Below are 57,671 nucleotides of genomic sequence, written 5' to 3'. Positions count from 1 at the left end.
CTGCAACCGCGCCCCGCCAGCGGGAGCTGAGGGCCTGCAGAAAATTTGATGAAGGCAATATCGAACTAGAATCAGGCCTGCACACTCAGATGCGCATGTGCCTTACCTACCCTGCTCAGGAGCTTGTCCAAATGGCTGCACTGCAACCTGTCACCCTCACCGCCATCCGCACCCACCAGGCCTCCCTGGTAGCCGAATGGCTGGCCGGGCTGGACGCGTCGGGTGCCACGCGCAACCTCAAGGCCGACGACCTCAAGCGCCAGACCGAAGAGTTTCTCGACCTGCTGCACGCCGGCCTGCAGAACGGCGATGCCAGCAACCTCAACGCCGGTGCCTGGGACGAGGTGCGCCTGTTCCTGGAAAAGCTCTCCCATAGCCGCGCCCTGCTCGGCCAGGACTCGCAGCAGACTGCCACCTTCATCTTCTCCCTCAAGGGCCCGCTGTTCGCCCTGCTGCAGCGCGAGTACAGCGAGCAGCCGGCGCAACTGGCCAACCAGCTGCTGCAGGTGTCCGAACTGCTCGATGCCCTGGGCCTGCACACCATCCGCACCTTCCAGAAATCCCGCGAGGCGGTGATCAAGCGCCAGCAGGAAGAACTGCTGGAGCTGTCCACCCCGGTGGTCAAGCTGTGGGACGGCGTACTGGCACTGCCGATGATCGGCACCCTGGACTCGCAACGCACCCAGGTGGTGATGGAATCGCTGCTGCAGCGCATCGTCGACACCGGCTCTGAAATCGCCATCATCGACATCACCGGTGTGCCCACCGTCGATACCCTGGTGGCCCAGCACCTGCTCAAGACCGTGACCGCCATCCGCCTGATGGGCGCCGACTGCATCATCAGCGGTGTACGCCCGCAGATCGCCCAGACCATCGTGCACCTGGGCCTGGACCTGCAGGGCGTGGTGACCAAGGCCAACCTGGCCGACGCCCTGAAGCTGGCCCTGCATCGCCTGGGCCTGTCCGTCGCCAAGGCGGGCTGAAGCCATGGAGCGCATCCCGATTCTGCAAATCGGCGAATTCCTGCTGGTGACCATCCAGGTCGACATGCATGACCAGCTGGCCATGACCCTGCAGGACGACCTGTCCGAGCGCATCAGCGCGACCTCGGCCAAAGGCGTGCTGATCGACATCTCGGCGCTGGACATGGTCGACTCCTTCATCGGCCGCATGATCGGCACCATCTCCGGGGTGTCGCGCATCATGGACACGCAGACCGTGCTGGTGGGCATGCAGCCGGCCGTGGCGATCACCCTGGTCGAACTGGGCCTGACCCTGCCCGGCGTGCGTACCGCGCTCAACGCCGAGCGCGGCATGCGCCTGCTCAACAACTCGGCTGCACCGCAATGAGCGCCGAGCAAAGCGGCACCCAGCCCATCCTGCTGGAGCAGGATGTGGTACGTGCACGGCAACTGGCGCGCACCCTGGCCCAGGGCTGCGGCATGAGCCTGATCAACCTGACCAAGCTGGTCACGGCGGTCAGCGAGCTGGCCCGCAACGCCGTGGTGTATGGCGGCGGTGGCCACATGGACTGGCAGGTGGTCGAGAAGGACCATCGCAAGGGCCTGCGCCTGACCTTTCGCGACGAAGGGCCGGGCATCCCCGACATCAAGCTGGCCATGACCGATGGCTGGACCAGCGGCGGCGGCCTGGGCCTGGGCCTGACCGGGGCCAAGCGCCTGGTGGACGAGTTCGAACTGGATACCGCCCCCGGGGCCGGCACGCGCGTGACGATTCTGCGATGGGCCTGAGTATCCTGGGCAGCCTGACCCAGGTGCTGCCGATAGAAGACGAGAGCCAGGTCGGTCATGCCCGGCGCTGCGTGCAACGCCTGGCCGAACAGCAGGGTTTCGATGCCACCGACGCCGGGCGCGCCGCGCTGCTGGCCACCGAGCTTGCGAGCAACCTGCTCAAGCATGCCGGGCGCGGTGAACTGCACCTGCGGGTGCTGCCCAACAGCCGCTACAGCGGGCTGGAACTGATCGCCATCGACCGTGGTGCAGGCTTCGACCTGCACCACTGCCTGGCCGACGGGTTCTCCACCGGTGGTACCCAGGGCATCGGCCTGGGCGCGATCAAGCGCCTGGCCGATGTGTTCGATGTGTACGCCGACAGCCGTGGCGCCGCCGTGCTGGCGCGCCTGTACCCGCGCAGCAGCGCGGCCTGCGACCTGCGCTGGGGCGCCAGCCAGCACAGCCTGCATCACGACCCGGCCTGTGGCGATGCCTGGTACCTGGCCTACGACGGCCAACGCATCAGTGCCCTGGTGGTCGACGGGCTGGGCCACGGCGAGCTCGCCGAACGGGCCGCCCACGCCGGCACCCAGGCCTTTGCCCAGGCCCCGTTCGCCGACCCCGCGCAGGTGCTCGAGGCGATGCACGTCAACATGCAGGGCACACGTGGCGGCGCCGCGGCCTTCGCCCAGTACGACAACGGCGCGCTGCGTTTCAGCGGCGTCGGCAACATCGGCGCGCACCTGCTCGCACCCGGTAGCAGTCGTGGCCTGGCCTCGCACCCGGGTATCGTCGGCGGGCAATTCCGTCGCGTGCGCCCCTTTGACTATGCTGATGTGCATGCCAACCTGCTGGTGCTCTACAGCGACGGGCTGCAATCGCGCTGGGACCTGCAGCAGTATCCTGGCCTCATGCAACAGCACCCGGCACTGATCGCCGCCGTGCTGCATCGCGACTTCTGCCGAGGCCGCGATGATGTCACCGTGCTGGTTGTTGCCCTGGAGACCCTAAGTGGCTGATTCCCCTACCCTTGCCGACACCGAGGCGCAGGCGCTGATCGCGCGGCTGCGTGAAGAGGGCGACGCCCTGCGCGCCGAACTCGAAGAGACCAACCAGGGCGTGCTGGCCCTGTATGCCGAGCTGGATATCCAGGCCGAGCAACTGCGCCAGGCCTCGGACCTCAAGAGCCGCTTCCTGTCGTACATGAGCCACGAGTTTCGCACGCCGCTGGGCTCGATCCTGAGCATCGCCCGCCTGCTCAGCGACGAGCTGGACGGCCCGCTGAGCCCCGAGCAGCACAAGCAGGTGACCTTCGTCAGCAATTCGGCGCGCGAACTGATCGACATGGTCGACGACCTGCTCGACCTGGCCAAGATCGAGGCCGGGCGCATCACCATCTCGCCGGCCTGGTTCGACATGCTCGACCTGTTCGCGGCCCTGCGCGGCATGTTCCGGCCGATCGTCGATGCCTCGGCGGTCGACCTGATCTTCGAAGAGCCCCAGGGCCTGCCGCGCCTGTACAGCGACGACAAGAAGCTGGCGCAGATCCTGCGCAACTTCATTTCCAACGCGCTGAAATTCACCGCCCGCGGCGAAGTGCGGGTGTCGTCGCAACTGGAAGACGACGGCCAGATCCGCTTTGCGGTGCACGACACCGGCATCGGCATCCCGGGCGAGCTGCACGACACGCTGTTCGAGGACTTCGCACAGATCGACTCGCCGCTGCAGAAGCGCCTGCGCGGCACCGGCCTGGGCCTGTCGCTGTGCAAGCGCTTCGCGGCGCTGCTGGGTGGCCGGGTCGGGGTCGAGAGTACGCCCGGGGTCGGTTCGACCTTCTACGTAGTGATCCCCTTGGCGCTGGCCCAGGAGCCTGGTGATGAAGCCTGACATCCGCCTGCTGATCGTCGACGACAACATCGTCACCCGCTATGCCCTGCGCCGGCGCCTGGAGTGCCATGGCTACCGCATCGACGAGGCCGGCACCGGTGGCGAGGGCCTGGAGCTGATTGCCAGCCAGACCTACGACGCGCTGATCCTGGATGTACACCTGCCGGACATGAGCGGCTTCGATATCGTGCGCATCCTGCGCGCCACCCCGGCCACCGCGTTGCTGCCGGTGATCCACGTATCGGCGGCTGCCATCGGTACCGGCGACATCATCACCGGGCTGGACGCCGGGGCCGACGCCTACCTGATCCACCCGGTCGACCCCGAGGTGTTGCTGGCCACCCTGCGCACGCTGCTGCGGGTACGCGACACCGAGCAGGCGCTGCGCGAGAGCGAGGCGCGCTTTCGCGAGATCTTCGTCAGCACCGCCGCGCCCATCGCGCTGCTGGGCACCGGGCTCAAGGTGCACGAATGCAACCAGGCGTTCGCCCAGCTGATCCAGGACAATCTGAGCCCCGACACCCTGGTCGAGTGCTTTGCCGACGACCAGCAGCCGGTGATCGACGAACTGCTGCGCAGGCTCGGCACCCGGGACCGCTGGAAGGGCCTGCTGCACATGCGCGTCAACGGCCAACTGCGCGAGACCCAGTGGCAGGTGTCGCCCTACCGCAGCGGCGAGTCGAGCCTGATCTTCGTCGAGGACGTGACCGAACAGCGCCACCGCGAACGCACCCAGCGCGCCGAACTGGACAGCGCGACCACCCTGCTGGCCCAGGAAGTGGCCGAGCGCGCCCGTACAGAGGCGCAGTTGCTGCAGGTGCAGAAGATGGACGCACTGGGCAAGCTTACCGGCGGCATCGCCCATGACTTCAACAACATGCTCACAGGCATCATCACAAGCCTGGAGCTGATCAAGAAACGCATCGAGCAGGGCCGCGTCGACAAGGTGCAGTCCTACGCCGACGCTGCACTGGGCGCCGCCATGGGGGCCGCCACCCTGACCCACCGCCTGCTCGCCTTTGCCCGCCAGCAACCGCTGGACCCCCGCCCGGCCGACATCAACCAGCACATCCGCTCGCTGGAGGAACTGCTGCGACGCACCATCGGCGAACACATCAGCCTGCACCTGAACCTGAGCGAGCACCTCAGCGTGGCCCTGGTAGACCCGATCCAGCTGGAGAACGCCGTGCTCAACCTGGTGATCAACGCGCGCGACGCGCTGCCCCAGGGTGGCAACATCTGGATCAGCACCTACGCGGCGCACACCCAGGACGACCTCAAGCTGGCCGATGGCGCCTACGTGGCATTGTCGGTGCGCGACGACGGCAGCGGCATCGCCCCCGAGGTGATCGGCAAGGTCTTCGACCCGTTCTTCACCACCAAGCCCATCGGCCAGGGCACCGGGCTGGGGCTGTCGACCATCTACGGCTTCGCCCGCCAGTCGGCCGGCGACGTGCACATCCGCAGCACCGGCGGGCGCGGCACCGAAGTGACGCTGCTGCTGCCGGCCAGCCAGAGCCCGCTGTTGAGCATCACCGAACCCACACCCGACACCGTGATCAGTACCGCCGGCGAGCATGTGCTGGTGGTCGAGGACATGTCGGTGGTGCGCAGTTTCGTCTGCGAGGTGCTGACCGATGCCGGTTACCGCTGCACCCCGGCGCCGGACGTCGAAAGCGCCCTGCAGAAACTGCATGCCGACCCGAGCATCGCCCTGCTGCTCAGCGACGTGGGCCTGCCGCACATGAACGGGCGCGAGCTGGCCAATGTCGCGCGCATGCTGCGCCCGAGCCTGCCGGTGCTGTTCATGACCGGCTACGCCGAGAACGCCATCGACCGGCAGCATTTTCTCGGCGAGCGCATGGACATCGTCACCAAGCCGTTCCAGATCCACGAACTGCTGGACAAGGTTCGGCGCAGCCTCGACGCCTGAGCCGCCTCAGCCCAGGGCCCGGGCCAGAAACGGCGCGGTACGGCTGTGCGCACTGGCCGCCACCTGCTGCGGCGTGCCGCAGGCCACCAGCGTGCCGCCCTGGTCCCCCGCCCCCGGGCCGATGTCGATCACCCAGTCGCTCTGGGCCACCACGCGCATGTCGTGCTCCACCACGATCACCGTATGCCCGGCATCCACCAGGCGCCCCAGCTGCAGCATCAGCCGGTCGATATCCTGCGGATGCAGGCCGTTGGTGGGTTCGTCGAGCACATACAGGGTGGCCCCGCGGGCCATGCGCTGCAGTTCGGTGGCCAGCTTGATGCGCTGCGCCTCACCGCCCGACAGCTCGGTGGCCGGCTGGCCCAGGCGCAGGTAGCCCAGCCCGATTTCGTGCAGCACCGCCAGGGCACGCTGCACCGCCGGCTGCTGCTCGAACACCGCCAGGGCCTGGGTCACCGTCAGTTGCAGCACCTGGGCGATGTTCAGGCCCTGCCAGGTGACCGCCAGGGTCTGCGGGTTGTAGCGGGCGCCATGGCAGGTGGGGCACGGTGCGTAGACGCTGGGCATGAACAGCAGCTCGACGCTGACAAAGCCTTCGCCTTCGCAGGTTTCGCAACGGCCCTTGGCCACGTTGAACGAGAAGCGCCCGGCATCGAAGCCCTGTTCGCGGGCCGCATCGGTGGCGGCGAACAGTTTGCGCACGTGGTCGAACAGGCCGGTGTAGGTCGCAAGGTTCGAGCGCGGGGTACGGCCGATGGGCTTCTGGTCCACCTGCACCAGCCGGCGGATGTGCTCCAGGCCCGCCGTGACCTGGCCGCCGCTGGCCTGCGCCACGTCATCCTCCAGGCTCTGCTCCTGGGGCTCGCTGGGCGCAGTGGCCTGGCCCAGGTGCGCGCCCACCAGCTCCAGCAGCGCCTGGCTGACCAGGCTGGACTTGCCCGAGCCGGAAATCCCGGTGACGGCCGTGAAGCACCCAAGGGGGAAGGCCGCATCGAGGTTGTGCAGGTTGTTGCGCGTCACGCCCTCCAGGCCCAGCCAGCCGCCGGGTTCACGCGGGGTGCGCGGCACGGCGGCCTGGGCGCCGAACAGGTAGTTGCGGGTCTGCGAGGCCTCGACCTCGGCCAACCCGGCCGGGGGCCCGCTGTACAGCACCTGGCCGCCCTGCTCGCCCGCCGCCGGGCCCACGTCCACCAGCCAGTCGGCGCGGCGCATGGTGTCCAGGTCGTGCTCGACCACGAACACCGAATTGCCCGCGGCCTTGAGGCGCAGCAGGGCCTCGTACAGCGCCTCGCCATCGGCCGGGTGCAGGCCGGCCGAGGGTTCGTCCAGTACATAGATCACCCCGAACAGCTGCGAGTTGAGCTGGGTGGCCAGGCGCAGGCGCTGCAGCTCGCCCGAGGACAGGGTCGGCGTGCTGCGCTCCAGGGCCAGGTAACCCAGGCCCAGGTCGATCAGGGTGGCCACCCGTTCGAGCAGGTCCTGGGCGATGCGCTGCGCGGCCAGGCGTTTTTCCAGCGAGAGGTTGGGTGTGTGGCGCACATCCGGGCCGCCGGCATGGGCGTTGTCGCCCCTGGCCGCGCGCTGCTGGCGGGCGTCACGGGTTTGCGCGTGGGTCAGCACCGCACCCTGCTCGTCGCCATGCTCGACATAGGTGGCGCTGGCCACCGGCTTGAGCACCTCGGCCAGCTGCAGCAAGGGCAACTGCGCCAGCTCGGCAATGTCCAGCCCGGCGAAGGTCACGGTCAGGGCCTCGCGCTTGAGCCGCTTGCCCGCGCACAACGGGCAGGCGCTGGCCCGCATGAACTGGCTGACGCGCTTGCGCATCAGCGCGCTCTGCGAATGGGTGAAGGTGTGCAGCACATAGCGCCGCGCGCCGCTGAAGGTGCCCTGATAGCTGGGTTCGAGCTTGCGCTTGAGGGCGTCGCGGGTCTGGGCCGGGGTCATGCCGGCATACACCGGCACGGTGGGGGTTTCCTCGGTGAACAGGATCCAGTCGCGCTGCTGCTGGGGCAGGTCGCGCCACGGAATGTCGACGTCATAGCCCAGGGTCACGAGGATGTCGCGCTGGTTCTGGCCCTGCCACGCCAGCGGCCACGAGGCCACCGCACGCTCGCGGATGGTCAGCGACGGGTCGGGCACCATCGAGGCCTCGTCCACCTCGTAGACCCGGCCCAGGCCGTGGCACTCGGGGCATGCGCCCTGGGGCGTATTGGGCGAGAAGTCCTCGGCATACAGCATCGGCTGGCCGTCCGGGTAACTGCCGGCGCGCGAATAGAGCATGCGGATCAGGCTCGACAGCGTGGTCACGCTGCCCACCGAGGAGCGCGCGCTGGGGGTGCCGCGCTGCTGTTGCAGGGCCACCGCCGGTGGCAGGCCTTCGATGGCGTCCACATCCGGCACCCCGACCTGGTCGATCAGGCGTCGCGCATAGGGCGCCACCGACTCGAAATAGCGGCGCTGGGCCTCGGCATACAGGGTCGAGAACGCCAGCGACGACTTGCCCGAGCCGGACACGCCGGTGAACACCACCAGCGCATCGCGAGGGATGTCCACATCCACGTTCTTCAGGTTGTGTTCGCGCGCGCCGCGCACCTTGACCATGCCGGCCGGGCCGGCATGGGGCGTGGTGGATCGAGGTGAATTCATGGTCGGACCTTGGTCGGCGAGGGTCTGGAATTGGAGCGGCGTGCGCGGCGGATCGTTCCACCGCCGCCCTGGGGCCTCAGCTCAGCGCGGCCCGCAGGCGTTGACGCAGGCGCGAGCCGAACACGTTGATCAGCAACCCCACCATCACCAGCACCCCACCCCAGCATTGCAGGGTACTCAGGCGTTCACCCAGCAGCAACGCCGAGGAGCTCAGCCCCACCACTGGCACCAGCAGCGAAAACGGTGCGACCTTGCCCGCCGGGTAGCGCGACAGCAGGCCGCTCCACAGGCTGTAGCCGAGCATGGTGGCGATGAAGGCCAAGTACGCCAGGGCCAGGATCGAGTTCAGGCCGATGCCGCGCAGCGAGCTTTCGATCAGCGCCGGCCCTTCGAGCCACCACGACAGGGCGAAGAATGGCAACGGCGGGATCAGCGCGCCCCAGATCACCAGCGCCACCAGGTCGATGTTGCCGAAGCGGCGCGTGATGATGTTGCCCATGGCCCAGCATGCGGCGGCGCACAGGGTCAGCACCAGCGCCAAAAATGGCACGTGGCTGCCGTTCTCGCTGCCGATCAGCGCCAGGCCCCCGGCGGCCACCAGCAGCCCCAGCAGGCTGGCGGCGCGCAGCCGCTCACCGAGAAACATCGCGGCAAAGAACAGCGTGAAGAAGGCCTGCGACTGCAGCACCAGCGACGCCAGGCCCGGCGGCATGCCGTTGCCCATGGCCTCGAACAGAAAGGCGAACTGGCCCAGCGAGATGGTGGTGCCGTAGGCCAGCAGCCAGCGCCACGGCAGTTGCGGGCGCTTGATGAAGAAGATCGCTGGAAACAGCACCAGCACGAAGCGCAGGCCACCCAGCAGCATGGGCGGCAGGCCGTCGAGGCCGACCTTGATCACCACGAAATTCAGGCCCCAGGCGACGATCACCACCAGCGCCAGCAACAGGTCCTTTAACGGCATTCTGCCCTCACCAATTTGTAATATTTCGAAACAGCATATCCTTATTCCCGGGTTCAGTTATACCCGTCGGCGGCGCATGCCTGTGTGACCAGCAGCTGCCCGGCAGCCCACACCACAAAAAACGCCGCGCAACCTGCAGAACCGTCGTATAAATATCGGCCCGGTGCCTAACGCCCCGTCCTGCCAGAGGCCAGTCTCCATGCCCCTCAAACCCTTCTGCGGTGCCAAACTCGCCCTGCTGTTCCACGACCACCTGCTGACCTACAAGCGCGACGTGAAAAGCACCATCCCCTTCCCCGGCTGCTGGGACTTTGCCGGCGGGGGGCGCGAAGGTGATGAGACCCCGGTCGAATGCGCGCTGCGCGAGCTGGACGAAGAGTTCGCCCTGCGCCTGCCCCCCGAACGCATCGAATGGCGCCGCAACTACCCCAGCCTGGCCAGACCCGGCTGGGAGTCCTGGTTTCTGGTGGGGCACATCACGCAGGGGGAAATCGATGCCATCGAATTTGGCGACGAAGGCCAGTACTGGCAGATGATGCCGATCAGCGATTACCTGAAACACGCTGAAGGTGTGTGGTATCTGCAGGATCGGCTGCGGGACTATCTGGCGCAGGCCAGTTGAACCCGTTGGGTGGCGAACCACCCGGCAGGAACGGATTGCGCCGGCGCAAGGGCCGGCGCGGCGGGTACTTACATGTGGCTGTGGTCGTGCATCGAGTGCTCGCCGTGACCGTCGGTGGCGGTCAGCGAACGCACCGGGGCGTCGACCTTGATCGACTCCTTCTGGCCCTTGGCGTCTTCGACGATCAGGGTCAGCGGCACCGTGTCGCCTTCCTTCACCTGCTTGACCAGGCCCATCAGCATCACGTGGTAGCCATTGGTGTCGAGCACCACCGGCTTGCCGGCGGGCAGGTCCAGCGCCTTGACTTCACTCATGCTCATCACATCGTTGTGCATCTGCATCTGGTGCACCTGCACGGTCTTGGCCACCGGCGACTCGACGCCCACCAGCTTGCTGTCGGTGCTGGCAGTGAGGGTCATGAACGCACCGGTCGACTGCTGCTGCGGCACGCTGGCGCGCACCCAGGGCTCGCCCACGGTGGTCTGGGCAACGGCGGGCAGCGCCGCACCGAACAGGGACAGCAACGCCATCGCGCCAAGCGCGTGTTTCACGGGAGAACGCATTAACAAACCTCCATTACGGTAAGCAGGTCTTCGGTGCATTCCTTGGCATTGAGGGAGTGCGAGAGGCCAAGGCGCAGCACGCCACGCGAGTCGAACACGTAGCTGGTCGAGCTGTGGGAAATGGTATAGGTGTCGCCGGCCGGCACCTTCTCGTAGAACACGCCGAATTCCTTGGCCACTGCGGCCGTCTCTTCCAGGGTACCGGACAGCGCCACGAACGAGGGATCGAAGGCCTTGACGTAGGCGTCCAGCACTTCGGGGGTGTCGCGCTCGGGGTCCAGGCTGATGAACACCACCTGCAGGAAATCGGCGTCGCGGCCCATCAGCTTCTTGATCTGCACCGCGCGGGCCAGGGTGGTGGGGCACACCGCCGGGCATTGGGTGAAGCCGAAGAACACCATCGGCATCGAGCCCTGGAAGCTCGACAGGGTCATCACGTTGCCTTGCGGGTCCTTGAGCTTGAAGGTGCGGCCGAGGATCTTGTTGCTCAGGTCCTTGCCGTATTTGAAGTCCAGCGCGCCGGAGTTGTTGCAACCTGCCAGGGCACCGAGGCCGAGCAGGCCGAGCCCGGCGATCACCGTGCGCCGGGTCAGTAAATCGTTCATGTAACCATCCTTTTGGGAAGGTGCCGGCCCCGAGAGCGGGAGCCTTGTGCAAGGGTTTTGCGAGGCGGCATTTTGTCACGCAGGGTCGACGGGTTCCAGCGCGCAGCGCCAGATGGGTGCGGTCTGATGTCGCAGCATGACAGTCAAGATTGTAAGGAAGATTTACCGAGCGAATAGAAATGTTATACAGCAACCATTCAATTCGCCCCCTCTGCCTGCGACCTTTCAAGAGCACCGACCGCAACGCCAGCAGCCATGACCAGGGGTTCGTGGTGAACTACTCCAACGCAGTCAAGGGCGATGCCTTCGACCTGGCCGGGGTGGTCTACAGTGCAAGCCCGAGCCTCAGCGCCAGCCTGTACACCTCGCGCTACGAAGACACCTGGAACCAGCACTACCTGGGCGGCACCTTCAGCCATGCACTGGACGCCAATCGCTCGCTCACCTTCAACCTCAACCTGTACCGCACCACCGACACCGGCAAGGCGTTGTCCGGGCAGATCGACAACACCACCTGGAGCCTGCTGACGACCTACGCACAAGGGCCGCACAGCTTCAGCCTGGGCTACCAGAAAGTCGATGGCGACACACCGTTCGACTATGTGACCCGTGGCGCGATCTTCATCAGCAACGCCGTGCAATTGTCGGACTTCAACGCCCCCAACGAGCAGTCGTGGCAGGCCCGCTACGACCTGGCGATGACCCCGTGGGGCCTGCCCGGGCTGGTGCTGAGTGCGGCGTATGTGCGCGGCAGCCGCATCGATGGCAGCCACGTCGACCCGCGTGGCGGCTATGCGTACCTGGGTTACGGCGAAGGCGGCAAGCACTGGGAGCGCGACCTGGAGGCGCGCTACGTGGTGCAGGGCGGCGTGGCCAAGGGCACCACCGTGTCGCTGCGGCACAACGTGCATCGGGGCAACACTGCCCAGGCCGAGCTGGATGCCGACCAGATCCGCCTGGCGGTGGAATACCCGCTCAACGGGCGCTTCTGAGGTTCAGCCGGCGGGCAGGCGACATTGCATGTGGGTGGTCTGCCACACCGGGTCGGCTTCCACATCGATGATCTCGAAGCCATGTTTTTGCCAGAAACCAATGGCGCCTGGCAGAAACGGATGGGTGTGCAGGTACAGCACCTGCACCTGGTCCTGCAGCGCCAGCTCACGCAACGCGCGGTACAACTCACCGGCCAGCCCGCTGCGGCGATAGGCCGGCAACACGAACAGGCGCACCACTTCCACCACCTTCTGCCCACGGTAGTCGAGCTGGCGGAAGCGGTGATCGTAAGGCAGGTAGCCGATGGCCGCGACGATCTGGCCATTGCAGCGGGCCAGCAGGAAACGCCCCGCGCCGTGCAGGTAGACCTGTTCGAACTGCTGCAGGTCTGCCGGCATCCCGGTGGCGGCGAGTTTGGGGAACAGCGCGGCGCGGGCCTGCATCACGAACGCGACGGCAGCCTGCCTGTCGTCGGCGCCGGCCTGGTGCAGCGTGATCGGCTCAGGGCGCATAGCGCAGCGGCAGGCGGGTGGAGTACTTGATCTGCTCCATGGAGAAGCTGGAGCTGATGTCGGACAGGCCCGGAATGCGGATCAACTGCTTGTACACCGCGTCGTAGGCGGCCACGTCCGGCACCACCACGCGCAGCAGGTAGTCGGTGTCGCCGGCCATGCGGTACACCTCCAGCACTTCGTCGATACCGGCCACGGCGGCATGAAAGCCGGCCAGCCAGTCGGCGTTGTGCTGGGTGGTCTTGATCGAGACGAACACCACCACGCCGACATTGAGCTTCTTGCCGTCGAGCAGGGCCACGCGGCCGCGGATGATGCCGGCCTCTTCGAGCTTCTGGATGCGCCGCCAGCAGGCGGTGGTGCCCAGGCCGATCTGCTCGGCGATATCGCCCACCGCGCGGGTGCAGTCGGTTTGCAGAAGGTCGAGTATTGCCCGGTCCAGCTTGTCCATGCAGAAGCCTTTTGGTGGGGAGAAGCGTCGGGCATTTTCCATCAGGTGGGCGGGGTGTGTCACGGGGCAGGCAGCAGTGCGGTGACGGTGGCGGCCCCTTGCAGGAGCTGGCCTTGCCAGCGAAGGGGCCGGGGAACCGTCAGACACGAAACCCCGGGCCTGTAAAAACGTTACCGCATGCAAACGCCTACAGCGTCGCCACACTGCTCACGATGCGCAGCGAAAGGCCCTCATAGCCATCCAGATTGATGGTCATCTCCCCCGCTTCGCTCAGCTCGCCCTCCAGCCGTTCGTTGATCATGTCCACCACCGCGCCGGGGCTTACATCCGGCAGATGCAGGGTTTCGCTCAGTGGCTCGGCACCGAAGTTGAGTGCGGTGATCTGGATGCCCTTGCCTGCCGGCAGCTCGTGCACCATCAGCAGCAAGGCCGGGTTGGCCACCTCGGGGATCAGGATCTGCCGGCTCGCCGCAATCGCATAGGCCTGGCGCACAGCGAGCATGCGTTTCAGGCTGCTGGCAAAACTGTCGGGCTGCTGCAACTGGCTGGCCAGGCTGCCATACAGCGAACGCGCACGCGGCAGGCCTTCGGCCGAGAGCTGCGCCTCCACGTCCAGGTCGGCCAGGTCATAGGCGCCGCGATGAATCCAGCGGGTGTCGCCGTCACCCATCAGCCCCTCAACCTGCTCGGGCTCCAGCGGCAAGGCGCCGACCAGGTCCCAGCCCGACAGCGCAAACACCCCCGGCTGCATGGCGTTGTACATGGCCAGCAGCAGGTGCACCTTCTGGATCAGCGCCAGCTGCTCGGCGTCGATGCTGCCCAGGTCGCGAATGCCCAGCGCGGCAGTGATGATGCTGACCGTGGTGCACGACACGCCATTGGTCACGAACTTGAGGTTGTACGGTGCGTGCTCGCCCGCCAGGCCCTCGTACATCTCGCTGCGGATATGCTCGCGCAGGATGTTGCCAGGGAAGGTCTGGCCCTTGTACAGGTAGCTGTCGTTGGCGTGCAGGGTCCAGAAATGCACCAGCTCCAGGGTCAGTTCATCGTGGTTCTGCAGGGCATGGATCAACGAGGCGGGGTCGATCTTGAACGCATGCATCTGGTGCAGCATCAGGCGCAAAAACTCGGTGTCGCCGGTCAGCAGCGCGTGCTGGTAGGCCGGGCGCGTGACGAAGTCGTAGGACAGGTCGGCGCCGCCGTGGGACATGTTGGCGATGTCGTCCAGGGTCAGGTTCAGTTCCTGGAAGCTGAAACCACCGGCCTTGCGGATCATGCCGCCCAGCAACTGGTTGCCGGTGACCGACAGCGGGTGGCTCTCCGACCAGGCCGGCCCTTCGGCGCGCCGCTCCACGCCGAGAAAGCCATTGGCATCCAGACGCAGGCCACGGGCGCCGAGCACGTCGATGGCGTGCAGGGCGTCGCCGATGATCAGTTGCTGCGCGGCAAAGCTTGGGTCCAGCCAGTTCAGCGATGGCTGGCCCTCCTTGAAGTAGTGCAGGTACACCCAGCGTCGCAGCTTGCCGTCGACCCCGAGTACCGGCGGCGTGGCGCTCCAGTCGGTTTCCTTGATGCCGGGTTCGAAGAAGATCACCCGCTGCAACTGGCCAACGATGTAATGGCGGGCCTTGAGCTCGTCGCACATGGCCGGCGTGAGGTTGGCCGCATCGCGCCCGGCCGGCACCTCGGGCAGCAGGCCCCAGTCGGCTTCGCGGATCTCGATCATGTGGTACAGCCCGGGATAGTCGCCGTAGGCCATCTCGGCCAGGCGAAAATCGGCGCCCTTGCCGGTGTGCGCCGGGATCGAGTCGTCGATGGTCACCGCGTTGTGCGCCGAGGCCACCTTGCTCAGGTGCACCAGTTCGGCCTCGCTGCCGTAGCGCGGGTCGATGTCGAAGCTGATGCGGTCGAAGTTGCCGTCCACGCTGGGGGTGAACTCGCGCTGGGTGATGCCGCCCGAGCGCTTCAACGGCCCGGTGTGCACGCCCTGGATGCCCAGCTCCGACAGCGCCTGCCACAGCTGCTCATGGGCCAGCGCCTGCAACACCGAACCGCCCTCCTCGACGATGATCGAGGCCGGGTACACCGTCAGCCACACCGAGGCGATGGCACTGGCGTCGCGGGCGCGGGCCTCGGCGTAAGGGTGCAGCCACATGCGCGCCTGCCCTGCATACAGCCGGGCGCGGTCGCGGGCGGCTTGCAGCATGGACTGGCCTTGCAGCCATTCGATGGTGTCCTGGCCTCGCTGGGTCATACGCTTGCTCCTTCGACGGGGGGCGTGGGGTCGTGCCCTCAAGGTGTGAGTGGGTTTGACTGCAATCGTTCGCATTTTTTGCTGCGACCAGCAGGCAGATGTCGCAGAGCTCCGCCGCACGGCGCGCCTACCCCGGCCCACACGCCCTCAAACCCACCCCTCCAGCCGCAACGTCGCGCGTACCAGCCGCTGCTCCTCCTCTTCGATCTCCTTGAGGTTCGCGCAGATGCCCTGGATATGCGCAATCGCCGCCTTGCGCGCCTGATCCGGCATTCGCCCGGTCACGGCGTTGTACAGCCGCGCATGCTGGCGGTCGATCTGGCGCTTCTGCACATCGCGGTGGTACAGGTTGTTCACCGAGGCGAACACCGAGTTCAACAGCAGGTCGGTCAGCGAGCGCAGCGTCTGCACCAGCACCGGGTTGTGCGAGGCCTCGCAGATCGCCAGGTGAAACGCATGGTCCAGGTGCGCATGCTCCGAGGCCGTAAGTGGCTGCTCATGGGCCGCCAGCAACGCCTCGTAGCTGCGCCGTATGAGCACGAAGTCCGCCTCGGTGCCGCGCAGCGCCGCCAGGCGTGCCGACTCCCCTTCCAGCAGGCTGCGCACCTCGAACAGGTCGTACAGGGTGCGCGGCTGCGAACTGAACAGGTGCATCAATGCCGAGGTGCTGCCCTGCCCCGACAACTGCGCCACATATGAGCCCTTGCCATGCGCAGTCTCGATGATGCCCTTGGCGCGCAGCAGCTTGAGCCCTTCGCGCAGGGCCGTGCGCGACACGCCGAGCTTTTCGGTCAGGCGCCGCTCCGACGGCAGCGCCTGGCCGACCTTGAGCACGCCATCGACGATCAGCCGCTCGATGCGCTCGCACACCACGTCTGCCACCTGCATTGAAAGCGCTTCGCCCATCGTTCCTCCAACTGGTATGACCAGACACCAGGGGCTTTATGCCCCTTGCCAGATCAATACATAACTAACTGTATTTGTTGAACATTTATGAACAAGCCGGAAAAACCGCAGCAACAAACTGGTTCGACCAGTGATTTGAGCGATAGACACTAAGCCGCCGCCGGCCAATGATGCAAGTGAGCCGTGTTCCATCGAGCTTCCATAACAACAAGACAAGGGTCGTTAGCCTGCCCATGAACATTCTCTACGACGAACGCGTCGATGGTGCGCTGCACAGCGTCGACCGGGCCGAGTTCCTGCACACCCTGCAGAGCCGCCTGCCCGACCTGGATATCCTGCACGCCGCCGAAGACCTCAAGCCCTACGAGTGCGACGGCCTCTCGGCCTACCGCACCACGCCGATGCTGGTGGTGCTGCCGCGCCATCTGGAAGAGGTGCAGAGCGTGTTGCGCCTGTGCCACGAGCGCAAGGTGCCGGTGGTGGCACGTGGCGCCGGCACCGGTTTGTCCGGCGGCGCGCTGCCGCTGGAAAAGGGCGTGCTGCTGGTAATGGCGCGCTTCAACAAGATTCTTGAAATCGACCCGGCCGGGCGCTTTGCCCGCGTACAGCCCGGCGTACGCAACCTGGCGATTTCCCAGGCTGCCGCGCCGCATGGGCTGTACTACGCACCCGACCCCTCCTCGCAGATCGCCTGCTCGATCGGCGGCAACGTCGCCGAGAACGCCGGCGGCGTGCACTGCCTCAAGTACGGCCTGACCGTGCACAACGTGCTCAAGGTCGAGATGCTCAGCGTCGAGGGCGAACGCATGACCCTGGGCAGCGATGCCCTGGACGCCCCCGGCTTCGACCTGCTGGCGCTGTTCACAGGTTCCGAGGGCATGCTCGGCATCATCACCGAAGTCACCGTCAAGCTGCTGCCCAAGCCGCAGGTGGCCAAGGTGCTGCTGGCCGCCTTCGACTCGGTGGAAAAGGCCGGCCGCGCCGTGGGCGACATCATCGCCGCCGGCATCATCCCCGGCGGCCTGGAGATGATGGACAACCTGGCGATTCGCGCCGCCGAAGACTTCATCCACGCCGGCTACCCGGTAGAGGCCGAGGCCATCCTGCTGTGCGAACTGGACGGCGTCGAGGCCGACGTGCACGACGACTGCGAGCGCGTGCGCGTGCTGCTCGAACAGGCCGGTGCCACCGAAGTGCGCCTGGCCCGCGACGAAGCCGAGCGCGTGCGCTTCTGGGCCGGGCGCAAGAACGCCTTCCCCGCCGTGGGCAGGCTGTCGCCCGACTACTACTGCATGGACGGCACCATACCCCGGCGCGAACTGCCCCACGTGCTGGGGGCCATCGCCGACCTCTCGGCCGAGTACAACCTGCGCGTGGCCAACGTGTTCCATGCCGGCGACGGCAACATGCACCCGCTGATCCTGTTCGATGCCAACACCCCCGGCGAGCTGGAACGCGCCGAGGCGTTCGGCGGCAAGATCCTCGAGCTGTGCGTGAAGGTCGGCGGCAGCATCACCGGCGAGCACGGCGTAGGCCGCGAGAAGATCAACCAGATGTGCGCCCAGTTCAACAGCGACGAGCTGAGCCTGTTCCATGCGGTAAAGGCTGCGTTCGACCCGCTGGGCCTGCTCAACCCGGGCAAGAACATCCCCACCCTGCACCGCTGCGCCGAATTCGGCGCCATGCACGTGCACCACGGCCAACTGCCCTTCCCGGACCTGGAGCGCTTCTGATGAGCACCGTACTGTTCGACCCGGCCCACGGCAGCGACCGCAGCGCCGACCTGCTGGCCCGCGTGCAGCAGGCCATCGCCGAGCGCACCCCGCTGTTCATCCGCGGCGGTGCCAGCAAGACCTTCTACGGGCGCCCCGTCGACGCCCAGCCACTGGACCTCGCCGGGCACACCGGCATCGTCTCCTACGACCCCACCGAACTGGTGATCACCGCCCGCGCCGGCACGCCCCTGCGCGAGCTGCAGGCCGCGCTGGAGCGTGGCGGGCAGATGCTTGCCTGCGAAGTGCCGTGCTTTGGCGACAACGCCACGGTCGGCGGCATGCTCGCTGCCGGCCTGTCGGGCCCGCGTCGCCCATGGGCGGGTTCGGTACGCGACTTCGTACTGGGCACGCGCATGATCAGCGGCCTGGGCACGCACCTGCGCTTTGGCGGCGAGGTGATGAAGAATGTCGCCGGCTACGACCTGTCGCGCCTGCTGGCCGGCAGCCTGGGCTGCCTGGGGGTGATCACCGAAGCCTCGTTCAAGGTGCTGCCCAAGTACCGCTGCCGGGTCAGCCTGCGCCAGGCCATGCCGCTGCAGATGGCCCTGGACAAGCTCGGCGAATGGGGCCAGCAGCCGATCCCGCTGACCGCCGCCAGCCATGACGGCAGCACCCTGTACCTGCGCCTGGAAGGCAACGAGGGTTCGGTACGCGCCGCCGCCGAACGCCTGGGCGGCGATGCGCTGGATGACAGCTACTGGGACGACCTGCGCGAACAGCGCCTGGCGTTCTTCGACGACCCGCGCCCGCTGTGGCGCCTGTCGGTGCCGGCACTGACGGCGCCGCTGGCGATCGAGGGCGAGCAGTTGATCGACTGGGGCGGCGCGCAACGCTGGCTCAAGAGCAGCGCCGATGCCGACAGCATCCGTCAACTCGCCGCCGCCGCCAACGGGCACGCCACCTGCTTCACCCCGGGCGTGGCGGACAGCCCGTTCCAGCCGCTGGCCGCACCGATCCTGCGGTTTCACCAGACGCTCAAGCGCAACCTGGACCCTCAGGGCATCTTCAACCCCGGCCGCCAGTACGCCGACGTCTGACCCAGGAGCCACCATGCAGACCAACCTGAGCGAAGCGGCCAAGCGCCTGCCCCACGCCGACGAAGCCGAACGCATCCTGCGCAGTTGCGTGCACTGCGGCTTCTGCAATGCCACCTGCCCCACCTACCAGCAACTGGGCGACGAGCTGGACGGCCCGCGCGGGCGCATCTACCTGATCAAGCAATTCCTCGAGCAGGACACCGTCAGCGAGAAGACCCAGCAGCACCTGGACCGCTGCCTGACCTGCCGCAACTGCGAAACCACCTGCCCGTCGGGGGTGGAGTACCACAAGCTGCTGGACATCGGTCGCGACGCCATCGAGGCCCGTGTACCCCGCCCGCTGGGCCAGCGCCTGCTGCGCAGCGGCCTGCGCGCCGTGGTGCCGCGCCCGGCCCTGTTCCAGGCGCTGGTGAGTACCGGCGAGCTGCTGCGCCCAGTGCTGCCCGAGGCATTCAGGACCCACCTGCCACGCAGCGTGGCACCGGCCCGGCAACGCCCCCAGGCCACCCATGCACGGCGCGTGCTGATGCTCGAAGGCTGCGTGCAGCGCAGCCTGTCGCCCAACACCAACGCCGCCACCGCGCGCGTGCTCGACCGCCTGGGCATCAGCATCACGCCGATTGCCCAGGCCGGCTGCTGCGGCGCGGTGGACTATCACCTCAACGCGCAGGACACCGGGCTTGAACGTGCGCGGCGCAATATCGACGCCTGGTGGCCAGCAGTGGAGGCCGGCGCCGAAGCCATCGTGCAGACCGCCAGCGGCTGCGGCGCCTTCGTCAAGGAATACGCCTACCTGCTGCGCGACGACCCGGCCTACGCGGCCAAGGCCGAGCGCATCAGCGCCCTGGCGCGGGACATCGTCGAAGTGATCCGCGCCGAACCTCTGGAGCGCTTCGAGGCCTGCTGCGACCAGACCCTGGCCTTCCACTGCCCGTGTACCCTGCAGCACGCACAAAAACTTGGCGGCGCAGTTGAAGCCGTACTCAAACGCCTGGGCTTCAACCTTACCGAGGTACCCGACAGCCACCTGTGCTGCGGTTCGGCCGGCACCTATTCGCTGACCCAGCCGGTGCTGTCCAGGCAACTGCGCGACAACAAGCTCGATGCGCTGGAAAGTGGCCACCCCGACGTGATCGCCACGGCCAACATCGGCTGCCAGACCCACCTCGACGGTGCCGGGCGAACCCCCGTGCGGCACTGGATCGAACTCGTTGACCAAGCCCTCAACCCAGGAGCCTGATTTCATGCAAAGCAAACCCGTAATGACCCTGAGCGACGTGCAGCAGATTCTCGCCGCCGCCCGTGCCGAGGCCCAGGCCAACCAGTGGGCCGTGAGCATTGCCGTGGTCGACGACGGCGGCCACCCGCTGGGCTTCGAGCGCCTGGACGGCTGCGCGCCGGTGAGTGCCTACATCGCCACCGAAAAAGCCCGCAGCGCGGCGCTGGGCCGACGTGAAACCAAGCTGTACGAAGACATGATCAATGGCGGGCGCACGGCGTTCCTGTCGGTGCCGGTGATCAGCGGCACGCTCGAAGGCGGCGTGCCGGTGATCGTCGACGGCCAGGTGGTCGGCGCGGTGGGTGTGTCGGGGGTCAAGTCCGAACAGGACGCCCAGGTGGCCAAGGCCGGCGTTGCCGCCGTTAAAGACTGATCAGGAGCAACCGAACATGAACGACCGTATTCAGCGTCAACGCCTGCAGGTCGCGAGCGCCCTGCAGCACTTCATCGAAACCGAGGCCCTGCCCGGCACCGGTGTGCCGGAGGCCAACTTCTGGCAAGGCTTCGACGCCCTGGTGCACGACCTGGCGCCGAAGAACCGCGCCCTGCTCGCCGAACGCGACCGCCTGCAGGCCGCGCTGGACACCTGGCACCGCGCCCACCCGGGCCCGGTGGCCGACATGCCGGCCTACCGCGCCTTCCTGAGCGAGATCGGCTACCTGGTGCCGGTGCCTGAACAGGTGGCGGTGAGCACCTCCAACGTCGACAGCGAGCTGTGCGAACAGGCCGGCCCGCAGCTGGTGGTACCGGTGATGAACGCGCGCTATGCGCTCAACGCCGCAAACGCACGCTGGGGCTCGCTGTATGACGCGCTGTATGGCACCGATGCGATCAGCGACGCCGACGGCGCCGAGGCTGGCGAGGGCTACAACCCGCGCCGTGGCCAGAAGGTCATCGCCTTCGCGCGCAAGGCCCTGGACCAGGCTGCACCGCTGGCCGGCGGCTCGCACGCCGAGGCCAAGGCCTACCGCATCGAGGGCGGGCAACTGCGCGTCGAGCTCATCAGCGGCCTGACTACCACACTCAAAGACCCCGCCAAGTTCGTCGGTTTCCAGGGTGATGCCGCCCAGCCGAACGCGGTGCTGCTGAAGAACAACGGCCTGCACCTGGAAATCCAGATCGACCCCACCAGCGCCATCGGCCAGACCGATGCGGCCGGGGTCAAGGACGTGCTGGTCGAAGCCGCCCTGAGCACCATCCTCGACTGCGAGGACTCGGTGGCCGCGGTGGATGCCGAAGACAAGACCCTGATCTACCGCAACCTGCTGGGCCTGATGAAAGGCGACCTGAGCGAAGCGATCAGCAAGGGCGGCAAGACCCGCGTGCGCCGCCTCAACCCGGACCGCGTCTACACCGCAGCCGATGGCGCAACACTGACCCTGCATGGCCGTTCGCTGCTGTTCGTGCGCAACGTCGGCCACCTGATGACCAACCCGGCGATTCTCGATGGCGATGGTGCCGAGATTCCCGAGGGCATCATGGACGCGGTGCTGACCGGCCTGATCGCCATCCACGACCTGCAGCGGCGCGGCAACTCGCGCAGCGGCAGCGTGTACATCGTCAAGCCGAAGATGCACGGCCCTGCCGAAGTGGCGTTTGCCGCCGAACTGTTCGGGCGTGTCGAAGACCTGCTGGCGCTGCCGCGCAACACCCTGAAGATGGGCATCATGGACGAGGAGCGGCGCACCTCGGTGAACCTCAAGGCGTGCATCGGCGCAGCGCACGAGCGGGTGGTGTTCATCAACACGGGCTTTCTCGACCGTACCGGCGACGAGATGCACAGCGCCATGGAAGCCGGCCCGATGCTGCGCAAGGGCGACATGAAGTCCACGCCGTGGATCACCGCCTACGAGCGCAACAACGTGCTGGTGGGGCTGGCCTGCGGGCTCAAGGGGCGCGCGCAGATCGGCAAGGGCATGTGGGCCATGCCCGACCTGATGGCCGACATGCTGGTGCAGAAGATCGGCCATCCCAAGGCCGGTGCCACCACCGCATGGGTGCCCTCACCCACGGCCGCCACGCTGCATGCGCTGCACTACCACCAGGTGGACGTGCAGGGGGTGCAGAGCGAATTGCAGCGCATCGACCTGGCCGGCGAGCGTGACAGCCTGCTCAACGACCTGCTGACCATTCCGGTATCGCCGCGTCCGAACTGGAGCGATGCGGAAAAACTGCAGGAGCTGGAGAACAACTGCCAGGGCATTCTCGGCTACGTGGTGCGCTGGGTGGAGCAAGGGGTCGGGTGCTCCAAGGTGCCGGACATCCACAACGTCGGCCTGATGGAAGACCGTGCGACCTTGCGCATATCCAGCCAGCACATTGCCAACTGGCTGCTGCATGGCACGGTGAGCGAGGCCAAGGTACGCGAGGTGCTCGAACGCATGGCGGTGGTGGTGGACCGGCAGAATGCCGGGGATGCGGCATACCGCCCGATGGCGCCGGACTTCGCCACCTCGATGGCGTTCCAGGCCGCCAGCGACCTGGTGTTCAAGGGGCGTGAGCAGCCGAGCGGATATACCGAGCCGCTGCTGCATGCGTGGCGCTTGAGGTTCAAGGCGGCGAACTGACGGGCCTCTTCGCCCGCAAGGCTGGCTCCTGCAGGAACCAGCCTTGCGGGCGAAGGCCCCGGCAACTACACGATGGGCAACCCATTGTTGACCACTTCCCGCGTATACGACGCCAGCTGCTTGGCATCCATGCTGGCCACCAGGTCGGCCTCGATGGGCCGGTGCGCCACGATACTCACATCGGTGCAGCCCAGGGCGTTGTGGCGGATCCGGCGCACCGCCGGGCTGATGGTCACGGGGATGATGCCGATGCCCATTTCCTTGGCGATGCGAAATGCACCGGTCTTGAACGGCAGCACGCCCTGCCCGGTGTTGCGCGTGCCCTCGGGGAAGATCCAGAGCGATGTCTTGCTGTCGGCCACGCGGGTGGCGATGCGCCGCAGGCTGGTGATCGACGCGCGCGGGTTGCTGCGGTCGATGAACAGGCTGCCGGTCAGCCAGTACAGCTGCCCGGCCAACGGCAGCCAGCGCAACGATTGCTTGCCCACGATCACCGTGCCTGGGCGCAGCGCCTGGGCCACGACAAATGCATCGTGGTTGCTCTGGTGGTTGGCCACATAGATGTAGGAGCGGTCGGGCGCGATGGCGTCGAAACCACCGACCTCGACGCGCACGCCAAAGATCCAGTTGATGGCCCTGTAGACCTTGCAGGCCAGGTAGAGGTTGTCCTGCTTGCGCGGGTTGAGCAACAGCACCAGGCACAGGAACGGAAACGTCACCACCACGAACAGCACGACCAACAGCCAACGCACACACGCAATCATTGCTTTACCACCTTCCCTCGACATGTTCACCCGTCACGCTGCCAGTTGCAGTGCGCGGGTCGTCTGGTCATCGATTTCGATCCAGAAGGCCAGCACCGGCTTGTCGTCAATCATCTGCGGACGCGCGATTCTTCGCGTGGTCACGCCCATGCGCTTGAGCAACCGCTCGTTACCCATTGCAGTAAAGGCAATCAGCCTGCGCGCCCCCTGGGCACGGGCCACATCGATCACCTTGCCGACCATCGCCACGGTATTCTGCCAAGCCTGTTCAGCCGACAGGTATTGGCCTTTGGGCGAACTCATGGCGAAGCGCGAGAGCTCCCATATGTCCTGCTGATAGGGGAGCGGCGCATCGCCAACCAGGTGCGGAAACACTTCTGCCAGCAGGTACGGGCGATGGGTGGGGATCAGGCGGGCACAACCGAAAATATTCTGTTGCTTGTCGCATGCCAGCACATACAGCGTATCGGGGCGGTCGAACTCATCCCACTCCTGGCCCTCGGGACACTGCAATGGCCAGCCCAGCTCCCTTACAAACACCTGGTAGCGGTACTCGGCCAGTGCGCTCGCCATGGTGCGCGGAAAGTCTTTGATGGTCCCGGTTACAGCAGTGAACATGAAAACGCCCCAACTCAAAGAGCTGGGAGTACAACAAACCCTCCGGAGCCTATATAGCTGCCCGAAAGGGCAGGTTTATTCGTAGGAAAAACCTGAAATGCCAGCGCACTGATGGCCATTTGCTACAGAAGTTTTCCGCGAAAACTGTACCGTACGGTATAATTCGGGCCTGTTTGCACTCTCCATTGGCCGAGCACATTCCACCCATGAAAGGCACATTGCGTGAATGACTGGCGCGAGCACTTCATTGCCGTGGTGACGGGGTGCCGCAACGAAGGCGAGCTGTTCAGCGAGCTGACCCGACTTACCCGCGAGCTGGACTTCGAGTTCTGTTCCTATGGGCTGAAGAATCCGCTGCCGATCGCCGCCCCGCAGTTCATCCTGCGCTCCAACTACCCCAGCGCCTGGGAAGCCAGGTACGTGGCCGAGGACTATTTTTCCTGCGACCCGACGGTGGCCCACGGGCTGACCCGCACCACGCCCCTGCAGTGGGCCGCCGCGCAACAGCAGCACCAGCAGGCATTCTGGGAAGAGGCGCGGCACTACAGCCTGGACCACGGCTGGTGCCTGTCGGTGCAGGGCGACTACGGCACCATCGGCCTGCTGTCCCTGTCCCGCCCGGATGACCCGATCTCCACACTGGAACTGGACGCCAAGGAAGCCAAGCTCATCTGGCTGTCGCAACTGGCGCACAGTGCCATGACCGGCTTCTTTGCCCAGACCCACCTGCCCGAGGCCCAGAAGGCCCTGACCGCACGGGAGAAAGAAGTGCTCAAATGGACCGCCGTGGGCAAGACCTACAGCGAGATCAGCATCATCCTCACCATCGACAGCCGCACGGTGAAGTTCCACCTGGTCAACGCCATGCGCAAGCTGCAGGCCAGCAACAAGGCCGAGGCGACGGTGAAGGCAATTCTGCTGGGGATGCTTTTCTAGGCCAGGGCTGCATCAATAGCTGAAAATTCCCGACACAGCGACTAAGGTAGGCACAGATCGGTGCCCGCCCCTGGCCCGAGACAACAAGATGACGGTGAGCCGCCCCTGCGCGCGCCACGGTCGACGGGAGCCCAGCATGCAGCATACCCAGACCAGCCCGAGCGATCTCGCGGCCTTCGTCGACGATCACTTCCCCGAGCGCGGCATCCGCCCCGACCCTGTCATTGCGCAGTCCTGGTACCGCAGCGTGGTCGAGCATCGCCTCGACCCCGGCGCCGCCGGGCGTACCCACGTGCTGGGCGCCGACGCCATCCGCCAGCATCAACAGCAGCACCAGCAATACCTGGCCATCGCCAGCCAGGGCGTCAGCGGCCTGGCCAGGCGCGTGGTGCCGGCCGGGTTCGCGGTGCTGCTCAGCGACGAACACGGCATCACCCTCGACACCCGCCTGCCCGAAGCCAGCCACATCTATACCCAGGCCGGGCTGGTGGTGGGCGCGCGCTGGGACGAGTCGATTGCCGGCACCAACGGCATCGGCACCACCCTGGCCGCCGCGCAGCCGCTGATCATCCACCGCGAAGAGCACTTTCTGGCCTCCAACTTTCGCCTGAGCTGCTCGGTGGCACCGATCTTCGACGCCCAGGGCCTGCTGCGCGGCTGCCTGAACGCCACCTGCCTGAACAGCAACGGGCCCAAGGAGGCGCAGTACCTGACCCTGCAACTGGTGATCCTGTATGCGCGGCTGATCGAGAACGCGCACTTTCGCGAGTGCTACCGCGACCGCCTCACCCTGTCGCTCAAGCCCATCGACGACATAGCCGACCTGGCCAACGAGCAGTTGCTGGCGCTGGACGACAACGGCCGCATCATCGGCGCCAACCGCGCCACCTTCGTTGCCCACCAGCGCGATGCGGCGCCGCTGCTGGGTGCGCGCATCGACAGCCTGCTGCCAACTTCGGTGGATGAACTGCTGCACCTGACCCAGGGCGGTGCACGCGGCGTGCGCCTGCGCGGGCAGCAGGACGACGCCTTGCTGGATGTGGGCCTGCGCATACCGTCGCAGCGCCACCGCCCTGCCCCGGCCAGACCGCCGGTGCGCAGCAGCCACCCCGACCTGCAGCAGCTGGCCGGCGGCGATGCGCGCCTGCAACAGGCGGTGCAGCGGGTGCGCAAGGTGCTCGACAAGGACCTGCCGATACTGATCACTGGCGAGACCGGCACCGGCAAGGAGGCATTCGCCCGCGCCATCCACCAGGCCAGTGCGCGGCGCGCCGGGCCGTTCATCGCGCTCAATTGCGCGGCGATTCCCGAGACGCTGATCGAGAGCGAGCTGTTCGGCTACCGCGGCGGCAGCTTCACCGGGGCCGACAAGAAGGGCATGAAGGGCAAGCTGGAACTGGCCGCCGGCGGCACGCTGTTTCTGGACGAGATCGGCGACATGCCGGCGCACCTGCAAACCCGTTTGCTGAGGGTGCTGGCCGAGCGCGAGATCTTCCCGATCGGCGCCCAGGCGCCGGTGGCGCTGGACGTGCAGGTGGTGTCGGCGACCCACCAGGACCTGCACGGGATGATTGGCGACAAGCGCTTTCGCGAGGACCTCTACTACCGCCTGGGCGGCATGAGCCTGGCGTTGCCGGCCTTGCGCGAACGCAGTGACCGGGGCGCGTTGATCGAGCAGTTACTGGCGGCGCAGAGCAGCGGCGTGCGGTTGACCGAACAGGCCCGCCAGTGCCTGCATGCCCATGCGTGGCCGGGCAACATTCGTCAGTTGCTCAATGCGTTGCGCTACGCGGTGGCGTTGGCCGAGGACGGGGTGATCGACGTGGATTGCCTGCCGGCGGAGGTGGTGCAGGTGGTGCGCGACGAGCCGCTGCGCATCGACAGCCAGGACCCGGCCAGCGAGTTGCTGCAAAGGTTGCGGCGCCATCGCTGGAACATCAGTGCGGTGGCGGCTGAACTGGGGGTGGCGCGCTCGACGCTGTATCGGCAGATGAAGAAGTACGGGGTGGTGCAGCCCAATGATCGGTTGTGAACCCGTTCGCCGGCAAGGCCGGCTCCTGTAGGAGCCGGCCTTGCCGGCGAAGCGGTCAATCAGATCTGGATGTAGACCACATGGGTATGCGTGTACTCATACAACCCATGCTTGCCATCGGCCCCACCGATCCCCGACTTGCGCGTGCCGGCATGGAAGCCCTGCATGGCCTCGAAGTTCTCGCGGTTGATGTAGGTCTCGCCGAAATCCAGCGCATTGCTGGCATGCATCGCTGCACTCAGGCTGCGCGTGTACAGCGATGAAGTCAGCCCGTATTCACTGTCGTTGGCCAGCGCAATCGCCTCGTCCAGGCTCTCCACGATCTGGATCGGCAACACCGGCCCGAAGATCTCCTTGCGCATGATCTCCATGTCGGCCGAGCAGCCGGCCAGCACCGTCGGCTGGTAGTGGAAGCCCTGCCCGCGATCGGCCACCGCGCCCCCGGTCACCAACTGCGCGCCCTGCCCGGTGGCGGTGCGCACCATCTGCCCGACCTTGTCCAGGGCGGCCTGGTTGATCAGCGGGCCCATGTCCAGGTCCGCCTCGGCCAGCGGGTCACCATAACGGGTGGCGGCCATGGCGCTGGCCAGTTTGTCGGTGAACTCATCCGCCACCTCGCGCTGCACGTACACCCGCTCGGCGCAGTTGCACACCTGCCCGGTGTTGATCACCCGCGACGCGGTGATCGACTTGACCGCCAGCTCCAGGTCCGCATCAGCCAGCACGATGGCCGGCGCCTTGCCGCCCAGCTCAAGGTTGAGCTTGGTGATGTTCGGCGCCGCCGCGGCCATGATCCGCGAGCCGGTGCCCACGCTGCCGGTGAAGCTGATCAGGTCGATGCCGGCGTGGCTGGTCAGGCGCTGGCCCACGGTCGCCCCGGTACCGCACACCACGTTGAACACACCGCTGGGCAGGTCGGTCTCGGCCACCAGGCGGGCGAACTCGAAGCAGTTGATCGGTGTTTCTTCGCTGGGCTTGATCACGATGGTGTTGCCCGTGAGCAGGGCCGGCGCCATCTTGCGGGCGATCAGAAAGAACGGGAAGTTCCACGGCAGAATCCCGGCCACCACACCCAGCGGCTTGCGCAGCAGAAAGATGCTTTCACCGGCGCGGTCGCTGGTGAGCACCTCGCCTTCCAGGCGTCGCGCCCACTCGGCCATGTAGTCCAGGTAGTCGGCGGTGAAGTTGACTTCGACCAGGGCCAGGCCGAGCACCTTGCCCTGCTCGGCGGTGATGATGCGCGCCAGGCGCTCGGCGTTGTCGCGCACCTTGCTGGCGATCTTGCGCAGGTAGCCGGCGCGCTCGATGGCCGGGCGCGTGGCCCAGCCCTTCTGGGCCTTGCGCGCGGCGGCAATGGCCTGCTCCACCTGCGCGTCACTGGCCTGGGGTACGCGCCCCAGCAGTTGTCCATTGGCCGGGTTGTGCACCTCGATCTGCGCGTCGCTGTCGACGAACGCATTGGCGATGTAGTTCTGGTAGATGACGTCACTCATGGGTCAATGGCTCCTTTTCAATGGGATGACTTGGCGCTGAACTGCTTCCAGGTATCGCCTTCCTGATGAAGGTCGTGGGCGCGCTTGATCAGGTACTGGTGGATCTGGTCGACCTGCTCGGGGGTGAAGGCGTCGGCGAACGACGGCATGCCATCCGGCACGCGGCCACCGAAGAGGATGCCGAGGAACATCTGGTGTTTTTCCGGGGTGAGCTTGCGCAGGTCGGGCAGCACGCCGCCGCTGACCGCGTGGATACCGTGGCACTGCGAGCAGTAACCGTCGTACAGCTTGGCGCCCGCCTCGATCGATGCGGTGTCGTTGCTCAACGCGGGTGGTTTGGGGGTGTCCGGGCGTGGCGCCGGCTCTTGCAGCTTGGCGGTGCCGCCCAGCTTGTAGGTCAGCACCTGGGCGTACGGCTGCACGCCGGCCCGCAGCGACAGGGCCCCGGCAAAGGTGGAGAACGCGCCGCCCCAGCCGGCCATGAAGGTCACGTACTGCTCGCCATCCACGCTATAGGTGACGGGCGCGGCCATCACGCCGCTGGCAGCCGGTTGCTCCCAGAGTTTTTCGCCGGTGTCGGCGGCATAGGCGATCACCCGCCCGTCGGCGCTGCCCTCGAACACCAGGTTGCCCGCGGTACTCAAGGTGCCGCCGTTGAAGATGGTCACGTAGGGCACTTCCCAGGCGGCCTGCTGCTTGACCGGGTCCCAGGCGATCAGCTTGCCCGACCAGCTCTTGGCCATCTCCAGCAGGCCTTCGGCGCCTTCGGGCATCATCCCGGTGCGCAGGCCCAGCTGGTACATGCTCTTGAACGGATTGCGCTTGGGCGCCTCGGGGATGTGCTCGTAGTAGGCCGACATGATGTGCGCCGGGATGTACACCAGCCCGGTGTCGGGGTTGTACGACATCGGCTGCCAGTCATGCGCACCCCAGAACGCCGGGGTCACCAGGTTGCGCTTGCCGTTCTTCCAGTAGGCGGCGTTCTCTTCGTCCAGGATCGGCCGCCCGGTCTTCATGTCCATGCCCTTGGTCCAGCTCTGCGGCACGATGCCCTTGGCCGACAGCAGCTCGCCGGTGGCGCGGTCGATCACATAGAAGAAGCCGTTTTTCGGCGCCTGCATCAGTACCTTGCGCGGCTTGCCGTCGATGGGCAGCTCGGCCAGGATCATGTGCTGGGTGGCGGTGTAGTCCCAGGCATCGCCCGGGGTGGTCTGGTAGTGCCACACGTATTCGCCGGTGTCGGCATTGACCGCCACGATGGACGACAGGAACAGGTTGTCGCCCTTGGCCTGGCTACGCCATTTGGGGTCCCACAGCGAGCCGTTGCCCACGCCGATGTACAGCAGGTTCAGCTCCGGGTCGTAGGCGAACGAGTCCCAGGCGGTGCCGCCACCGCCCTGCTCCACATAGGCATCGCCGAACCAGGTCTTGGCGGCGATCTCCATGCCCTTGCCCTCGGGCGGCAGCTTGGGGTCGCCCGGCACGGTGTAGAAGCGCCACGCCTCCTTGCCGGTTTCGGCGTCGTAGGCGGTGACATAGCCCCGCACGCCGAACTCGGCGCCGCCGTTGCCGATCACCACCTTGCCGTTGACCACCCGAGGGGCGCCGGTGATGGTGTAGCTGCGCTTGTGGTCGGCGCGGGTGTCGACCGACCAGGCGCGCTGGCCGGTCTTGGCGTCGATGGCCTCCAGGCGCCCGTCGAGCACGCCCACGTAGACCTTGCCCTTCCACACCGCCACGCCACGGTTGACCGCGTCGCAACAGGCTTCGCCGGCGCGGTGGCGGTCCGATTGCGGGTCGTACTTCCAGATCAGCCTGCCGTCGCGCGCATCCAGCGCGTACACCACCGAGAACGGCCCGGTGGTGTACATCACCCCGTCGACCACGATGGGGGTGGCTTCCACGCCACGGTCCAGGTCCAGCTTGTAGCTCCAGGCCAGGCCCAGCTGGCCGACGTTCTGGTCGCTGATCTGCTTGAGCGGGCTGTAGCGCTGTTCGTCGTAGGTGCGCCCGGTGCTCATCCAGTTACCGGGCTCCTTGTCGGCGGCGATGATGCGCGCGCCATCGACGTTGGCCGGGATGTCCGCAGCCAGCGCCGGTGTACCCGCCAGGCTCAGCAGCACGGCAACGGCAAGGGATTTGAGGGGAAGCGAGGCGAGGCCAGTCTGTCTCATGGGAGTGTCCTGTTCTTATTAGTGGCGCAGTCTTCGCGCTGCGCCATCAGCTCATCGCAACCGCCATGCCAGCTGTGACATGAACCGCCACAACCGCTCTGGCACGCGGCTTTGCGCGCGCCGTACCGATGCCGCCCGCGCTGCAATCAACGCTACAGGTGTTGCATCACCCGCTACACAGGGCGCACACCTGTAGCGCAGTGCTGGCCCGGCGCACGCCACATTCACAAATCGAATGGCAGGGATTTCAACATTTAATTTGTGGATAGCTAAAGATGGTCATAACGTAGCGGTGCAATCCCTGAACGGGGCCGCCCGCCGCAGGCTGGCCCGGGGGACACAACAACAAACATCGAGACTGTCCATGTCCAGAACCACTTACTTCGCCCCCCACGGCGGGCACCCGGCTCAGACCGAGCTGCTGACAGACCGTGCCATGTTCACCGAAGCCTACGCGGTGATCCCCAAGGGCGTGATGCGTGACATCGTCACCAGCCACCTGCCCTTCTGGGACAAGATGCGCATGTGGGTCATCGCCCGCCCGCTGTCGGGTTTCGCCGAGACCTTCTCGCAGTACATCGTCGAAGTTGCCCCTGAAGGCGGCAGCGAGCGCCCGGAGCAGGACAAGAACGCCGAGGCGGTTCTGTTCGTGGTCGAGGGTGAAGTAGACATCACCCTGCAAGGCAAGCCGTACACCCTCAAGCCAGGCGGCTACGCGTTCATTCCGCCGGGCGCCGACTGGAGCCTGCGCAACAACAGCGCGGCCAACGTGACCTTCCACTGGATCCGCAAGCACTACCAGGAAGTCGAAGGCCTGGCGCACCCGGAAGCGTTCGTCACCAACGAACAGGACGTTACCCCGATCCCGATGCCGGGCACCGATGGCGCCTGGGTCACCACCCGCTTCGTCGACATGGCCGACATGCGCCACGACATGCACGTCAACATCGTGACCTTCCAGCCAGGCGGCACCATCCCGTTCGCTGAAACCCACGTGATGGAGCACGGCCTGTACGTGCTGGAAGGCAAGGCGGTGTACCGCCTGAACCAGGACTGGGTCGAAGTGGAAGCCGGCGACTTCATGTGGCTGCGCGCCTTCTGCCCGCAGGCCTGCTACTCGGGTGGCCCTGGCCCGTTCCGCTACCTGCTGTACAAGGATGTGAACCGCAACGTGAACCTGACGCTGAACCCAAAGCGTTAAGCAGGTAGCGATGCAGAAAGCCCGCCGTGACTGGCGGGCTTTTTTGTGGGGAAGTGACCCGCAGGCTCACACCGCCTGTGCTTCGAGCAGGCCGGTCAACACGCCCGCCAGCGCTCGTACCATCGGGTCGGCCGTCTGGCGATGCAGAATCAGAATCTCGTAGCTGTCGATCACCGGCAGGCCGTCCGCCTCGCCGAGCACCCGGTGCTCGGCGGTGACGGCGCGTGGCGGCAGCAGGCTGATGCCCATGCCGTCGGCCACGGCGGCCTGAATGCCGCTGAGGCTGGAGCTGGTGAACGCGATGCGCCAGCGCCGGCCCAGGCTCTCTACTGCGCTGATGATTTCGTCGCGGTACAGCCCGCGTGGCGGAAAGGTCACCAGCGGGATCGGGTCCAGCGCCAGGGCCGGGTTGTGCGCGCTGTCGATCCAGCGCAATTGCTCCGGCCAACTGGCCACCCCTTCGCGACCGTTGCGCCGCTGCTTGAGCAGCACCAGGTCGAGCTCGCCGTTGTCGTAGCTCTGGCTGAGGTCGCGACACAGGCCGCTGGTGACTTCGAGCTTGACCTGCGGGTGCTTGCGGTTGAACGCCGACAGCGCGTTGGTGGTGCGCCCGCCAACGAAGTCTTCCGGGACGCCCAGGCGCAGGGTCACGCCGACCGTGGCGCCGGCCAGGGCTTCGAGCATCTGGTCGTTGAGGGCGAGCATGTGGCGGGCATAGCCGAGCAGGGTCTGGCCGGCGTCGGTGGGCAGCACTTCGCGATTGCCGCGCTCGAGCAAGCGGTGACCGACCATCTCCTCGAGGCGCCGGACCTTCTGGCTGATGGTCGACTGGGTGGAATGCAGGCGCGTGGCCGCCGTGGTGAAACTGCCGCAGTCGGCCACCACCACGATGGCGCGCAGCAGGTCGAGGTCGAACAGAGACCTATTCGGTTTCAGACTGAGGGTCATGCGTAGATTCGATTCATGAATGGTGCAAGGGTTCTACCATGCGCCCCCCGACGCGGCAACCAGTGACATGAACCCGCAGGCACCGTCCCTGTCGGCGAAGTGGCCGTCTATCGTCGATAGAACCAACTGTTGATTGAATAGTTTAAATACATCCAAACGTTAAACCGATTACTACCCGATCAGGTAGTTACGCAGTGCGCGCCAGTGGGATCTAATTCATGTGCGTGGAGGGCCCAACGCACATTGAACCTGTTGAACACGGAGTGTTTATGTCGACCCGCATGTTTATCACCGCCGCACCGGTGGGTGCAGTGTCTCGTTTCGTCTCACCGAAAGAGCCGAAGTTTCTCGATAACTCGGAACTCGCCGCCCAGGACGACTCACTTGAAAGTGTACTGTTGAATGCAGGTTGGAAACGCGTTGCGGCGGGCGGCCTGCGCACCCGCGTCAACCCCGGCGCCGGTACCCGGGCGCTTGTGGCTGTCAGTGCAACAACCCTCGAATGGCTCGAATCAAGGAAGACCCAGCAGGACATCGTGTTCACTCTGACCGGCAGCGGCTGGCAGCTGGATAACGACGGCGCGCTGGTGCAGGATGATCCCCTGCACCAGGGCTACCTGCCGCCAAGCCTGGTCGAAGCGCTGCGCAGCGACTCCCCCGCAGCCTATGAAACCCTGATTTCACAGGGCTGGGAGGTCTGCGCAGCCGGTTACTGGAACCCCATGCGGGCCGCGTCACCGTACCTTCCCATTACCCCGGACGCCATTATCGAAGCCAGCGTGCACGCCGCCGCCGAAGGCGCGGCGATCCTTCACCTGCACACCCGCGACCTGTCCGACAGCCACACCCTGTCGATCCCCGGCAACACGCAGACCATCACCCTGGGGGCCCAGCAAAACCATATCGATGTCGACCAGTACAACCAGATAGTACCGGCACTGCATCAACGTATTCCTTCGGCCATCATCAACCTCTCGACCAGTGTACGCGGCGGTCGCAACTTCGAAAGCCCGATACGCCGGGCGCACTTGCATCACTATGGCCTGAATAAACGCGGGCCAGATGTAAGTTCATTCAGCCCCGGCCCGGTTATATTCCAGGCCGGCGGCGGTTATGAAAACTCACCCCAGTTTCTTGAACAGCAACTTGAACACTTGAACACCTTCGCCATTCGCCCGGAAGTTGAAGTGTTCAACAGTTCGATACTTGATAATGCACTCGGCCCGAACCTGCGCGGGCTGTCACAGGCAGGCAACCCGATACTGTTCATGCTGGTCGCCGGCGTGGATCAGTTCCGCCGAGCCGAAGACGGCAGTGTCAGCGACGATTCGCTGATTCCGGTAGCCGACCGGGAAGCAGTCTATGGGCTGATCAAGCAGGACACCCCGGCGTCTCTGGCGCACGCCATCGAACTGGCGTCGTCGCGCTTGCAGCCGTTTGTGCAACGCATCCGCCGTGAAGTGCCCGACGCGGTCATTTCAATCCTGGCACCCGGGCCGATGCTGAGGATACTGGCGGAGGTGGCCCTGAGCCTGCGCCTGGACGGTGTACGAGTCGGCCTGGAAGATGCGTTGCATGTACCGGATACGCTGGCGCCCGGCGGCTCGCGCAAGGCCACCACCGCCGATCAGGTGCGCTACGTGCGCAAGCGGCTCGAAGCACTGGGCGTGAGCCTGCAGGACGCCGAGCAGACCCGCGACCGGCTGAACATGCCGCTGGACCAGGTGAGACTGTTTCGCGAGGCAGCCGCAACGCTGAAAAGCCTGGAACTGGAAGGCACCCCCACGGCGCCACGCCCCATCGCCCGGGCACTGCTCGATGCGCTCCAACCCCTGCAGCAGCGCTACCTGGAACGTGAGGCGGCGTTCATCGGACATGTATCGGCACGCCTCGCCGAAACCCTGGCCGGGCAGGCACCCGTCAGCGCAGAACGCCTGGCCGAGGTGGCGATCGAGACCATTTTCGACAGCGGCCTGTACGTGCGCTACTTCATCGAAGAGCGTGACCGTTACCGCCTGCCGCTGAACCAGTTCGGCAAGCGCCTGTATGCCGTACAGGCGCTCAACTTCATTCGTGAATTGAACGACGAACACGGCGTGACGAACCTTGCCTGGGACCAGGCTCTGGACACCCTGGCGACGCAGGACCAGTTACCCCGCGACAGCTATCGAATCGTACCGCACCAGTACAAGGGCCAGGACCTGCGCTTTCTTGAATACCTGGCGTCGCTACCGTGTCGCTACAACAGCAGCAGAACCCTGGTGGTCAACACTGTACTGCGCACCGACGCCGACTACAGCATGACCATGGCCCTGCTGTTCGAAGGCATTCACCAACTGACCTCGCGCCTGCGCCGCGATTCGTCTGCCGAACGCAAGGCACACGGCACGCGGCTTTACCACGTGCAGGCGCAGGACGTGCAGGATGTGCACGCAACTGCCCTGCCCAACCCGATACGCCACTACCAATGGGCCGTACTGCCCAGCACACCCACCACCAATTACCCGCAAGGCATTGCCCTGGGCAAGGGCCTGGCTTCGACCTTCTCGAGTTTCCTGCAAGGCATCGGGCAATCGTCGGTGGCGCTGCTGGGCATTGTGCATTCGGGCCTTGATGCCCAGGACAACCCGATCATCGAATCGGCCATGCTGCACAACCGGTTCATCCTCGGCACGCAGTGGCACAGCCAGGTCGTCAGCCACTCGGCACGCCTGATCTATGAACAGGTGATATTGCCCCGCATCATTGCGCAACCGAACGCCCTCAGGTTCTGCCCCGATGGCCTGGTGGCCCGCGATGACAACGGGTTGCCACTGGACCACGCCGGACGCCCCGCCACCCGGCTTTCCTTCCAGGGCATCGAAGACCTTCAGCGCCTGCACTTCTGTGCCCACAGCTCTGGCGCCGCCACATTGCAGCAACTGGACAATGCCATGCGCGAGGACATGCAGCGCCTGGGCTACTCCGTTCTGGAACAGGAGGAAATATTCAACCGTGCGGTGGCCATTTCGTTCGGCTCCGCCACCGACATCGACACCACCCTGCAAGGCACGCCGGTCATCGATATCACCGCCTACAACGATATACGCAGCCTGGCCGGCACCACCACGCACGACTACATCCCGGCCAAGGCCTGCGCCAACACGGCGACCATCGCGCAGCTTCACGGCGGCGTGGCTGCACAGCACCGCTACGATCAGGCCAGCTGGGCGTTCTACAAGGAAGGCAAGGGACGCAAATTGCTGCGCCTCAAGGATGTGGTGCTGCGCCACGACCCGGTACGGGCCCATGACGGTCACTCGATCCGACGTTACCTGGAGGGTGCACCGGCCACCTTGCACGACCTGTTGAACCTGTTCCTCGAGGCGCCGTTGAACATCCGCGCCGACATGCTCATGCGCGAGTTCTACGCCACTCAACAGACCACCCGTCACTGAAGGGATGCCTGAATGAAAATCGCAATTGTGGGCGCTGGATGCAGCGCCGTTCTGCTCTGCAAGGAACTGGCACGCCAGGGGCATGACGCAGCGGTGTCGGAAATCACCGTGTACGAAACCACCGGCCACTTCGGCCCGGGGCTACCCTACGGCCAGGCCACCACGACACCGGAGTTCATTCTGAACATGGCCACTTCCACCCTGGGCACGGACGTCGAACATGCCTATGGGTTCCTGAAATGGCTCAAGGCCCAGCCTGGTTGCGAAACCACCGACCTGAACGACTATGTCAGCCGCCGGCAGATGGGCCAATACCTGGCCAAGGAGCTGGAGCTTGCCCGTCACACCCTGGCCCGGTTCAACATCCGATTGCGAACCCTCGCGCAAACCGTCATCGACGTGAAGGCCGAGCACCCCGGTTACACCGTGACCACCGCACAGGGCGATGAACGCTTCGACAACGTGGTGCTGGCGGTCGGGCACTTGAAGAAGCAGACGCCCTACCCCGACCTGGCGCACTACTACGCCAACCCCTATCACGATCTGGAGCGCCTGAAGACGCAGGTCAGGCCGGGGGCCACCGTCGGCATCCTGGGCACCAAGCTGACCGCAGTGGACATGGCCCTCATGCTCAGCGGGCTGGGCGCCGGACATGTCGCGATCTACTCCAACTCGGGGCGTATCCCGCTGGTGCGCGGGGCCGTGCTCGACAACCCGGTGGGCACGCAGCGACGCTTGCCAGAGCGCGTCTCGATCAGTGGTTTCCTGAACAGTTTTCGCCACATGCGCAGCTTCAGCGCCGAGTACAAGGGCCTGTTTGCACCGCTGGAACCGCTGGAACGCCTGCAGCGGGAAATCCAGGCGGCGGCCCATGTGCGTGACTGGCAGATCTGGCTGGACGCCACCAAGACCTGGATCGACGAGTTCTGGACACGGCTGGACACCGTGCAGAAGCGTCGCTTCCAGCGCAAGTACCAGGGCCTGTGGATGTCCTATCGCCACCCCATGCCGCTGGACAATGCACTCAAGCTCGAAGCGCTGATCAAGGCAGGCCGGGTATCCATTCACCGAGGCTACAAAGCCACCCGCGCGGATGCGCAAGGCAACATCCTGATCGACCTCAGCGGGCAGACCCTGAGCGTCGACTACGCCATCGACGCCACCGGTTTTGCCGGCAACCTGGCGCGGCTGGACTCACCGCTGATAGAAAACCTGCTCGACCGCGGCCTGATCCGGCAGAACAGCCACGGCGGCATCGCGATCAACCCTACCACCCACCTGATCGATGGGCAGCGGGGGGTGTATGCGATCGGGCCATTGACCCAGGGCTCGCTGTTCTATGTGTCAGCGATCGAACGCCTGGCGGTGCACGCGCGCAACCTGGTCACTCACCTGATGACCAACAACAGCCGCGTGCAACCGTCGTTGTCGAGCCTGCAGCAATAGGCATCTGCTCACGACAGCAGGCCCAGCGCGAACGCGCGGGCCACCGCTGCCGTGCGGTTCTTGCCGCCGAGCTTGGCCACCGCATTCTTGGTGTGGAACTTGACGGTGTTGACCGAAATGCTCAGTGCCAGCGCCACCTCCTTGCAGTTCTTGCCGGCGGCATAGTGCTTCAAAGCCTCGCGCTCGCGTGCGGTCAGCCTGTCGTCGCCAGGGCTTGCAGAGGGGTCGAGGTGATCACTGTCCAGCGGGGTATGCGACATGACTCATTCTTCCTTAAAGAGTAAGTGCATCAGCAGTGCTATTCAGCCGATGAGGTTGGGTACCGAGGAAATCAGCAGCGAAATGCCGGAGACCGTGAGCAGGCTCAGCACGACGCGGCGAAACTGCACGTCGCTGATGCCGATATACAGGCGTGTGCCGAGGAACGTCGGAATCAGCATCGCCGGCGCGACAATGGCGAAGTACGGCAGCATCTCGCGCGTGGCAATGCCGGTACTGAGGTAGGTGCCCATGGTGACCAGCAGCATGGACAGGTTGAAGTTCTGGATAATCGAGCGCTGCACGTCGCGGTCGTACCCCTTGAGGGTGCACCACAGGGTCGGCACAGTGCCGGTGAAACCGCCCAGCCCGCCCATGATGCCGCCGGCCATGCCGATCACACCGTCGGCGATCTTGCCCTCGGCAGTGATTTTCGGCAGGTTCTTGGCAAACAGCATGGCTGGGCACCAACTCACCAGCAGGGTGCCCAGAATGGCCTTGAACCAGTTCATGTCCAAGCTGGGCAGCAGCGCGACGCCGAGTGGGATGCCGGCCAGGCCGCCAAGCACGAAGGGCAGCAGGCGCTGCATGTTGAAGCCCCGGCGTACCGAAATGGCCGCCACCACCTGGCCGGTCAGCGCCCCGAATACCGCCAGTGTGGCAGCCAGCTTCGGGTCGAGTACCCAGGCCCAGAACGACATGGCCACCAGGCCGAATGCAAAACCCGAGAGCCCCTGAACAAAACCGGCCACCACTGCTCCGACCGTTACAATCAAATAAACCGTAAGCACCTGATATCCCCCTTTCCCTGGCGCACCCTCATGGTGCGCCTGGCGGGAAGTATGGTACCGGGTCTGTAAAGTTGGAAATTTGAATCCTGTATCAGCCTATAAAACAATGTTATTGCGACACTTCATTCTGTCGTGACCAGCCACTGTTCATTGACCGGTGACGTCGATAAAACAGCAACTTTTGCGGCGCGTTTGAGTGCCCGTGCAAAGAGCGCCTGTTCGACCGCATTGGCACCATTGATACGCTGAAACAGGCTCATGGGTGACAGCCGCCAGCCAAGGCGATGGCGCACCCTGCCGACATTGCACAAACGCACGAGCTCTTCGGCAACATCTGCCGGCACGATGGCCACGGCCTGCTCGTTGGTTGCCACCAGCTCACCGATGAACCTGGACGACAAGCTCTCGACCATGGGTGAAGGGGGGGTGATACCGGCATTGAGGAAGAAGTCGATGAGTTGCTCGCGGATCGGCGTCTGGCGTGGGCCGAGTACCCAGTCCAGGCGAGCCAGTGCCTGCAGGTCGAGTGGCCGCTGGTTGAGGTGCATCGCCAGGCGTTCGTGGGCAATCAGCCGGGGTTCCTGGTGATACAGCACCTCGTGTTGCAGATCGGGCACGTCCGGCAGCGCGGACGTGCGGCCGATCACGCAGTCGAGTTCGTGGGCCTGCAGGCGCTCCAGCAGGTGGGCGCTGGAGCCCTCGTGCAAGGTCACCGATATGCGCTTGCCGCAGGAGCGGGTCTGGTTGATGGCGGTGGCCAGCAGGCGCCCGGGTAGAAACGGTATGACGCCCACGTTCAAGTGTGCTGCGCGACCCTGGGTCATGGCTTCGATGTCCATCGCCCAGTGATCGAGGTCGGCCAGCATCCCCCTGGAGCGTGCGACGATCAGGTTGCCCAGTTCAGTGGGCAGCATGCCGCGCGGTGAGCGTACAAAAAGGGGGGCGCTGAACAGGCTTTCGAGGTCGGCGAGGATCTGAGTGATCGCCGGTTGGCTGGTGGACAGCCGCAGCGCAACCTGGGTCAGCGAGCCATGCGCCTGAATGGCCTGAAGCACCAGCAGGTGTTTCATTTTCAGGCGGCTGGCAAGTCGTCGTGACAGGGAGGTTTCAAAGGGTAAGCGAGTCCTTTCGGTTTTCATACAATTCCATCATAAGAAAGTTATTATCCGTTCTATGCAGAACGTACACGCCCGTATGAGGTTAGTACGAAACACGCGCAATGATTGGCCGCAATTAAAACTTCCCAATTATTTAGATTGCACACTTCCCGACACTGTTTGCAGGTATAAGTTCGCCACAAAAAACCGTCAAGCCAACACTACCCCTACCCCCCATATCGGTAAAACGCCCAGCAACCACACCGCCAGACGCGGCCAGTACGGCAACAGCATCGCCACCCCGAACCCGGCCAGTGAAATACTGCCAAACCAGGCTACCGGCCCCATCGCCCAGCCCCAGGCCACGCCACTGACCCACAGGCTGATGGCCAGCGCCGACCAGCCCGCCGACCGCAGGGCCACCCTCAACCAGGGTGCAGGTGCCCTGCCCCACACCTGCTTGTAGTGCCGCTCCAGCCCCAGGCACAACGCCAACATACCCACATAGGCAAACACCACCGCGCCGATCATCAGCATGTCATTGCCCCTCCACCGCTACCGTCGCACGCTTGCGCGCAGGTTTTTCTTCACGCGGCGCCACGCAGCGCCATGCCGCATACGCCAGCAACCCACCCAGCACCACGCTGGTGGCCTCCAGCACGCGGTGCGCCGGGTCGTGCTGCGCGGTCAACGCGCCCAGCACCGGCAGGCCGATGCACAGTACCGCGGCCAGCCCCAGCTGCTCGGCCCAGGCGCGCTGCGCCGGGCGCAAACCGGCATGCAGCAGCGACAGCAACCACACCGCGAAGAACGCCTTGACCTCCCAGTTGGCCCGCTGCGCCAGCTCCACCGGCAGCAGGCGGTTGGCCCACAGCAAGCCTGTGCAGGCCAGCATCAGGCCGGCGACGAACGCCACGTTGAAGCTCTCGGCCACCTTGTACCAACGCTGCGCCGACACCGAGGCACTGGCGTACTTGCGCCGGCGCTTGACGCAGAACAGCACCAGACCGGTGCCGATCATCGCGGTGCTGACCAACGCACACACGAAGTACAGCCAGCGCATCGGATAGCCGCCGAACTGCGCGAAGTGCAGCCCCGCCATCACCCGCTGGGTGAGCACGGCAGGCCGCATGTCGGGCACATCGCGCAGCAGCTCGCCGCTGACGCCGTCGAACACCATGGCCTGCCCCTTGCTCAGGGCGATGCGATACCCCAGGGTCGGGCGCACCTCGATCCGCGCGGCCGCCGTACCGGGGTTGGAGATACCGATGCTGCTGATGGCGCCCAGCCGCTCTTGCGCGCTGGCCAGTACCGGGGCCAGGTCCACCAGCGCGGCTGGCTGCTTGAGCGCCGCGCGCGGCGTGGGCAGACGCTGCTCGCCCTGGGCCTTGTAGTACGCCTGGTTGTCACCCTCGAACAGCGCATCCACCGCCGCCGGCATGTAGATCAGCAAAAAGATCACCAGCCCGGTGTAGGTGATCATCAGGTGAAACGGCAACAGCAGCACCGCGCTGGCGTTGTGAAAATCCAGCCACGAGCGCTGGCCCTTGCCGGGGCGGAAGGTGAAGAACTCCTTGAAGATCTTCTTGTGGATCACGATGCCGCTGACCAGCCCCACCAGCATCACGATTGCCAGGGCGCCGACCACGAAGATGCCCCAGTTGCGCGGCAGGTTCAGGGTGAAGTGAAAGCGGAAGAAGAAGCTGCCGCCGGCCGTTTCGCGCACCTCGATCGGCTCGCCGGTATGCGGGTCGAGCGGGGTGCCGCCACCGCGTCGACGCTCGCCGGACGCTACCTGCAAACCGGGCGAACGCGCATCCGGCAGGCTGATGTTCCAGTTGCTGGCGCCCGGTGCATGCTGGGTCAGGTAGGCCAGCCCGCGTTGCGCGGCCTGCAACTGGGTGAGGTCGTGGCTGCGCACCTCGGGGCGCATCCAGTTGTCGATTTCGCTGTCGAACACCGCCAGCGTACCGGTGGCGAATATCGCGAACAGCAGCCAGCCGAAGATCAGGCCGGCCCAGGTGTGCAGCCACGCCATGGATTGGGTGAAGGTATTTTTCATCTCACAGGCTCCACAACTGCGGCCAGAAGCCGACCGCCGCCAACGGCACCGCCAGCGCCGCCGGCCACCATGCACGCAGGGCATCGCGACTGGCGAAGGCCCACAGGAATGCGCAGGTGTAAAACGCAAAGGACGGCAGGCTGGCCACGATCACCGCATCCACCGCAGGCATTGGCAGCACACGGGCCAGAAAAGCCGTGGCCGCATAGCTGAATGCATAGCCGCCCAGCAAGGCGGCTGCCGCGCGCGACACTATCAACAACCAGACCGGTCGGGTGTTGCTCATCAGGTTTCTCCTTGTGCTGCCGCTGGCAGGCGCAGGTTCACGCGCAGGCCCGGCTTGAGGTTCTGTGCCCATACCTGGCCGCCCTGCAACTGCACCCGGCAACGGGCGATCGTCAGGCCCAGGCCGAAGCCGTCGCCGCCCGGGCGTGCGGCGTCGAGTCGGGTGAAGGGTTGGAAGATGGTCTCCAGCGCAGCCTCGGCCACGCCGGGGCCCTGGTCGTCGATCCACAGGTGCCAGCAATCGCCATCGCGCCGGCCGCCCAGGCGCACCTGCCCGTTGGCAGGCGAATGGCGGATGGCATTGCGCACGATGTTTTCCATCGCCTGGGCCAGGCCGTTGAGGTGGCCGCGCACCAGGCAGTCTTCGGTGAGCGCCATGGGCAGTTGCCCCTCACGCCAGCCGGACTCGAAACAGGCGTTCTCGCGTACCACCTCCCACAGGGTCTGCACCTCGACCGTGTCCAGCGCCAGTTGCGGGCGCTCGGTGCCGAGCCACACCAGCTCCAGGGTGTCGTCGACCAGCTGGCGCATGCACTGCACCTCGCGGGTCAGGCGCTCGCGCAACACGTCATCGTCGGGCTCGTTTTCGGCGGCCATGTGCAGGCGCGTCAACGGCGTGCGCAACTCGTGGGACAGGTCGGCGAGCAGGCGCTGCTGCAGCGACACGGTCTTTTCGAGGCGCTCGGCCATGTGGTCGAAGGCCCGCCCCAAATCGCCCAGTTCGTCGCTACGCCGGGAAATCGCCGGGTCGACCCGGGTGTCCAGGCGGTCGGCACGCAGGGCATTGGCCTGGGCGCGCAGGTGCGCCAGCGGGCCGATCAGCACGCGATACAGCAGAAAACCCGCCAGCAGTGCCAACAGCGCCGGCAGCAGCCCGTGGATCAGCAGTTGCACCAGCAGCGGACGCATCGACGGCATGAAGCGCTCGGGCAACTGGATCACCAGCCTGCCGGCCTGGGGCGCCTCGGGGAACGGCACGCTGATCGCCGGCAGCTCGGTGGAGCGCTTGCTCATGGGCCAGTCGAGCTCGCGCATGAACGTCACGTACTTCTGCTGCTCATCGGTCAGCGTCTGGCTGCTCAACGAGCGCAGGTCGCTGCCCAGCACCAGCGCCCAGCCCGGCTCGCGGATCTTCAGGTCGGCCAGCCACCGGTCGACGCCTGGCGTACCGCCGCTGCGCCACGCCGCGTGGGCCTCCACGGCGTAGCCCTTGAGCACCTGGCGCGCCTCCTCGCTCAGGTGATAGCTCCTGCGCTCCAGGTGCGCACCGCCCGAGCGGCTGAACCAGATGATCGACAGGCACAGCACCACCAGCAGCGCGCACAGTTTCCACAGCAGCGAGTGACGTCCGGGCAAGCTCATGCCGGCACCTGTGTCAGCACGTAGCCCTTGCCCCATACCGTGGCCAGGCGGCCGGCATAGCCGATGGCGGCCAGCTTGCGGCGCACGTGGCTGACGTGCATGTCCAGCACGCGGTCCTGCTGGGAGAACGGCCTGTGCAGCACCTGCTGGTAGAGGAACGGCTTGCTCAGCACTTCCTCGGGGTGCGCCAGCAGCACTTGCATCAGGCGGTACTCGATGGGGGTGAAGCTGGCCACCGCGGTGCCCAGCTGCATGTCCTGGCGCATGTCCTTGCGCAGCGCCGCCGGCTCGCCCTGCGCGCCTTCCGGCGCGGCCCGCTCATAGGCGACCCGGCGCAGCACCGCATCGATGCGCACGTCCATCTCGTTCATGCTGAACGGCTTGGGCAGGTAGTCGTCGGCGCCCTGGCTGAAGCCGACGATGCGGTCCTGCTCGGCACCCAGTGCCGACATCAGGATCACCGGCACCATGAACCGCTCGCGCAGTTCACCCAGCAGTTGCAGGCCGTCGCGACCGGGCAGGAGGATGTCCATGAGGATCAGGTCGAAGCCCGTCCAGACCTGCAGGTCGGTGCTGTCGTCCACGCCATGACAGACGCTCACATCGAAACCGCGGCGACGCAGGTGCTGTTCCAGATGGGCCGCCAGCAGCGGATCGTCCTCGACGGCCAGAATCTTCGTGGCAGGTTGTGCTGATAGATAACTCACGCTTCACCTTGGGTAGTACGGGTGTAGAGGGCCTGAAAACACAAAAAGCCGCCCCGGGCCGATCGATGCGCGATCGACCCGGGGCAGCCTGTAGGCAATGGCGGCTCAGAACGAGATGTTCAGTGCCGCGAACAGCGCCCGGCCCGGCTGGTTGTAGGTGTTGGCGCCCGAACTGCTGGCGTTGCCACCCCGGTGGATCTGCTTGTCGAACACGTTGTTCACGCCAAAGCGCACGTCGTAGTTCTTGGTGATCTTGTAGCCGGTGCTCACATCGACCAGGCCGTAGGCTTCGACGTCCTGCTGGGCATCCAGGTCGTAGTTCTGCTGGGTGCGGTAGTTGTAGGTCGGCGACTTCTGCTTGCCGAAATAGGTACCGGCGACCTGGAACGACAGCTTGTCGGTGGCACGCCAGTCCAGGGTGCTGTTGACCGTGTACTTGGGAATCACGCTCAGCGGCTCGCCGGTGTCGCGGTTGTCGTTGTTGAGCATCAGGGTGAGGTTGGTGTTCCAGTCCAGCGACGGGGTCAGCTCGACGAAGAAGTTGCCTTCCACCCCTTCCACCAATGCCTTGCCGGCGTTTTCCCACTGGGTCACGCGGCGACCGCTGTTGATGTCGTAGATCACGTCGGTGCCACCGATGATCTTGTTCTTGTAGTCGTTGCGAAAGTACGTCGCGCTGGTGCGCCAGGTGCCACGGTCGTAGAGCAGGCCGATTTCCTTGTTGACGCTGGTTTCGGGGTCTAGGTTGGGGTTGCCCTGCAGGTAGCAGCCGCCGTTGTTGGTCTGCTGGGTGCTGCAACCGTTGCCCTTGCTGTAGAGCAGGTAGTTGGGGTTGGCCTGGTACAGGTTCGGGGTCTTGTAGGCCCGTGCGATACCACCCTTGACGGTGAGGTCGTCGGTGAGCTTGTGCGCCACGTTCAGGCTCGGGCTGTAGTTGTCGCCGAACTCTTCGTGGTGATCCAGGCGCAGGCCCGGGGTGATGGTGGTGTCGCCGATCACGATGTTGTCTTCGGCGAACAGGGCGAAGCTCTTGGCCGACATCTTCGAGTCGCTGCGATCGAAGCCTGCGATTTCATTGCCGGCACCACCGCTGGGGTCGAAGCTTTGCGGGCGCAGCGAGCCCTTGTCGTTGAGCACTTCGTACAGGTACTCGCCACCCAGGGTCAGCACATGTTCGCTGCTGTCGAGGCTGAACGGCAGGTTCACTTCGCTGGACAGGCGCGTGTTGCGCAGGCGCGACATGTCGGCACCGGTGTCGTTGATCGAGCCTTCCGGGCCACCGGCCAGGCCTTCGTTGAGGCGCCAGTTGCGCACGTATTCATACGACAGCGACGACTTGGTCGAGCCCCACTGGAAGTCGCCCAGGTGCGTGAGGTCGTAGGTGCTGCGTTGCATCACGTTGGTTTCGTGGCCGTACAGGCTGGAGATGCGCTCCACGTCACCGCCGCCGTTGCTGTTCATGGTGTCGCCGGCGTAGATGTTGCCCTGGCGGCTGTAGCCGCTGCCCAGCTCCAGGCGGTGCTCATCGTTCAGGCGCCAGCTGAGCAGGCCGTTGATGTCCTTGTTGCGCACGCCTTCGCGGCCGGCCACCAGCGCGCTGTTGGCGCTCTTGGCGTTGATGTCCAGGTCATCGGCGTCGGTCTTGGCCAGGCCGCCATACACACGGAACGCCAGGTCGTCGGTGAGGCCGCCGCTGAGGCTGAAGTTGGTGCGCTTGCTGGCGCCTTCGGCGTGGTCTTCGGGCAGCGTGGTGAACAGGCTGACGTTGCCCTGCAGTTCCTGGGTGGGGCGCTTGGTGATGATGTTGACCACCCCGCCCATGGCGCCGGAGCCATAGCGTGCAGCAGCCGGGCCGCGCAGGATCTCGATGCGCTCCACCGCCTCGGCCGGTACCCAGTTGGTTTCGCCGCGGGTGTCGCGGTCGCCGTTCCAGCCGTAGCGCACTGCGTTGCGGGCGCTGGAGGGCTTGCCGTCGATCAGTATCAGGGTGTTTTCCGGGCCCATGCCGCGCAGGTCGATCTGGCGGTTGTTGCCGCGCGCGCCGCTGGCGCTGTTGCCGGTGAGGTTGACCCCCGGTTCGCGACGGATGATGTCGGACAGGTCGTTGGCGGGCGGGTGACGCTTGATGTCCTCGGCGGTGATGATAGAAGAGCCCAGTGCCTGCTTGGCTTCCTGCTCGGCGGTGACCATGGTGTTCTGGATCACCAGGGTGTTCTCGCCGTTCTGCTCGTCATCGGCCTGGGCCGAGGTGGCAATCAGGGCCGGCGATGACAGGGCGACAAAGGCCCAGGCCAGGCTGTTGTGGGTACTTCTGGACTGCATTTCACGTCTCCGTCACATCAAGCACAAGGGCAGCCTGCACGGCAGGGCTGCCACAAAGAGACGCCAAATATAATGATTCTCAAATGGGTTTAAATCTTATTTACGAAGTTTACATATGGTTTCACCTGGGCTGACAACCAATCTGTCTAATTTAATAAACAAACCATCACTCATCACCCGCGAAAAAACGGAAAAATCGGCAATTTTGCGTTTTATCTGCCAGCGCCCTGCCTCAAAGTGGAAATATTAATTGACACTTGTCTGTCAATTTTCTTATGGTCCGTGCCTCCTGTATGCCATCACTGCGCCACCCCTGCCGAGCACCGCCCAACGATGCCCACCCGCGATCCAGAGCGGGCCGTTGCTGCTCGACACCGTGAAATCAAGGACCTGATCATGTTGCTGCGTCGCCTGCGAATTCAATGGAAGATCACCTTGCTGGCGGGCCTGTGCCTGCTGGCCGTCGTGGTGGTGCTGATGGTGGCGACACGGGTGCAGTCCTCGCGCAGCGCCACGCTGGTGAGCAGCGCCAGCACCCAGATGCTCGACCAGAACGCGCGCCTGCGCCTGCACACCTACGCGCAGCTGCAGGCGGCGCAGATCCAGCGCTACTTCCAGAGCGCCTACCTGTACGGCAACGGTTTTGCAGACCTGGTGATGTACCTGCGCGCCCAGGGCAATGGCGACCTGCGCCAGGCCCTGACCCGCGAAACCGAACGGGCGCTGGGCAACAACCCCGAACTGCTCGGGCTGTACCTGGTGTTCCTGCCCGATGCGCTGGACGGCAAGGACGCGGCCTTCGTCAACCAGGCCGGCGCGGGCAGCAACGAGGCCGGACGGTTCTCGTTGTACTGGTCGCAGCCCAGCCCCGGCACCCTGGAGCGCGAGGCGATGCCTGAATCGATGCTCGCCGACACCAGCGTCTCGGCCAATGGCTCGGTCTCCAACCGCTGGCTGACCTGCACCCTGGAGAGCGGTGACACCTGCATGGTGGAGCCCTACTTCGACACCGTGGGCGACCGCACCCCGCTGACCACCAGCATCTCCATCCCGCTCAAGCACAACGGCAAGCTGATCGGCGTGCTGGGTGTGGACATCAGCCTGGACAACCTGCAGCTGCTGAGCCTGGAGGGGCGCAAGGACCTGTTCGACGGCAACGGGCAGGTGAGCATCGTCAGCGCGACCGGCCTGCTGGCCGGGCACAGCGAGGACAGCGGCCAGTTGAGCAAGCACTTCGAGCAGGTGTTCGGCACCGACTCCAGGGCCCTGGCCGAACAGATGCGTGCCGGCAAGGCGGCCGAATTCAACGACAACGGCCTGCTGCAGGTGAGCCAGTCGTTCGCCCCGGTGCCCGGTGCCCAGCCGTGGAGCGTGCTGCTGGAAGTGCCCGAGCAGGTGCTGCGTGCGCCGGCCGTGGCACTCAACAATCGCCTGGACACCTACAATGCCAGCGCCAACCTCAGCAGCCTGTTGATGGCACTGGTGGCCGCGGTGGTGGGGTTGCTGGTGATCTGGCTGACCGCGCGCGGCGTGACCCGCCCGATACTGGACGTGGCGGCGATGCTCAAGGACATCGCCAGTGGCGAGGGCGACCTGACCCGGCGCCTGGAGTATGCGGGCAAGGACGAGCTGGGTGAGCTGGCGGGCTGGTTCAACCGGTTTCTCGACAAGCTGCAGCCGGTGATTGCCGACGTGAAGGCCTCGGTGCACGACGCACGCGGCACCGCCGACCAGTCGGCGGCACTGGCCAGCCAGACCAGCGCCGGCATGCATCAGCAGTACCGCGAGGTGGACCAGGTGGCGACGGCGTCGCACGAGATGAGCGCGACTGCGCAGGATGTGGCGCGCAACGCCGCGCAGGCCGCCGAGGCTGCACGCGGCGCCGACCATGCCAGCCGCGAAGGCCTGGAGCTTATTGGCGACACCACCCGCGCCATCGAACAACTGGCCGGCGAGATGACCACCAGCATGCAGGAGGTGGAACACCTGGCCACGCGCAGCGAGCAGATCGGCTCGGTGCTGGACGTGATCCGTTCGATTGCCGGGCAGACCAACCTGCTGGCATTGAATGCCGCCATCGAGGCAGCGCGGGCGGGGGAAGCCGGGCGCGGCTTTGCGGTGGTGGCCGATGAAGTGCGCAACCTGGCCAAGCGCACCCAGGACTCGGTGGACGAGATTCGCGTCGATATAGAAGGGTTGCAGCAAGGCACCCGCGAGGTGGTGGAGGCCATGCACAACAGCCACCGCCAGGCGCAGGACAGCGCGGCGCGTGTGGAGCAGGCATTGCCGGCCCTGCAGCGCATTGGCGATGCGGTGGCGGTGATCACCGACATGAACCTGCAGATCGCTTCGGCGGCGGAGGAACAGAGTGCCGTGGCCGAGGAAGTGAACCGCAACGTGGCGAGCATTCGCGACGTGACCGAATCGTTGTCCGGGCAAGCCGAGGAATCGGCGCAGATCAGCCAGACACTCAACCGGCTGGCCAATCATCAGCAGGGGCTGATGGCGATGTTCAGGGTGTGATGCGGTTGGCGAGGCGCAGCGGTTTAGGCATGAATACGGTCGGCGGCGCGCCATAACGAAAAAAATACTAACTCTTTGGATTCAAATAGAAGATTTTTTCTACAAACACCAAACAAACCGAACAACAGTCAAAAATTTTCTCCGTCATCGTCGGTAGGCTACCTACCTGCCCTTCACGTGCATAAAAAGACGATGACCATGCCAGAACTACCGCTGTACCTCGACTACGCCGCCACTACTCCGGTCGATGACCGGGTGATCGAAGCCATGCTGGCCTGCCTCGGCCGCCAGGGCAATTTCGGCAACCCCGCCTCCACTGGCCACGGCTATGGCCAGGCCGCCCGACAGGCCGTGGACCACGCGCGCCAGCAAGTGGCCGACCGGGTTGGCGCTACCGCAGACGCCCTTGTATGGACCTCGGGCGCCACCGAGTCCAACAACCTGGCCCTCAAAGGCATTGCCCAGGGCCAGCCTGGGCGCCGTCACCTGATCACCAGTTGCCTGGAGCACAAGGCGGTGATCGACACCGCCCATGAACTGGAGCGCCAGGGCCACACGGTCACCTGGCTCAAGCCCGATGCACAGGGGCTGATCCAGCCCGAGGCCGTGCAGGCGGCCTTGCGCGAGGACACCGCACTGGTGTCGTTGATGTGGGTGAACAACGAACTCGGCACCCTCACCGACATCGCCCGCATCGGCGACATCGTGCGCGAACACGGCGCACTGCTGCACGTGGACGCGGCGCAGGCGGTGGGCAAGGTGGCCATCGACCTGGGCACGCTGGCGGTCGACCTGATGTCGTTTTCGGCGCACAAGGTCTATGGGCCCAAAGGCATCGGTGCGCTCTACGTCGGCCCGCGTGCGCGCCCCGTGCTGCAGGCGCAGATGCATGGCGGCGGGCACGAGGGCGGTATGCGCTCGGGTACGCTGGCTACGCATCAGATTGTGGGCATGGGCGCGGCGTTCGAGCTGGCGGGCGTGCAAGGTGATGCGCAAAGCATGCGCATCGAGCAACTGAGCCAGCGCCTGCGTGAAGGCTTGCTGGCCCTGCCGGGCGTGACCCTGAATGGGTGCGCGCAGCAGCGTGTCCCGCACACCTTGAACCTGTGCATCAGCCGCAGCGGGTTCAACAGCGCGCAGGTGGCCGGCAGCCTGGCGCTGTCGTCGACCTCCGCGTGCAGCTCGGCCACCCAGGCCCCTTCGCATGTGCTGCTGGCACTGGGGCTGGATGCCGGCCAGGCGCTGAGCAGTGTGCGGGTGAGCGTGGGGCGGTACACCGAGATGGCAGATGTGGAGCGGGCAATCGAGGTGTTCAGGGCTGCGCTGCAGGCGCCGGCAGGGTTCTGGTAAAGCGGCCTGCAGGAGCCGGCCTTGCCGGCGATGGTGCGTACAGCACCCCTGGCCCGGCATGGCCGGGCATCGCCAGCAAGGCTGGCTCCTACACCCTTGCCACGGCTTACTCGGCTTGCACGTAAGCCGCCGGTTTGTCGGCCACCCGGTTGCGCTTCACGAAATAGGCCACCACCACCAGCACCGTGGTGGCCGCGATGAACCACAGTTGCAGGCGCGATGCCGGGTCGATGGCCTGGCTGCCGATCACGGCGAGCAGCGCAAGCAGTGCCACGACGTTGGCATAAGGGAAGAACCAGGCGCGGAAGGCCTTGGGGTCGACCGGTTCGTGACGGGTTTTCAGGCGCATGGCCAGGTGGGCAATGATGATGAAGATCCACACGATCATCACGAAGGTGCCGCTGCTCTTGGCCAGGGTCATGAACAGGTCGCCGCCGCTGAGAAAGTGCACGGTCAGAATCGTCAGGCAGATGCACAGGCTGAGCAGCAAGGCATTGAGCGGCACGCCCTTGGCCGTGGTGTGCGAGAACAGCTTGGGCGCATGCCCACGCTGGCTCAGGGAGAACAGCATGCGCGAGTTGGAGAACATGAACGAGTTCATCACCGACATGAACGAGACGAACAGCACGATCTTCATTGCCACCGCCGCGCCACCGAACCCGGCCAGGGTGAACAGCGAAACATAGGGCGACGCCAGGTTGGCCTTGTCGGTCCACGGCAGGCACAGGATCAGGATCGACACCGAGCCCACGTAGAACAGCATCACGCGCAGGATCACGCTCTTGATCGCGCGGATCACGTTGCGGCGCGGGTTCTCGGACTCGCCAGCCGCCACGGCGGCGATTTCACTGCCGCCCAGCGAGAAGATCACCACGATCACCCCCGCCATCACCGGCGACAGGCCATTGGGCATGAAGCCGTCGTGCGCGGTCAGGTTCACCAGGCCAGGGGACGGGATGTCGCTGTGCAGGCCGAGCAGTATCGACACGCCCAGCAGCATGAAGATGAGGATGGTGGCAACCTTCAGCGCGGCCAGCCAGTACTCCACTTCGGCGAACGACTTCACCGAGTAGGCGTTGCTCGCCATCAGGGTCACCAACATGATGAACGCGCCCGCCCAGATCGGCAGCCAGGGCAGAAAATCATGCAGGATGGCGCCCAGCAGCACGGCCTCCAGGGTGATCGTCATCATCGACTTGAACCAGTACAGCCAGCCGACGGTAAAGCCGGCCCACTCGCCCAGGTACATGTTGGCGTAGGTGGAGAACGACCCCGCATCGGGGGTGCGGCAGGCCATCTCGCCAAGCATGAACATCACCAGGGTGACCACGATGCCGCCGATGAAGTACGACAGGATCGCGGCGGGGCCGGCCGACGCGATCAGCGAGCCGGAGCCCATGAAAAGCCCGGCCCCGATCACGCCCCCCAGCGCGATCATGGTGATGTGACGTTGCTTCAGGCTCTGCTTGAGACTGTTGGATTGCATTTCCTTTACCTCTCTTATTATTGGGAGAAGACGGCAACGTTCTGCAGCGAGATGACGCGTCACGCTTGCAGAAGGCCGCTCCTCACGCAGGCATCGTCATGTGCCTGCGCCGCACGCTTCAGCCTTTTTCAGGCAATGGCTATCAGGGTGGCACCTTGGACGGCAAGGCCGGCCACCTCAAGCGATTTCTGCGCACAACATCCTGCATTTTTTTCCTGAGGGGCTGCAGCAGGTTTGTGGTAGGCGGCGAGCGAGTGGGCCCTGACGGTCATGTGCCGGCAGGGCTCGCAACTATCGGATAAATAAAACTTTATTCACCCGGTTATTACTTGATAACTTCACCTGCCGTGAAGCGGTTGATAACGTTTTAAGTCTCGCGCCCTAAGTAGTACGACTCTCGACCCGGCTCCCCTTCTTTGGTATTCCCCCACCGCGGCTTGCTTGACACACAAGTACCGCCCTCGCAATGCTTGCCCCCAGCAAAACCCCACGATGAATAACAACAATAACAATTGAACAAGGAGTTCGCCGATGCTTGGCTACTATGCGCAATACAGTAGTGTGTACATCACCACCCTGATGATCGTGACCACGCTGTTCTTCGCCCTGCCGATTTTCATTGCGCCACTCACCTGGGCGCGCCTGATGCAATGGACCATCCCGGAACATACCCACCTGGCCATCTATTTCGGCCGCTGCCTGGGCGCGTTCATTCTGGTGGTTGAAGTGGCCATGTTGCGCTCGGCCACCACCGGCACCAGTTTCAGTTATGCCTTCGACATACTCTTCGTGGTATTCACCCTGATGTTTGTGGTGCATGTCTATGGCGCGATAAAACGTATTCAGCCTATTACCGAAACACTGGAAATCGGCTTCTGGATGATTCTGTTCGTATTGAACATGCTGTTCTACCCCACCACCAGCATTACCCTTTAATACCTGACCCAGCCACTTGAAGGCTGACGCCACCGCGGCGTCGGCCTCTGTGTGCCTGCCCGTCGTCTGCCAACTTTTATTCAGGAATTGAAGATGCTCGATACCGAGGAAGCCCGTTCGCACGCCGCCTTGATGGATCTGGTGCGTCAACTGCTGGAGCAGGCGACCGGTGTCGAGGCCCACACCCTGTACAACGATGCGCCCTTCCACGAGATCGGCCTCACGTCGCTGGCCATCCTGAATTTCAACGAGCTGATCCAGCCCCTCTTCGCCGACCTGAACAAGACCCTGCTGTTCGACTGCCGCTGCATCCGCGACGTTGCCACGCACCTGCTGCGCGAGCATCCGCAGGCCAGCGCCAGCTACCTGCAGGGCCGCCCGCCCAGCCCGCCCCCACCAGCCGCAGGCGTCGAGGCCTGGCCCTCGATTGCCCCCCTGGCGCCGTGCAACGAGGAGCCCGCTGGCGATATCGCCATTGTCGGCCTGCATGGCCGCTTCCCCGGTGCCGACGACCTGGATGCGCTGTGGCGCAACCTGCTGGCGGGTGTCGACTCGGTGAGCGAGATACCCGCCGAGCGCTGGCCGCTGGACGGTTTTTTCGCCGCGGGCAGCGACGCCCGCAGCAGCGGCCTGAGCTATGCCAAATGGGGCGGCTTTCTACCCGATATCGATCGGTTCGATGCGCAGTTCTTCGCCATCGCCCCGCGTGAAGCCGCCTGCCTCGACCCGCAGGAGCGGCTGTTTCTCGAATGCGCCTGGCATGCCCTGGAAGACAGCGGCCACCTGGGCGAGCGCGGCCAGTTGCTGCGCGGCGCCCAGGGTGCGCTGGATGTCGGCGTGTTCGTCGGGATCACCAGCAACACCTACCCCCTGCTCGGCCCTGCCCTGTGGCAGGCCGGGCAACCGGCGATCCCCAGTGGCCTGCCGTGGTCGGTGGCCAACCGGGTGTCGTTCGCCCTGGACTTGTGCGGGCCGAGCCTGGCCATCGACACCGCCTGCTCGTCATCGCTCACGGCATTGCACAGCGCCATCGACAGCCTGCGCAAGGGCGAGTGCCGGGCAGCGCTGGTAGGTGCGGTCAACCTCTACACCCACCCCGCCAAGTACGTGCAGTTGTGCCAGCAGCACATGCTCTCGCCCACCGGACGTTGCCATGCGTTCGGCAGCGAGGCGGACGGCTTCGTGCCCGGTGAAGGGGTTGCGGCCGTGGTGCTCAAGCCGCTCGAGGTGGCCCGGCGCGACGGCGACCGGATACTGGCAGTGATCAAGGGCAGTGCGATCAACCACAGCGGGCGCACCAACGGCTACACCGTGCCCAGCGCCGGTGCCCAGGCCGCGCTGATCGAGCGGGCGCTGGCCGATGCCAGGGTACCGGCCGCCAGCATCAGCTACATCGAAGCCCACGGCACCGGCACGCGCCTGGGCGACCCCATCGAGTTGCAAGGGCTCAGGCAGGCACTGGGCGGGCAACACTCGGCGACCTGCCATGTCGGCTCGATCAAGGCCAATTTCGGCCACCTGGAAGCGGCCGCCGGCATGGCCGGGCTGAGCAAGGTGGTGCTCCAGTTGCAGCACCGGCGCCTAGCGCCGTCGCTGCATGCCAGGGTGCTGAACCCCGACGCCGGGCTCGAGCACAGCCACCTGCAGATCGTGCGCGACACGCGCGATTGGACCAGCGACAACGGCCCGCGCCGCGCCGGCATCAGCTCGTTCGGCGCTGGCGGCGCCAATGCCCATGTGATTGTCGAACAGGCCCCCGAACCCACACCGTCGAGCGCCAGCAAGGGCCCGGCGGTGTACCCGCTGTCGGCGCGCAGCCAAGCGCAAGTGCGTGAACAGGCTGCCGCCCTGCTGGTTTGGTTGCAACGCCACCCCGACGCATCGGCCAACCAGCTCGCCTACACCCTGCAATGCTGCCGCCCGGCGTTCGACCATCGCTTCGCGCTGGTAGCTGCCGACTTGACGCAGTTGCAGGCTGGCCTGGAGCGCTTCGTGCAATCGATGCCGGGGGGCTATCAGGGCCGGCTGCTGCCCGGCACACCAACGCGCGAGCTGAGCGCCAGCGCCCCCGATGAACTGGCAGCGGCCTGGGTAGACGGCACGCTCGCCCGCTGGGGCCGCTTCTGGCCGCAGCCGCCCAGCCCACTGGCCGCGCCGCTCTACCCCTTTGCCAGGGACCGCTACTGGGTGCCGCGTGTGGCGTCGGCCGCGCCCCACGCCAGCACCCAGCTGCACCTGGATGCCGGCCAGTTCTTTCTGCGCGACCATGTGGTGCAGGGCCAGCCGGTGCTGCCCGCCGCCGCCTACATCGACTTGTGCTGCAACCAGGCGCGCCGCCACGGCCTGGACCTGCCGCTGACCCTGCACAAGCTGACCTGGGCCAGCCCGATCCGCGTCGAGCCCGGCCAGCAGCGCAGCATCGAATGCCGCAGCGAACGCACCCACGACGGTGTGCGCCTGGCGTTCCAGCCGCTGCCGGCCAGTGACCCCACCCCCAGTTTTCGTGGCGAGTGCCGCGCCGTGCAGGTGCCCGCCGACAGCCTGCCAAGCCTGGCGCAGGTGCGCAGCGAGTGCACCCGGCCGCTGGCCCTCGACGCGCTGTACCCCACCCTCGAGCGCCTGGGCATTGCCTACGGCCCCACCCTGCGCTGCATTGCCGGCGCGTGGCTGGGCGAGCAACAGGCGCTTACCGAACTGCACTGGCGCCCCGAGCAGCGCCAGGGCGAACCGCTGAGCACGCTGGACCCGGCGTTGCTCGATGCGGTGCTGCAAAGCGCCTTTGTCACCGCCGCCCAGGGCAATGCACAGATCGACACCACCTTCGTGCCCTACGCCTGCCAGGCCCTGCACGGCTACCGGCCCTTGACCGAGCGCTGCTTCGTGCACGTGCGCCCGCGTGCTGCCCAGGGCAGCCAGATGCGCCTGTACGACTTCCGGGTGTTCGATGCAGACGGCCAGGTGCTGATGGACATCGAGGCCTTTGCCTTTCGCGAGTACCGCGTCGACCCCGAGCATGCCGTGCATCTGCTCGAACCCTACTGGCAGCACCAGCCCACCGCCCCGGCCACCCCCGGGCCGATGCCCACCACACTGCTGCTGTGCGACGACCCGCAAGCCTTCGCCCAGTTACCCGCGCAACTGCGTGACGCCGCCTGGCGACTGGTACCCGCGCAGCAGTTCCACTACACCTCACCACGCACCGTCGAGGCCGACCTGGGCGATGCGCGCCACATCGACCTGTTGCTGCGCCTGCTGACCAGCCAGCAGCAAGTACCCGCACGCCTGCTGATCGACCTGCGCAGCACCGGCAGCCAGGACGCCGGCCTGGGCGAAGGGCTGGACGCCGCCCTGGCCACCGCAGACCTGCTGCGCCACCTGTGCCAGGGCCAGAGCACCCCCGCGCTGCATACCCGGATCGTGCTGCACCCCGGCCCTGTCAGTGCCCTTGAAGGGCTGCTGCGCTCGGTGGTGCAGGAGATCCCCAGCCTGAGCGCCAGCCTGATCGAAACCAGCCACCAGCCCGGCAGCGCAGAGCGTGAAGCGCTGGCGCACGAACTGCTTGCGGCTGCGCAGCCCGGTGTCAACCGGGTATCGCTGTGCGAAGGGCAACGCCGCGTGGCGAGCCTGCGCTTTGTCACCCCGGGTGCCGGCACAGCGCCGGCGCAACTGAGCGCCGGCGATGTGCTGGTGATCAGCGGCGGGCTGGGGGCCGTCGGCCGTGCACTGGGTGAAGCGCTGGCGAGCCTCGGCGGCCTGCGCCTGGCCGTGCTGGGCCGTCGCGCCCTCGATGCAGACGCTGCCCGATGGCTGCAGCGCCTCACGCACCTGGGCGCCGACGATGCCGCCTACTGGCAGGCCGACTGCGCCGATGCCGACTCGTTGCACGCCGCCCTGGCCAGCATTCGCCAGCGCTACGGCGCCTGCCACGGGGTGATTCACTGCGCCGGGGTTCTGCAGGACGGGTTCTTCCTGCGGCAACCTGCCCAGGAGCGCGCCAGCGTACTCCAGGGCAAGACCCTGGCCGCCCGCCATCTGGATGCAGCCACCGCCGATGACCCGCTGAAACTGTTCATGGTGTGCTCGTCGCTGGCCGGGGTGTACGGCAATGTCGGGCAGAGCGCCTACGCGCTGGCCAACGCCTGGCTCGACCGCTTCGTGCAGGCCCGCCAGCAGCGCTGTGCCAGCGGCCAGCGCCAGGGCCGCTCGCTGTCGATTGCCTGGCCACTGTGGCAGACCGACAACGGCATGCAGGCCCCGGCGCCGGTGCGCCAATGGCTGGCTCGCCATGGCCTGGCCCTGTTGCCGAGCGATCAGGGGGTGGCCACGTTCCTGCGCTGCCTCGCCTTGGCGCAAGCGGTGTTGATCCCGGTGTGCGGCAAGCGCGACGCGGTTGCACGATTGTTCGGCATCGAGGCGCCGCCTGCCCCGCCCGTGCAGGTTGCGGCGCAGGCGCACAGCGACGCGCCCTGCCTGCTCGACTACCTCACCCGTCAACTGGCCGAGGTGACGGCCACGCCGCTGGACAAGGTCGACCCCGACACCTCGCTGGAGGTATTCGGCCTGGACTCGATCCTGGTGATGGAACTCAACGGCCGGCTTGAACAGCACTTCCCCACCCTGTCGAAGACCGTGCTGTTCGAAGTGCGCAGCCTGCGCGAGCTGGCCGCCCTGCTCGGCAACGAGCACCCGGCCGAAGTCGCCCGGCTGGCACCGGCCCCC

At 65.7% G+C, this 57,671-nt stretch carries 45 protein-coding genes and 1 pseudogene (2 of these 46 running past the window's edge); 23 read left to right on the top strand and 23 right to left on the bottom strand.

Annotated features, from left to right (window positions below):
* The 7 genes from V9K84_RS05125 to V9K84_RS05095 form a co-directional block, all read left to right on the top strand.
* Window positions 1–30: the final stretch of a hypothetical protein gene (locus tag V9K84_RS05125; protein WP_054915143.1), read on the top strand. It extends 231 nt beyond the left edge of the window; 30 of the gene's 261 nt are visible here — the last part of the coding sequence; its start codon lies off the left edge, out of view; it ends in the stop codon at window positions 28–30.
* Window positions 31–131: 101 nt separating this feature from the next.
* Window positions 132–983, top strand: coding sequence for an STAS domain-containing protein (locus V9K84_RS05120; RefSeq protein ID WP_054915144.1), 852 nt, complete (start codon window positions 132–134; stop codon window positions 981–983).
* Window positions 984–987: 4 nt separating this feature from the next.
* A complete protein-coding gene (locus V9K84_RS05115) occupies window positions 988–1,350 on the top strand; it encodes an STAS domain-containing protein (RefSeq protein WP_043861203.1) in 363 nt (120 codons plus the stop codon).
* Window positions 1,347–1,751 carry an anti-sigma regulatory factor gene (locus tag V9K84_RS05110; protein WP_043861202.1) on the top strand — a complete coding sequence of 135 codons (405 nt, stop codon included), beginning with the start codon at window positions 1,347–1,349 and terminating at the stop codon, window positions 1,749–1,751. Before V9K84_RS05115 ends, V9K84_RS05110 begins: the two co-directional genes overlap by 4 nt.
* Window positions 1,742–2,752, top strand: coding sequence for an ATP-binding protein (locus V9K84_RS05105; protein WP_178075075.1), 1,011 nt, complete (start codon window positions 1,742–1,744; stop codon window positions 2,750–2,752). The genes V9K84_RS05110 and V9K84_RS05105 overlap by 10 nt, the downstream gene beginning before the upstream one ends.
* Window positions 2,745–3,620 carry an ATP-binding protein gene (locus V9K84_RS05100; protein WP_088515184.1) on the top strand — a complete coding sequence of 292 codons (876 nt, stop codon included), beginning with the start codon at window positions 2,745–2,747 and terminating at the stop codon, window positions 3,618–3,620. The genes V9K84_RS05105 and V9K84_RS05100 overlap by 8 nt, the downstream gene beginning before the upstream one ends.
* A complete protein-coding gene (locus tag V9K84_RS05095) occupies window positions 3,610–5,553 on the top strand; it encodes a response regulator (protein WP_088515185.1) in 1,944 nt (647 codons plus the stop codon). Before V9K84_RS05100 ends, V9K84_RS05095 begins: the two co-directional genes overlap by 11 nt.
* A 6-nt stretch (window positions 5,554–5,559) precedes the next feature.
* Here the strand turns inward: V9K84_RS05095 and V9K84_RS05090 are convergent, their stop codons facing one another.
* Both V9K84_RS05090 and V9K84_RS05085 read right to left on the bottom strand, forming a co-directional pair.
* Window positions 5,560–8,199: an excinuclease ABC subunit UvrA gene (locus V9K84_RS05090; RefSeq protein ID WP_088515186.1), complete on the bottom strand. Its 2,640-nt coding sequence runs from the start codon at window positions 8,197–8,199 to the stop codon at window positions 5,560–5,562.
* Between the two features lie 76 nt (window positions 8,200–8,275).
* Window positions 8,276–9,160, bottom strand: coding sequence for an EamA family transporter (locus V9K84_RS05085; protein WP_054915147.1), 885 nt, complete (start codon window positions 9,158–9,160; stop codon window positions 8,276–8,278).
* Window positions 9,161–9,359: 199 nt separating this feature from the next.
* On the opposite strand from V9K84_RS05085, the gene V9K84_RS05080 reads away from it, so the two are divergent.
* Window positions 9,360–9,782, top strand: a complete 423-nt coding sequence (locus tag V9K84_RS05080) for an NUDIX hydrolase (protein WP_043861197.1) — start codon at window positions 9,360–9,362, stop codon at window positions 9,780–9,782.
* 68 nt (window positions 9,783–9,850) lie between these two features.
* On the opposite strand, the gene V9K84_RS05075 is transcribed toward V9K84_RS05080, so the two are convergent.
* The gene (locus tag V9K84_RS05075; protein WP_043861196.1) at window positions 9,851–10,345 is read right to left on the bottom strand and encodes a copper chaperone PCu(A)C; all 495 of its coding nucleotides are present in this window, start codon (window positions 10,343–10,345) and stop codon (window positions 9,851–9,853) included.
* Window positions 10,345–10,950 carry an SCO family protein gene (locus V9K84_RS05070; protein WP_058541261.1) on the bottom strand — a complete coding sequence of 202 codons (606 nt, stop codon included), beginning with the start codon at window positions 10,948–10,950 and terminating at the stop codon, window positions 10,345–10,347. Before V9K84_RS05070 ends, V9K84_RS05075 begins: the two co-directional genes overlap by 1 nt.
* 227 nt (window positions 10,951–11,177) lie before the next feature.
* On the opposite strand from V9K84_RS05070, the pseudogene V9K84_RS05065 reads away from it, so the two are divergent.
* Window positions 11,178–11,942 (top strand): annotated as a pseudogene (locus V9K84_RS05065) (OprD family outer membrane porin); the annotation flags it as partial.
* Between the two features lie 3 nt (window positions 11,943–11,945).
* Here V9K84_RS05065 and V9K84_RS05060 read toward each other — a convergent pair.
* From V9K84_RS05060 to glcC, 4 genes are all read right to left on the bottom strand, one after another.
* Window positions 11,946–12,455, bottom strand: coding sequence for a GNAT family N-acetyltransferase (locus V9K84_RS05060; protein WP_043861188.1), 510 nt, complete (start codon window positions 12,453–12,455; stop codon window positions 11,946–11,948).
* A complete protein-coding gene (locus V9K84_RS05055) occupies window positions 12,445–12,906 on the bottom strand; it encodes an Lrp/AsnC family transcriptional regulator (RefSeq protein WP_043861187.1) in 462 nt (153 codons plus the stop codon). Before V9K84_RS05055 ends, V9K84_RS05060 begins: the two co-directional genes overlap by 11 nt.
* 187 nt (window positions 12,907–13,093) lie before the next feature.
* On the bottom strand, window positions 13,094–15,160 hold the full coding sequence (gene treS, locus V9K84_RS05050) for a maltose alpha-D-glucosyltransferase (protein ID WP_043861177.1): 2,067 nt from the start codon (window positions 15,158–15,160) through the stop codon (window positions 13,094–13,096).
* Between the two features lie 147 nt (window positions 15,161–15,307).
* The gene (gene glcC, locus V9K84_RS05045; RefSeq protein ID WP_088515187.1) at window positions 15,308–16,066 is read right to left on the bottom strand and encodes a transcriptional regulator GlcC; all 759 of its coding nucleotides are present in this window, start codon (window positions 16,064–16,066) and stop codon (window positions 15,308–15,310) included.
* 233 nt (window positions 16,067–16,299) lie between these two features.
* Between glcC and glcD the strand changes: the two genes are divergently transcribed.
* The 5 genes from glcD to V9K84_RS05020 are packed head-to-tail and all read left to right on the top strand — an operon-like array spanning window position 16,300 to window position 22,724.
* Complete coding sequence (gene glcD / locus V9K84_RS05040) at window positions 16,300–17,799, top strand: glycolate oxidase subunit GlcD (RefSeq protein ID WP_043861170.1); 1,500 nt, start codon at window positions 16,300–16,302, stop codon at window positions 17,797–17,799.
* Window positions 17,799–18,878, top strand: a complete 1,080-nt coding sequence (glcE, locus tag V9K84_RS05035) for a glycolate oxidase subunit GlcE (protein WP_088515188.1) — start codon at window positions 17,799–17,801, stop codon at window positions 18,876–18,878. Before glcD ends, glcE begins: the two co-directional genes overlap by 1 nt.
* A 13-nt stretch (window positions 18,879–18,891) precedes the next feature.
* A complete protein-coding gene (gene glcF, locus V9K84_RS05030; protein WP_088515189.1) occupies window positions 18,892–20,118 on the top strand; it encodes a glycolate oxidase subunit GlcF in 1,227 nt (408 codons plus the stop codon).
* 4 nt (window positions 20,119–20,122) lie between these two features.
* On the top strand, window positions 20,123–20,530 hold the full coding sequence (locus V9K84_RS05025) for a heme-binding protein (RefSeq protein ID WP_043861167.1): 408 nt from the start codon (window positions 20,123–20,125) through the stop codon (window positions 20,528–20,530).
* Window positions 20,531–20,546: 16 nt separating this feature from the next.
* On the top strand, window positions 20,547–22,724 hold the full coding sequence (locus V9K84_RS05020; RefSeq protein WP_088515190.1) for a malate synthase G: 2,178 nt from the start codon (window positions 20,547–20,549) through the stop codon (window positions 22,722–22,724).
* A gap of 65 nt (window positions 22,725–22,789) precedes the next feature.
* Here the strand turns inward: V9K84_RS05020 and V9K84_RS05015 are convergent, their stop codons facing one another.
* Window positions 22,790–23,488, bottom strand: a complete 699-nt coding sequence (locus V9K84_RS05015) for a lysophospholipid acyltransferase family protein (protein ID WP_168186853.1) — start codon at window positions 23,486–23,488, stop codon at window positions 22,790–22,792.
* Between the two features lie 33 nt (window positions 23,489–23,521).
* On the bottom strand, window positions 23,522–24,106 hold the full coding sequence (locus tag V9K84_RS05010; protein WP_043861164.1) for an acyl-homoserine-lactone synthase: 585 nt from the start codon (window positions 24,104–24,106) through the stop codon (window positions 23,522–23,524).
* Window positions 24,107–24,328: 222 nt separating this feature from the next.
* On the opposite strand from V9K84_RS05010, the gene V9K84_RS05005 reads away from it, so the two are divergent.
* Window positions 24,329–25,042 carry a LuxR family transcriptional regulator gene (locus V9K84_RS05005; protein ID WP_043861163.1) on the top strand — a complete coding sequence of 238 codons (714 nt, stop codon included), beginning with the start codon at window positions 24,329–24,331 and terminating at the stop codon, window positions 25,040–25,042.
* 136 nt (window positions 25,043–25,178) lie between these two features.
* Window positions 25,179–27,074, top strand: a complete 1,896-nt coding sequence (locus tag V9K84_RS05000; RefSeq protein WP_274096713.1) for a sigma-54-dependent Fis family transcriptional regulator — start codon at window positions 25,179–25,181, stop codon at window positions 27,072–27,074.
* Window positions 27,075–27,133: 59 nt separating this feature from the next.
* Here the strand turns inward: V9K84_RS05000 and aldA are convergent, their stop codons facing one another.
* Complete coding sequence (gene aldA, locus V9K84_RS04995) at window positions 27,134–28,567, bottom strand: aldehyde dehydrogenase (protein WP_058541274.1); 1,434 nt, start codon at window positions 28,565–28,567, stop codon at window positions 27,134–27,136.
* Window positions 28,568–28,584: 17 nt separating this feature from the next.
* Window positions 28,585–30,741 (bottom strand): PQQ-dependent dehydrogenase, methanol/ethanol family, encoded by a 2,157-nt coding sequence (locus V9K84_RS04990; RefSeq protein WP_054915158.1) that lies wholly within the window; start codon window positions 30,739–30,741, stop codon window positions 28,585–28,587.
* Between the two features lie 364 nt (window positions 30,742–31,105).
* Here V9K84_RS04990 and V9K84_RS04985 point away from each other — a divergent pair, with 364 nt between their 5' ends.
* Entirely contained in the window at window positions 31,106–31,942 is an 837-nt protein-coding gene (locus tag V9K84_RS04985; RefSeq protein ID WP_043861160.1) for a bifunctional allantoicase/(S)-ureidoglycine aminohydrolase, read from the top strand.
* A gap of 66 nt (window positions 31,943–32,008) precedes the next feature.
* Here V9K84_RS04985 and V9K84_RS04980 read toward each other — a convergent pair whose 3' ends face one another.
* Complete coding sequence (locus V9K84_RS04980) at window positions 32,009–32,890, bottom strand: LysR substrate-binding domain-containing protein (RefSeq protein WP_058541275.1); 882 nt, start codon at window positions 32,888–32,890, stop codon at window positions 32,009–32,011.
* A gap of 269 nt (window positions 32,891–33,159) precedes the next feature.
* Between V9K84_RS04980 and V9K84_RS04975 the strand changes: the two genes are divergently transcribed.
* Together V9K84_RS04975 and V9K84_RS04970 are read left to right on the top strand one after the other, a co-directional pair.
* Complete coding sequence (locus tag V9K84_RS04975; RefSeq protein ID WP_168186854.1) at window positions 33,160–36,327, top strand: 3-keto-5-aminohexanoate cleavage protein; 3,168 nt, start codon at window positions 33,160–33,162, stop codon at window positions 36,325–36,327.
* A 12-nt stretch (window positions 36,328–36,339) separates the two neighbouring features.
* Window positions 36,340–37,773, top strand: coding sequence for an FAD/NAD(P)-binding protein (locus V9K84_RS04970; RefSeq protein ID WP_088515194.1), 1,434 nt, complete (start codon window positions 36,340–36,342; stop codon window positions 37,771–37,773).
* Window positions 37,774–37,781: 8 nt separating this feature from the next.
* Here the strand turns inward: V9K84_RS04970 and V9K84_RS04965 are convergent, their stop codons facing one another.
* From V9K84_RS04965 to V9K84_RS04925, 9 genes are all read right to left on the bottom strand, one after another.
* Window positions 37,782–38,033, bottom strand: a complete 252-nt coding sequence (locus tag V9K84_RS04965; protein WP_058541278.1) for a LuxR C-terminal-related transcriptional regulator — start codon at window positions 38,031–38,033, stop codon at window positions 37,782–37,784.
* 42 nt (window positions 38,034–38,075) lie between these two features.
* Window positions 38,076–38,783 carry a sulfite exporter TauE/SafE family protein gene (locus V9K84_RS04960; protein WP_235593702.1) on the bottom strand — a complete coding sequence of 236 codons (708 nt, stop codon included), beginning with the start codon at window positions 38,781–38,783 and terminating at the stop codon, window positions 38,076–38,078.
* Between the two features lie 161 nt (window positions 38,784–38,944).
* The gene (locus V9K84_RS04955) at window positions 38,945–39,892 is read right to left on the bottom strand and encodes a LysR family transcriptional regulator (protein ID WP_256582852.1); all 948 of its coding nucleotides are present in this window, start codon (window positions 39,890–39,892) and stop codon (window positions 38,945–38,947) included.
* Window positions 39,893–40,129: 237 nt separating this feature from the next.
* A complete protein-coding gene (locus V9K84_RS04950; protein ID WP_088515196.1) occupies window positions 40,130–40,456 on the bottom strand; it encodes a DUF3325 domain-containing protein in 327 nt (108 codons plus the stop codon).
* A gap of 1 nt (window position 40,457) precedes the next feature.
* A complete protein-coding gene (locus V9K84_RS04945) occupies window positions 40,458–41,981 on the bottom strand; it encodes a PepSY-associated TM helix domain-containing protein (protein WP_088515197.1) in 1,524 nt (507 codons plus the stop codon).
* A gap of 1 nt (window position 41,982) precedes the next feature.
* The gene (locus V9K84_RS04940) at window positions 41,983–42,267 is read right to left on the bottom strand and encodes a hypothetical protein (RefSeq protein ID WP_043861156.1); all 285 of its coding nucleotides are present in this window, start codon (window positions 42,265–42,267) and stop codon (window positions 41,983–41,985) included.
* On the bottom strand, window positions 42,267–43,628 hold the full coding sequence (locus V9K84_RS04935) for a sensor histidine kinase (RefSeq protein WP_088515198.1): 1,362 nt from the start codon (window positions 43,626–43,628) through the stop codon (window positions 42,267–42,269). Before V9K84_RS04935 ends, V9K84_RS04940 begins: the two co-directional genes overlap by 1 nt.
* Window positions 43,625–44,335: a response regulator transcription factor gene (locus V9K84_RS04930; RefSeq protein WP_088515199.1), complete on the bottom strand. Its 711-nt coding sequence runs from the start codon at window positions 44,333–44,335 to the stop codon at window positions 43,625–43,627. Before V9K84_RS04930 ends, V9K84_RS04935 begins: the two co-directional genes overlap by 4 nt.
* 105 nt (window positions 44,336–44,440) lie before the next feature.
* A complete protein-coding gene (locus V9K84_RS04925) occupies window positions 44,441–46,657 on the bottom strand; it encodes a TonB-dependent siderophore receptor (protein ID WP_088515200.1) in 2,217 nt (738 codons plus the stop codon).
* 396 nt (window positions 46,658–47,053) lie between these two features.
* Between V9K84_RS04925 and V9K84_RS04920 the strand changes: the two genes are divergently transcribed.
* Entirely contained in the window at window positions 47,054–49,180 is a 2,127-nt protein-coding gene (locus tag V9K84_RS04920) for a methyl-accepting chemotaxis protein (RefSeq protein ID WP_088515201.1), read from the top strand.
* Between the two features lie 198 nt (window positions 49,181–49,378).
* Window positions 49,379–50,530, top strand: coding sequence for an aminotransferase class V-fold PLP-dependent enzyme (locus tag V9K84_RS04915; protein WP_088515202.1), 1,152 nt, complete (start codon window positions 49,379–49,381; stop codon window positions 50,528–50,530).
* Window positions 50,531–50,636: 106 nt separating this feature from the next.
* Here V9K84_RS04915 and V9K84_RS04910 read toward each other — a convergent pair whose 3' ends face one another.
* On the bottom strand, window positions 50,637–52,016 hold the full coding sequence (locus tag V9K84_RS04910) for an amino acid permease (RefSeq protein WP_043861150.1): 1,380 nt from the start codon (window positions 52,014–52,016) through the stop codon (window positions 50,637–50,639).
* 531 nt (window positions 52,017–52,547) lie between these two features.
* Here V9K84_RS04910 and V9K84_RS04905 point away from each other — a divergent pair.
* Window positions 52,548–52,952 carry a hypothetical protein gene (locus V9K84_RS04905; protein WP_043861149.1) on the top strand — a complete coding sequence of 135 codons (405 nt, stop codon included), beginning with the start codon at window positions 52,548–52,550 and terminating at the stop codon, window positions 52,950–52,952.
* Between the two features lie 93 nt (window positions 52,953–53,045).
* Window positions 53,046–57,671, top strand: partial view of an SDR family NAD(P)-dependent oxidoreductase gene (locus V9K84_RS04900; protein ID WP_088515203.1) — the 5' portion only. Its footprint extends 1,956 nt past the window's final position; only the first 4,626 of its 6,582 coding nucleotides appear in the window; its start codon is at window positions 53,046–53,048; the stop codon falls past the right edge of the window.

It is taken from the genome of Pseudomonas sp. AE27 (genome assembly GCF_037113495.1).
In the GTDB taxonomy this organism is placed as follows: Bacteria; Pseudomonadota; Gammaproteobacteria; order Pseudomonadales; family Pseudomonadaceae; genus Aquipseudomonas; species Aquipseudomonas palmensis.
The sequence above is the reverse complement of the archived record's forward strand: the minus strand, read 5'-3'. Positions and strand labels throughout refer to the sequence as shown.

Bases quoted from the DNA above. Each gene is read 5' to 3' on its own strand.
- V9K84_RS04950 (WP_088515196.1), bottom strand. From the start codon at position 40,456: ATGCTGATGATCGGCGCGGTGGTGTTTGCCTATGTGGGTATGTTGGCG.
- V9K84_RS04905 (WP_043861149.1), top strand. From the start codon at position 52,548: ATGCTTGGCTACTATGCGCAATACAGTAGTGTGTACATCACCACCCTG.
- V9K84_RS04985 (WP_043861160.1), top strand. From the start codon at position 31,106: ATGTCCAGAACCACTTACTTCGCCCCCCACGGCGGGCACCCGGCTCAG.
- glcE (WP_088515188.1), top strand. From the start codon at position 17,799: ATGAGCACCGTACTGTTCGACCCGGCCCACGGCAGCGACCGCAGCGCC.
- V9K84_RS05000 (WP_274096713.1), top strand. From the start codon at position 25,179: ATGCAGCATACCCAGACCAGCCCGAGCGATCTCGCGGCCTTCGTCGAC.
- V9K84_RS05080 (WP_043861197.1), top strand. From the start codon at position 9,360: ATGCCCCTCAAACCCTTCTGCGGTGCCAAACTCGCCCTGCTGTTCCAC.
- V9K84_RS05090 (WP_088515186.1), bottom strand. From the start codon at position 8,199: ATGAATTCACCTCGATCCACCACGCCCCATGCCGGCCCGGCCGGCATG.
- V9K84_RS04975 (WP_168186854.1), top strand. From the start codon at position 33,160: ATGTCGACCCGCATGTTTATCACCGCCGCACCGGTGGGTGCAGTGTCT.
- V9K84_RS04970 (WP_088515194.1), top strand. From the start codon at position 36,340: ATGAAAATCGCAATTGTGGGCGCTGGATGCAGCGCCGTTCTGCTCTGC.
- V9K84_RS04955 (WP_256582852.1), bottom strand. From the start codon at position 39,892: ATGAAACACCTGCTGGTGCTTCAGGCCATTCAGGCGCATGGCTCGCTG.
- V9K84_RS04990 (WP_054915158.1), bottom strand. From the start codon at position 30,741: ATGAGACAGACTGGCCTCGCCTCGCTTCCCCTCAAATCCCTTGCCGTT.
- V9K84_RS04965 (WP_058541278.1), bottom strand. From the start codon at position 38,033: ATGTCGCATACCCCGCTGGACAGTGATCACCTCGACCCCTCTGCAAGC.
- aldA (WP_058541274.1), bottom strand. From the start codon at position 28,567: ATGAGTGACGTCATCTACCAGAACTACATCGCCAATGCGTTCGTCGAC.
- V9K84_RS04915 (WP_088515202.1), top strand. From the start codon at position 49,379: ATGCCAGAACTACCGCTGTACCTCGACTACGCCGCCACTACTCCGGTC.
- V9K84_RS05020 (WP_088515190.1), top strand. From the start codon at position 20,547: ATGAACGACCGTATTCAGCGTCAACGCCTGCAGGTCGCGAGCGCCCTG.
- glcD (WP_043861170.1), top strand. From the start codon at position 16,300: ATGAACATTCTCTACGACGAACGCGTCGATGGTGCGCTGCACAGCGTC.
- V9K84_RS05115 (WP_043861203.1), top strand. From the start codon at position 988: ATGGAGCGCATCCCGATTCTGCAAATCGGCGAATTCCTGCTGGTGACC.
- V9K84_RS05070 (WP_058541261.1), bottom strand. From the start codon at position 10,950: ATGAACGATTTACTGACCCGGCGCACGGTGATCGCCGGGCTCGGCCTG.
- V9K84_RS05095 (WP_088515185.1), top strand. From the start codon at position 3,610: ATGAAGCCTGACATCCGCCTGCTGATCGTCGACGACAACATCGTCACC.
- treS (WP_043861177.1), bottom strand. From the start codon at position 15,160: ATGACCCAGCGAGGCCAGGACACCATCGAATGGCTGCAAGGCCAGTCC.
- V9K84_RS04940 (WP_043861156.1), bottom strand. From the start codon at position 42,267: ATGAGCAACACCCGACCGGTCTGGTTGTTGATAGTGTCGCGCGCGGCA.
- V9K84_RS05120 (WP_054915144.1), top strand. From the start codon at position 132: ATGGCTGCACTGCAACCTGTCACCCTCACCGCCATCCGCACCCACCAG.
- V9K84_RS05110 (WP_043861202.1), top strand. From the start codon at position 1,347: ATGAGCGCCGAGCAAAGCGGCACCCAGCCCATCCTGCTGGAGCAGGAT.
- V9K84_RS04910 (WP_043861150.1), bottom strand. From the start codon at position 52,016: ATGCAATCCAACAGTCTCAAGCAGAGCCTGAAGCAACGTCACATCACC.
- V9K84_RS04945 (WP_088515197.1), bottom strand. From the start codon at position 41,981: ATGAAAAATACCTTCACCCAATCCATGGCGTGGCTGCACACCTGGGCC.
- V9K84_RS05105 (WP_178075075.1), top strand. From the start codon at position 1,742: ATGGGCCTGAGTATCCTGGGCAGCCTGACCCAGGTGCTGCCGATAGAA.
- V9K84_RS05010 (WP_043861164.1), bottom strand. From the start codon at position 24,106: ATGTTCACTGCTGTAACCGGGACCATCAAAGACTTTCCGCGCACCATG.
- glcF (WP_088515189.1), top strand. From the start codon at position 18,892: ATGCAGACCAACCTGAGCGAAGCGGCCAAGCGCCTGCCCCACGCCGAC.
- V9K84_RS05025 (WP_043861167.1), top strand. From the start codon at position 20,123: ATGCAAAGCAAACCCGTAATGACCCTGAGCGACGTGCAGCAGATTCTC.
- glcC (WP_088515187.1), bottom strand. From the start codon at position 16,066: ATGGGCGAAGCGCTTTCAATGCAGGTGGCAGACGTGGTGTGCGAGCGC.
- V9K84_RS04925 (WP_088515200.1), bottom strand. From the start codon at position 46,657: ATGCAGTCCAGAAGTACCCACAACAGCCTGGCCTGGGCCTTTGTCGCC.
- V9K84_RS05085 (WP_054915147.1), bottom strand. From the start codon at position 9,160: ATGCCGTTAAAGGACCTGTTGCTGGCGCTGGTGGTGATCGTCGCCTGG.
- V9K84_RS05015 (WP_168186853.1), bottom strand. From the start codon at position 23,488: ATGATTGCGTGTGTGCGTTGGCTGTTGGTCGTGCTGTTCGTGGTGGTG.
- V9K84_RS04920 (WP_088515201.1), top strand. From the start codon at position 47,054: ATGTTGCTGCGTCGCCTGCGAATTCAATGGAAGATCACCTTGCTGGCG.
- V9K84_RS05055 (WP_043861187.1), bottom strand. From the start codon at position 12,906: ATGGACAAGCTGGACCGGGCAATACTCGACCTTCTGCAAACCGACTGC.
- V9K84_RS05060 (WP_043861188.1), bottom strand. From the start codon at position 12,455: ATGCGCCCTGAGCCGATCACGCTGCACCAGGCCGGCGCCGACGACAGG.
- V9K84_RS04980 (WP_058541275.1), bottom strand. From the start codon at position 32,890: ATGACCCTCAGTCTGAAACCGAATAGGTCTCTGTTCGACCTCGACCTG.
- V9K84_RS05075 (WP_043861196.1), bottom strand. From the start codon at position 10,345: ATGCGTTCTCCCGTGAAACACGCGCTTGGCGCGATGGCGTTGCTGTCC.
- V9K84_RS04935 (WP_088515198.1), bottom strand. From the start codon at position 43,628: ATGAGCTTGCCCGGACGTCACTCGCTGCTGTGGAAACTGTGCGCGCTG.